Annotated in this window: 42 protein-coding genes and 8 pseudogenes (1 of these 50 running past the window's edge); 21 read left to right on the forward strand and 29 right to left on the reverse strand. The window is 40.3% G+C overall.

Annotated elements, in window-relative coordinates; genetic code table 11:
* Window positions 1-869, forward strand: the 3' portion of a protein-coding gene (locus tag PNIG_RS17810) for a DMT family transporter (RefSeq protein ID WP_010553617.1). 7 nt of this gene lie to the left of the window's left edge; only the last 869 of its 876 coding nucleotides appear in the window; its start codon lies off the left edge, out of view; the stop codon is at window positions 867-869.
* Between the two features lie 82 nt (window positions 870-951).
* Here the strand turns inward: PNIG_RS17810 and PNIG_RS17815 are convergent, their stop codons facing one another.
* Entirely contained in the window at window positions 952-2,172 is a 1,221-nt protein-coding gene (locus PNIG_RS17815) for a M24 family metallopeptidase (protein WP_089369146.1), read from the reverse strand.
* A gap of 189 nt (window positions 2,173-2,361) precedes the next feature.
* On the opposite strand from PNIG_RS17815, the gene PNIG_RS17820 reads away from it, so the two are divergent.
* Both PNIG_RS17820 and PNIG_RS17825 read left to right on the forward strand, forming a co-directional pair.
* The gene (locus tag PNIG_RS17820; protein WP_167376945.1) at window positions 2,362-2,757 is read left to right on the forward strand and encodes a hypothetical protein; all 396 of its coding nucleotides are present in this window, start codon (window positions 2,362-2,364) and stop codon (window positions 2,755-2,757) included.
* A gap of 688 nt (window positions 2,758-3,445) precedes the next feature.
* On the forward strand, window positions 3,446-4,768 hold the full coding sequence (locus tag PNIG_RS17825) for a carbohydrate porin (RefSeq protein WP_157696015.1): 1,323 nt from the start codon (window positions 3,446-3,448) through the stop codon (window positions 4,766-4,768).
* A gap of 110 nt (window positions 4,769-4,878) precedes the next feature.
* Here the strand turns inward: PNIG_RS17825 and PNIG_RS17830 are convergent, their stop codons facing one another.
* A complete protein-coding gene (locus PNIG_RS17830) occupies window positions 4,879-5,781 on the reverse strand; it encodes an AraC family transcriptional regulator (protein ID WP_089369328.1) in 903 nt (300 codons plus the stop codon).
* A 185-nt stretch (window positions 5,782-5,966) separates the two neighbouring features.
* Between PNIG_RS17830 and exaC the strand changes: the two genes are divergently transcribed.
* From exaC to PNIG_RS17845, 3 genes are all read left to right on the forward strand, one after another.
* Window positions 5,967-7,487, forward strand: coding sequence for an acetaldehyde dehydrogenase ExaC (gene exaC / locus PNIG_RS17835; protein ID WP_011329851.1), 1,521 nt, complete (start codon window positions 5,967-5,969; stop codon window positions 7,485-7,487).
* A gap of 522 nt (window positions 7,488-8,009) precedes the next feature.
* Window positions 8,010-8,237 (forward strand): hypothetical protein, encoded by a 228-nt coding sequence (locus tag PNIG_RS17840; protein ID WP_208619504.1) that lies wholly within the window; start codon window positions 8,010-8,012, stop codon window positions 8,235-8,237.
* 125 nt (window positions 8,238-8,362) lie between these two features.
* Window positions 8,363-9,121: a hypothetical protein gene (locus PNIG_RS17845; protein ID WP_089369149.1), complete on the forward strand. Its 759-nt coding sequence runs from the start codon at window positions 8,363-8,365 to the stop codon at window positions 9,119-9,121.
* A 28-nt stretch (window positions 9,122-9,149) separates the two neighbouring features.
* On the opposite strand, the pseudogene PNIG_RS20425 reads toward PNIG_RS17845, so the two are convergent.
* From PNIG_RS20425 to tnpA (PNIG_RS17895), 10 genes and pseudogenes are all read right to left on the reverse strand, one after another.
* Window positions 9,150-9,403, reverse strand: a pseudogene (locus tag PNIG_RS20425) (IS110 family transposase); the annotation flags it as partial.
* A gap of 126 nt (window positions 9,404-9,529) precedes the next feature.
* Window positions 9,530-10,321, reverse strand: a complete 792-nt coding sequence (locus tag PNIG_RS17855) for a sterol desaturase family protein (protein ID WP_089369150.1) — start codon at window positions 10,319-10,321, stop codon at window positions 9,530-9,532.
* Window positions 10,314-10,958: a CDP-alcohol phosphatidyltransferase family protein gene (locus PNIG_RS17860; RefSeq protein WP_089369151.1), complete on the reverse strand. Its 645-nt coding sequence runs from the start codon at window positions 10,956-10,958 to the stop codon at window positions 10,314-10,316. Before PNIG_RS17860 ends, PNIG_RS17855 begins: the two co-directional genes overlap by 8 nt.
* Window positions 10,959-10,974: 16 nt before the next feature.
* Window positions 10,975-11,613 carry an ATP-binding cassette domain-containing protein gene (locus PNIG_RS17865; RefSeq protein ID WP_089369152.1) on the reverse strand — a complete coding sequence of 213 codons (639 nt, stop codon included), beginning with the start codon at window positions 11,611-11,613 and terminating at the stop codon, window positions 10,975-10,977.
* A gap of 39 nt (window positions 11,614-11,652) precedes the next feature.
* Window positions 11,653-13,407, reverse strand: coding sequence for an ABC transporter permease (locus tag PNIG_RS17870; protein ID WP_089369153.1), 1,755 nt, complete (start codon window positions 13,405-13,407; stop codon window positions 11,653-11,655).
* Window positions 13,404-14,702, reverse strand: a complete 1,299-nt coding sequence (locus PNIG_RS17875; RefSeq protein WP_089369154.1) for an ABC transporter substrate-binding protein — start codon at window positions 14,700-14,702, stop codon at window positions 13,404-13,406. Before PNIG_RS17875 ends, PNIG_RS17870 begins: the two co-directional genes overlap by 4 nt.
* A complete protein-coding gene (locus tag PNIG_RS17880; protein ID WP_089369155.1) occupies window positions 14,689-15,534 on the reverse strand; it encodes a DUF547 domain-containing protein in 846 nt (281 codons plus the stop codon). Before PNIG_RS17880 ends, PNIG_RS17875 begins: the two co-directional genes overlap by 14 nt.
* 1 nt (window position 15,535) lies before the next feature.
* Window positions 15,536-17,701 carry an FAD-dependent oxidoreductase gene (locus PNIG_RS17885; RefSeq protein ID WP_089369156.1) on the reverse strand — a complete coding sequence of 722 codons (2,166 nt, stop codon included), beginning with the start codon at window positions 17,699-17,701 and terminating at the stop codon, window positions 15,536-15,538.
* A 24-nt stretch (window positions 17,702-17,725) separates the two neighbouring features.
* Window positions 17,726-20,086 (reverse strand): TonB-dependent receptor, encoded by a 2,361-nt coding sequence (locus tag PNIG_RS17890; protein WP_089369157.1) that lies wholly within the window; start codon window positions 20,084-20,086, stop codon window positions 17,726-17,728.
* 483 nt (window positions 20,087-20,569) lie between these two features.
* A pseudogene (gene tnpA, locus PNIG_RS17895) lies at window positions 20,570-20,971 on the reverse strand (IS200/IS605 family transposase); the annotation flags it as partial.
* Window positions 20,972-21,039: 68 nt separating this feature from the next.
* Between tnpA (PNIG_RS17895) and tnpA (PNIG_RS17900) the strand changes: the two are divergent.
* From tnpA (PNIG_RS17900) to PNIG_RS17920, 5 genes and pseudogenes are all read left to right on the forward strand, one after another.
* The gene (tnpA, locus tag PNIG_RS17900; protein ID WP_010555472.1) at window positions 21,040-21,345 is read left to right on the forward strand and encodes an IS66 family insertion sequence element accessory protein TnpA; all 306 of its coding nucleotides are present in this window, start codon (window positions 21,040-21,042) and stop codon (window positions 21,343-21,345) included.
* On the forward strand, window positions 21,342-21,695 hold the full coding sequence (tnpB, locus tag PNIG_RS17905) for an IS66 family insertion sequence element accessory protein TnpB (RefSeq protein WP_254910727.1): 354 nt from the start codon (window positions 21,342-21,344) through the stop codon (window positions 21,693-21,695). Before tnpA (PNIG_RS17900) ends, tnpB begins: the two co-directional genes overlap by 4 nt.
* 39 nt (window positions 21,696-21,734) lie before the next feature.
* Entirely contained in the window at window positions 21,735-23,279 is a 1,545-nt protein-coding gene (gene tnpC, locus PNIG_RS17910) for an IS66 family transposase (RefSeq protein ID WP_086960352.1), read from the forward strand.
* Between the two features lie 74 nt (window positions 23,280-23,353).
* Window positions 23,354-24,595: an RNA-guided endonuclease InsQ/TnpB family protein gene (locus tag PNIG_RS17915; RefSeq protein ID WP_089369158.1), complete on the forward strand. Its 1,242-nt coding sequence runs from the start codon at window positions 23,354-23,356 to the stop codon at window positions 24,593-24,595.
* Between the two features lie 45 nt (window positions 24,596-24,640).
* Window positions 24,641-24,982: pseudogene (locus PNIG_RS17920) on the forward strand (hypothetical protein); the annotation flags it as partial.
* Window positions 24,983-25,086: 104 nt separating this feature from the next.
* On the opposite strand, the gene PNIG_RS17925 reads toward PNIG_RS17920, so the two are convergent.
* From PNIG_RS17925 to PNIG_RS17940, 4 genes are all read right to left on the reverse strand, one after another.
* Window positions 25,087-25,512 (reverse strand): hemerythrin domain-containing protein, encoded by a 426-nt coding sequence (locus PNIG_RS17925; protein WP_089369159.1) that lies wholly within the window; start codon window positions 25,510-25,512, stop codon window positions 25,087-25,089.
* Window positions 25,513-25,732: 220 nt separating this feature from the next.
* Entirely contained in the window at window positions 25,733-27,781 is a 2,049-nt protein-coding gene (locus tag PNIG_RS17930) for a S9 family peptidase (protein WP_089369160.1), read from the reverse strand.
* A gap of 184 nt (window positions 27,782-27,965) precedes the next feature.
* Entirely contained in the window at window positions 27,966-29,192 is a 1,227-nt protein-coding gene (locus PNIG_RS17935; RefSeq protein WP_041454906.1) for a threonine/serine exporter family protein, read from the reverse strand.
* A gap of 378 nt (window positions 29,193-29,570) precedes the next feature.
* The gene (locus tag PNIG_RS17940; protein WP_089369161.1) at window positions 29,571-30,800 is read right to left on the reverse strand and encodes a glycosyltransferase; all 1,230 of its coding nucleotides are present in this window, start codon (window positions 30,798-30,800) and stop codon (window positions 29,571-29,573) included.
* A gap of 368 nt (window positions 30,801-31,168) precedes the next feature.
* Between PNIG_RS17940 and PNIG_RS17945 the strand changes: the two genes are divergently transcribed.
* The 5 genes and pseudogenes from PNIG_RS17945 to PNIG_RS17965 form a co-directional block, all read left to right on the forward strand.
* A complete protein-coding gene (locus PNIG_RS17945) occupies window positions 31,169-33,637 on the forward strand; it encodes an alpha/beta hydrolase family protein (RefSeq protein ID WP_089369162.1) in 2,469 nt (822 codons plus the stop codon).
* Window positions 33,638-33,688: 51 nt separating this feature from the next.
* Window positions 33,689-33,922: pseudogene (locus PNIG_RS17950) on the forward strand (alpha/beta hydrolase family protein); the annotation flags it as partial.
* A gap of 51 nt (window positions 33,923-33,973) precedes the next feature.
* Window positions 33,974-34,204, forward strand: a pseudogene (locus tag PNIG_RS17955) (alpha/beta hydrolase family protein); the annotation flags it as partial.
* A 51-nt stretch (window positions 34,205-34,255) separates the two neighbouring features.
* Window positions 34,256-34,486: pseudogene (locus PNIG_RS17960) on the forward strand (alpha/beta hydrolase family protein); the annotation flags it as partial.
* 443 nt (window positions 34,487-34,929) lie between these two features.
* Window positions 34,930-35,106, forward strand: a pseudogene (locus tag PNIG_RS17965) (LysE family translocator); the annotation flags it as partial.
* A gap of 79 nt (window positions 35,107-35,185) precedes the next feature.
* On the opposite strand, the gene istB reads toward PNIG_RS17965, so the two are convergent.
* Together istB and istA are read right to left on the reverse strand one after the other, a co-directional pair.
* Window positions 35,186-35,941 (reverse strand): IS21-like element helper ATPase IstB, encoded by a 756-nt coding sequence (istB, locus tag PNIG_RS17970; RefSeq protein WP_024603886.1) that lies wholly within the window; start codon window positions 35,939-35,941, stop codon window positions 35,186-35,188.
* 14 nt (window positions 35,942-35,955) lie between these two features.
* Window positions 35,956-37,500: an IS21 family transposase gene (istA, locus tag PNIG_RS17975; RefSeq protein WP_024600838.1), complete on the reverse strand. Its 1,545-nt coding sequence runs from the start codon at window positions 37,498-37,500 to the stop codon at window positions 35,956-35,958.
* 206 nt (window positions 37,501-37,706) lie between these two features.
* Here istA and PNIG_RS17980 point away from each other — a divergent pair.
* A pseudogene (locus PNIG_RS17980) lies at window positions 37,707-38,156 on the forward strand (LysE family translocator); the annotation flags it as partial.
* 53 nt (window positions 38,157-38,209) lie between these two features.
* On the opposite strand, the gene PNIG_RS17985 reads toward PNIG_RS17980, so the two are convergent.
* The 5 genes from PNIG_RS17985 to PNIG_RS18005 are packed head-to-tail and all read right to left on the reverse strand — an operon-like array spanning window position 38,210 to window position 42,801.
* Window positions 38,210-38,773: a hypothetical protein gene (locus PNIG_RS17985; RefSeq protein WP_011329873.1), complete on the reverse strand. Its 564-nt coding sequence runs from the start codon at window positions 38,771-38,773 to the stop codon at window positions 38,210-38,212.
* Window positions 38,763-40,037: a transglycosylase SLT domain-containing protein gene (locus PNIG_RS17990; protein ID WP_011329874.1), complete on the reverse strand. Its 1,275-nt coding sequence runs from the start codon at window positions 40,035-40,037 to the stop codon at window positions 38,763-38,765. Before PNIG_RS17990 ends, PNIG_RS17985 begins: the two co-directional genes overlap by 11 nt.
* Before the next feature lie 8 nt (window positions 40,038-40,045).
* Window positions 40,046-40,834 carry an ETEC_3214 domain-containing protein gene (locus PNIG_RS17995; protein WP_089369167.1) on the reverse strand — a complete coding sequence of 263 codons (789 nt, stop codon included), beginning with the start codon at window positions 40,832-40,834 and terminating at the stop codon, window positions 40,046-40,048.
* Window positions 40,835-40,854: 20 nt separating this feature from the next.
* Window positions 40,855-41,688 carry a TonB-dependent receptor gene (locus PNIG_RS18000; RefSeq protein ID WP_244181086.1) on the reverse strand — a complete coding sequence of 278 codons (834 nt, stop codon included), beginning with the start codon at window positions 41,686-41,688 and terminating at the stop codon, window positions 40,855-40,857.
* 42 nt (window positions 41,689-41,730) lie between these two features.
* Window positions 41,731-42,801 carry a CsgG/HfaB family protein gene (locus PNIG_RS18005; protein ID WP_011329877.1) on the reverse strand — a complete coding sequence of 357 codons (1,071 nt, stop codon included), beginning with the start codon at window positions 42,799-42,801 and terminating at the stop codon, window positions 41,731-41,733.
* An 88-nt stretch (window positions 42,802-42,889) separates the two neighbouring features.
* Between PNIG_RS18005 and PNIG_RS18010 the strand changes: the two genes are divergently transcribed.
* Both PNIG_RS18010 and PNIG_RS18015 read left to right on the forward strand, forming a co-directional pair.
* The gene (locus tag PNIG_RS18010; protein ID WP_011329878.1) at window positions 42,890-43,072 is read left to right on the forward strand and encodes a hypothetical protein; all 183 of its coding nucleotides are present in this window, start codon (window positions 42,890-42,892) and stop codon (window positions 43,070-43,072) included.
* Window positions 43,073-43,232: 160 nt separating this feature from the next.
* Complete coding sequence (locus tag PNIG_RS18015) at window positions 43,233-43,481, forward strand: DUF4282 domain-containing protein (protein ID WP_011329879.1); 249 nt, start codon at window positions 43,233-43,235, stop codon at window positions 43,479-43,481.
* A 229-nt stretch (window positions 43,482-43,710) separates the two neighbouring features.
* Here PNIG_RS18015 and PNIG_RS18020 read toward each other — a convergent pair whose 3' ends face one another.
* Window positions 43,711-45,951 carry a bifunctional diguanylate cyclase/phosphodiesterase gene (locus PNIG_RS18020; RefSeq protein ID WP_089369168.1) on the reverse strand — a complete coding sequence of 747 codons (2,241 nt, stop codon included), beginning with the start codon at window positions 45,949-45,951 and terminating at the stop codon, window positions 43,711-43,713.
* Between the two features lie 214 nt (window positions 45,952-46,165).
* Window positions 46,166-47,068: a LysR family transcriptional regulator gene (locus PNIG_RS18025; protein ID WP_089369169.1), complete on the reverse strand. Its 903-nt coding sequence runs from the start codon at window positions 47,066-47,068 to the stop codon at window positions 46,166-46,168.
* 121 nt (window positions 47,069-47,189) lie between these two features.
* Between PNIG_RS18025 and PNIG_RS18030 the strand changes: the two genes are divergently transcribed.
* The gene (locus PNIG_RS18030) at window positions 47,190-49,169 is read left to right on the forward strand and encodes a ligand-gated channel protein (RefSeq protein WP_089369170.1); all 1,980 of its coding nucleotides are present in this window, start codon (window positions 47,190-47,192) and stop codon (window positions 49,167-49,169) included.
* 357 nt (window positions 49,170-49,526) lie between these two features.
* Window positions 49,527-50,384 carry a PA4780 family RIO1-like protein kinase gene (locus PNIG_RS18035; RefSeq protein WP_041454909.1) on the forward strand — a complete coding sequence of 286 codons (858 nt, stop codon included), beginning with the start codon at window positions 49,527-49,529 and terminating at the stop codon, window positions 50,382-50,384.
* Between the two features lie 163 nt (window positions 50,385-50,547).
* Here PNIG_RS18035 and PNIG_RS18040 read toward each other — a convergent pair whose 3' ends face one another.
* From PNIG_RS18040 to PNIG_RS18055, 4 genes are all read right to left on the reverse strand, one after another.
* Window positions 50,548-52,134: a tetratricopeptide repeat-containing sulfotransferase family protein gene (locus PNIG_RS18040; RefSeq protein WP_089369171.1), complete on the reverse strand. Its 1,587-nt coding sequence runs from the start codon at window positions 52,132-52,134 to the stop codon at window positions 50,548-50,550.
* 82 nt (window positions 52,135-52,216) lie between these two features.
* A complete protein-coding gene (locus PNIG_RS18045) occupies window positions 52,217-54,634 on the reverse strand; it encodes a TonB-dependent receptor (protein WP_089369172.1) in 2,418 nt (805 codons plus the stop codon).
* Window positions 54,635-55,322: 688 nt separating this feature from the next.
* Window positions 55,323-56,183 (reverse strand): EamA family transporter, encoded by an 861-nt coding sequence (locus tag PNIG_RS18050; RefSeq protein ID WP_089369173.1) that lies wholly within the window; start codon window positions 56,181-56,183, stop codon window positions 55,323-55,325.
* A 244-nt stretch (window positions 56,184-56,427) separates the two neighbouring features.
* Window positions 56,428-57,432 (reverse strand): Gfo/Idh/MocA family protein, encoded by a 1,005-nt coding sequence (locus PNIG_RS18055; protein ID WP_089369174.1) that lies wholly within the window; start codon window positions 57,430-57,432, stop codon window positions 56,428-56,430.
* Window positions 57,433-57,671: the final 239 nt, after the last annotated feature.

Below are 57,671 nucleotides of genomic sequence, written 5' to 3' on the forward strand. Positions count from 1 at the left end.
AAATATCGGTTGGCTTAGGCATGACATTACTTGTGGTGGGTAATATTATTGCGGTTTTTTCTGATGCTATAATCAAAACTTTACCAGCAGAAAGCCCCACGTTTCAGTTTGTATTTATGCGCCAACTTACCGCAGTATTAATTTTGCTCCCGTTTTGTTTGTCGGCGAATAAAAAACATTTATTTGCCGGTTTAAAATGGCATGCGGTACGCGGACATGTATGGTTATTTGGTATTATATTTATGGTGTTTGCGCTAAAAGCTTTACCGCTTGCAACCGCTAACGCTATTTTTTATGCAGCGCCTTTATTAATGCTGCCTTTAGCAGTAATGATATTTCGTGAACAGCTAACAAAAAGCAGCATAGCTGTGGCTGTTATTGGCTTTATAGGGGTACTTATTGTTATTCAGCCTACCGACATTAATTGGGCGGCTATATTTGCACTTGTAGTCGCAATTACACTGGCAATAAATAATGTACTAATACGAAAGTTACCTAAACACCATAGTATTATGCAAACTTTGTTACTTACCAATTTAGTAGGTATGCCTGTGGGATTAGGTTTGGCGCTGTGGGAAAACGAGCCATGGCATTGGGCCGCACTTATTACTGCGTTTGGCTCTACACTGTTTATTTTAATTTATGCGGGAATTTGCGTGTATGTTTATAGCAAAATCGAATCGAGCCAAGTTGCTAGCGCTGAATATAGTGGCTTAGTGGCGGCTGTCGTTGTTGGGTTATTTTGGTTTGGCGAAGTACCTACACTTGGCTTAATAATTGGCGCATCGTTAATTATTTTACCCTTAGTATGGTTGGCTAACGTACAAAAAAACAAACAGCGATTGGTTAAACGTCAACTCACAAAATAAACTACTGCGCGTGGTGTGCACTGCGCAGTAGTAAAAAGTCGTTTAAGCCAAATAAACAAATGTAAGTTAATTTTCGCTTATATTACTTTTGTAAACCAAACGGGTCGTCAATACTGTGGCTAGGCTCGGTAAACCATTTTGAACCACTGTCGGTCATATAAAAATGATCTTCTAAGCGCACCCCAAATTCATCCGGTATAACCAGCATTGGCTCGTTACTAAAACACATGCCAGCGGCTAGTGGCGTTTTATTACCGCCTACCAAATAAGGCCATTCGTGAATATCTAAACCAATGCCGTGGCCTGTACGGTGCGGGCAACCAGGTGTTTGATAATCAGGGCCTAAACCTTGCTCAGCTAAGTAGCTGCGCGCAGCTGTATCTACGTCTTCACATGGCACGCCAATTTTTGCTGCATTGAAAGCTGCAATTTGTGCTGCTTTTTCATTATTCCAAAATTGACGTTGGCGATCAGTTGCTTCACCAAACACATAAGTGCGGGTAATATCAGATAAGTAATCATGTACTTTACAGCCAGTATCAATAAGTACCATGTCGCCTTTTTTAAGGATTTGCGGATCTTTTACCCCATGCGGAAATGACGTTGCAAGCCCAAATAACACGATACAAAAGTAGTTACCCGGCGCGCCTACTTTTTGATGCGCTAGCTTTATAAACTCTTCAACTTCAGTGGTACTAATACCCTCGTGCAGCATGCTTGCCGTAGCTTGGTGAACCACTAAGGTCATATCCATAGCGCGTTGCATTAACGCCAGCTCATTGGCTGATTTATGCATTCTACAATGTGCTGTAACAGGTTGAGCATTCACTAAATTTAAGCCCGTTTGCGCTTTATTAATACCATCAAAAATAAAGAACTGCGCGCTTTCGTCAATACCAATAGTGCCATTAGCCGCAATACCCATTTCCGTTAATATATTAACAAATAACTGATATGGGTTTTGATGCTCTTGCCAACCACGGATTGGCCCGTCAATTACTTTAAAACCATTGAGTGAGCCAATTTCAAAATAAGGAGCTATGTATTGCACTTCACCTTTAGCAGGCAAAATTGCGCCAACTAAACGCTCACTTGCATACCAACGCATACCGGTAAAATAAGCCAGGTTAGTACCTGCATTTAAATAAATGGCATCAATGCCATTGTTTTGCATATACGTTTGCGCTTTGGCTATACGAGATAAATATTCTGCCGGTTGAATAGGGGTTAAATCGCTGGTCATATTGCTTAAGCTAGCGAGTGCTTGTTCTTTGGTTTGGGTGCCAATACCAATTGTGGTCATAATGATCTCCTCTTTTATGCGGCTATTGTGCTTGTGCGGCAGGTTAACTGCAAGTTGCTTGCGGTAAAACTTTGTAATCTGAGCATGTATTTAATAAAGCCAATGCGCTATATTAATCTAAGTGCTAGGCAGTTTGATTGCTGCGTATGTTGTTTAGTAAACTATAAAAATAAAAACAAAGGTGGGTGTATGGCTCTGTTGTGGTTGGGGGTTTTATTTATAATAATTGGCACTTTGCCATTTGTACGCTGGTTAAAATGTAAAGTAAGTAAACGCCACTGGCGGGTTTGTGTTGTAGAACAAATAACTGCCGTGGCAAATAATCAAATAACAGCACCCGAAATGTTGCATCAGCCAACTATGCTAGTGAGTTTTCATTTTGATGGGCAGGTGCACAGTGTATTAGTGGAATATCGTGAAAAAATGTTTACCCGTTTTAAACAAGGTAAAACCTGCACACTGTTAGTTGACAAAAATAACCCGCAGCAGGTTTATAATAACGCAATACTTTGGCAAAGCTACGGGTTAGTATGGTTATTAGCCGGTATTAGTTTATGTGCTTTTAGTTATTTTAGTTTAATTTAGCTTGATTTAAATCCCCTCGTTATCCCTTAATAGCGTTTAAGTGCAGCGCTTTTGAGGGAGCTTACCATGCGTTTTATACTCTGTTTACTCTTCTTTTATCTCATCCTAACACTCGTTTTACAGCTACCAGATTAATTTTACAGTTGCGCAGATGATCAAAAAACTCGTCATTGGTTTAATTATTGCGCGGTGGTTTTTCACGCTGAAATGTAAGTAAGTGGGCTCATTGTTTCCTCTGTGTTTTTGTTATGTTTACTTTATGTTTGCCCTTGTTAATCAATGGTTTGTGACCCCTGTAAAATCTTATACTATCGTTGTTTGCTATATTGAATAACCTCCAGTGGTTGGATAAAATCCTTTTCAAATTGGTTATTACTGATCACAGCTCATTTACTACGAGTTATCGTAGCTGATCATTATTAGCGCCAAAACAGTTAGCTTAAAGTTAACAGCTATATGCCTTTAATTTTTACTGACACAAAATTAACTCAAAACTCTACTTTTAAAAGTGACTCACTTAGTATTTGTAGCTAGCAACCAGCACTGCTTAGCTAAATTACGGCTGCATTTAATAAAATGGCGCTGCAAATGCATTTAATGTAACCCCACAACGACTATGGTAAACATGAAATATAACAAACGAATTAAGTCCTCTTTATCACTACTTTCAATATTATGCGCCGCTACAATGAGTGTTCACGCAGCAGAGCGCCCCGCTGGTTTATCGGATGAGGATATTGCATACGTTAAACAGCTAATTAATAATGAAATGCAAGCGCAGGATGACGCTAAAGCTAAGCAAGAGTTAGATAATGGGTTTGAGTTTAATGGCTATTTTCGCTCAGGTACAAATACCATTCTAGGGAGTGGCAGTAAAAACAATGGCTCTTGTTATTCACTTAACTACCCTAAAAATGACGGGGTTTATTATCGCTTAGGTAACGAATGCAGAGACTACAGCGAGTTTCAGCTGAGTAAAAAACAGCAGCTAAATGGGGTTAACTTTAAAGCCGTATTTATGATGGACTTTGCCGGGGATTCAAGAGATCCAACCGCAACGGAGGAGTGGTCTAGACGCTCAAGGCAGCTTTACGTAGAAACAGACAACTTACTCGATAATGGTACGCTATGGATTGGCCGCAGATATTATTACGATAAGGCAGTTGGTAGCGTACATATATTAGATTACAAACATATGCAAAGCTCGGGTAACGGCGTGGGTGTATCTGACATTACGGTAAATGAAACCGATAAGCTGCATCTTGCTGCAATCACTTATGGTGGCGAGGGCGAACTTACAGGTAACAAAGCCACTGCTGATACTAACTATCAAAACTTTATGGCCGACGTACGCTATGAAATGGACGTAGGCGATGCGGGTAAAGTGGTATTTGCACTGCAAAACTTATTTGTAAATGATGCAATTGATGAAGCAGGGCTTACCGATGGCAGAACTTTTACAGTGCAATGGCAAAAGCAGTTAGGCAATGTTGATCAAAAAACAGTGATTCAATATGGTACCGGCGCCATGGCGCAAAACCCAGGCGCTGCCGGTACTGATGGCGGAAGCTTTGATTATGCCGCAGATAGCAGCTCAAGTGGCTTTCGTATTTTTAATAATGGCTTAGTTGATATTACCGAAAAATTTAAACTAGATTACATGGTAATGTACGAAAAATCATCTGATTATCACACCCTAAAAAGTGTTGGTGTGCGCCCGCATTATTCAATATCGCCGCATTGGAGTGTGCTTGGTGAAGTGGGTTATAACGCTTATCAAACTAAAACAAACGGCATTGAAAATGATGAGCAAACACTCATGAAATATGCGCTAGCATTACAAGCAACAGCCGACTCTACCGAATATTGGTCGCGTCCATCGTTACGCTTTTACCTAAGTAACTTTGATTGGAACAAGGCTGCTGGGCAAGAGTCTGGGTTAAGTGTTGCAGGCAAAGAGGGCGACGAAAGTGCCTTAGTTGCAGGCGCTCAGGTTGAAATTTGGTTTTAATACGCAGTATTAATGTGCAATAAAAAATACAATAAAATAAGTTTCGTAGGCGCATTTAGTGCCTACGAAACGTCAATTAACCTCGCTGTAAAATTAATCTAAACCACCACTTAATGACTTTTCTTGGCAATGCTTGCTGGTGGTACGCCATAGGCGTGTTTAAATAAGCGGCTAAAATGGCTAGGGCAATTAAAACCCAGCTCATAACACGCTTGGCTAACCGTGCGCCCCTGCAACAATTTACTATAGGCTTTTTTAAGCCTAAGTTGCTGCTGCCACAGTGCCGGGCTAGTACCAAAGGCCAACTTAAATTGTTGATAAAACTTGCTGCGACTCATGCAGGCAATTTTACACAGCCTCTCTATATCCAATGCTTCATTTAAGTGCTCTTCTATGTATTGCAAAGCATTATTTACCGGTGTTTTAAACTGCGAATTATTGCCGTTTTTTAGTAATAAATCTCGACTTTGCTGCTGTAGCAAACGGGTAATAAGCTCGTTTAACGATAAGTCGATTAAATAACCTCGCTGCTCGTCGGGCTCACTAAATAAATGCACCATACGCGCTAAAAGTTGTTGGGTTTGGCTATTGTGCTGGCTATGTACCAGCTGCGGTGTATAGGCAAATAAGTCATCGCTGGCAAAGCGTTGCTCAATATTGAGTGCATTAGCCACCTGCGTTATTTTGTCTGTGCTTATTTCAATAGCAAGGCAGGTAGTAGGCGCGCTTAAAGATGCTTGTTCAAAGTCAATTAATACCCCTTGCTCTGGTGCTAATACAAAGGATTCGTGAGGTAAAAATGCCTTATGGTATTGGCAGCTCTCTACATGCATTACCTTTTTACCACTAAGCATGGCGCAAAAAAGTAATTCTTTTGAATGCAAAGCTACTTTTTGTGCATTTTGATAAGTATCGTAAATACTTAGCTCGCTATTATCGGCAGCAAAGGTCACTTTATTTTCAATTAGCACCTTTAATTGCTGGCGTTGCTTATTTAATTGCGGAGTATGCATTTTAATCCCTTTTAAATCTGGACTCATAGACAACTTTTGTGGACAGCAATACATGCTTTTAAGTGTTTGATAGTTTAATGTCAATCAATGCTGATTAATTATAAAACAGCACTTGATTAAATATAAAGCAAAAAGACTTATTTAATAGCTCGACTTTTAGCTAATAACAACAAGAGAGTATCACTATGATTTATGCAAATCCAGGCGAAAAAGATGCACTAATTACCTTTAAAGCGCAATACGAAAACTACATTGGAGGAGAATGGGTAAAGCCAGTAAACGGCCAGTACTTTGAAAATATTAGCCCTGTAAACGGTAAAGTATTTTGTAAAGTAGCGCGCTCCGATAAAGACGACATTGAACTTGCGCTCGACAAAGCCCACGCAGTAAAAGCGCAGTGGGGTACTACATCGGTTACCGATCGTAGTAACGTATTACTAAAAATAGCCGACCGTATTGAACAAAATTTAGAGTTACTTGCAGTTGCCGAAACGTGGGATAACGGCAAAGCAATTCGCGAAACACTCGCGGCCGATATTCCACTAGCCGCCGATCACTTTCGTTATTTTGCAGGTTGCCTGCGCTCACAAGAGGGCGGTATTAGTGAAATTGATGAAACTACCGTTGCCTATCATTTTAATGAACCGTTAGGTGTAGTTGGGCAAATAATTCCGTGGAACTTCCCAATACTAATGGCAGCGTGGAAGCTAGCCCCAGCCTTAGCTGCGGGTAACTGTGTAATACTAAAACCAGCAGAGCAAACCCCTGCCTCTATTTTAGTGCTGATGGAAGTGATTGGCGACTTACTGCCAGCGGGCGTACTCAACGTAGTTAATGGCTTTGGTAAAGAAGCAGGTGAAGCCCTGGCTACCAACACCCGTATTGCTAAAATCGCCTTTACGGGGTCTACCCCAGTGGGTTCACATATTTTAAAATGCGCCGCCGAAAACATAATTCCATCAACGGTAGAGCTAGGTGGTAAGTCACCCAATATTTTCTTTAGCGATGTAATGGACAAAGACGACGCTTTTTTATCTAAAGCAATAGAGGGCGCAATACTGGCCTACTTTAACCAAGGTGAAGTATGTACTTGCCCATCGCGACTATTTATTCAAGAAGATATTTACGAGCAATTTATTGAACGCATTTTACAGCGCACTGCACAAATTAAACGTGGTAACCCGCTAGATACCGAAACCATGGTAGGTGCGCAGGCGTCTAAAGCGCAATTTGATAAAATATTAAGCTACATCGAAATAGGTAAAAAAGAAGGCGCCGAAGTACTTACTGGTGGCAACGTAGAGCAGTTAAGCGATGATCTTAACGGCGGATATTACATTCAGCCTACGCTATTAAAAGGCACCAACGACATGCGGGTATTCCAAGAAGAGATTTTTGGCCCGGTTATTTCAATGTCGACCTTTAAAGACGAAGCCGAAGCGTTGGCACTTGCCAATAGCTCTGAATTTGGTTTAGGCGCCGGTGTATGGAGCCGCAACATGAACCAAGCGTATCGTATGGGGCGTAAAATTGAGGCAGGCCGTGTATGGACTAACTGTTACCACATGTATCCGGCTCATGCCGCGTTTGGCGGCTATAAAAAATCAGGTATTGGTCGCGAAAACCACAAACTCGCACTGGGTCACTACCAACAAACTAAAAACCTATTAGTAAGCTACAGCGAAGATCCGCTCGGCTTCTTTTAATTTTAAGTACAAAGTTTAAATAAACAACCGTTAAGTAATGACAGCGCTGCATATTTGCAGCGCTTTTTTGTATATTGGCTAAATTAATTTAAAATGACTCAACCGCGTTATCGCTCTTAGCATCAATCGTGTTTTTGCACACTTTTCATTATATGTGTTCTTTTTTCCGTGTTAAAAAAGGGTGTTTCATACAAGCTAAATTTTATAATTAATAACAGTATAAATTGGCAGTGGTTGCGGTTTTGTCGGATAACATTATTAAAAGTCGTTTTGGGGCATTTTAACAAAGGCAATTTTATAACATACGTAACTACCTGTTTACATTAGAGTTGTTTGGTGGAATTATTAAGCTATGTAATATATGCCGTTTTGGGGTGTTATAAACCCCCATAGTGGTGTTCAATAAGCTGTTATGCGTAATCGAGACAAATAAGTATGGCGAATAATTGGAATATTCCAGCCTGTCTTGAACAGGAAGTGAGGGAACGAGATACAGCCTGTGTGTATTGTGGCAATGAGTTCTTGTCTCATAAAGTATCAGCTAAAGCGTCGGCAAGTTGGGAGCACATTATTAATGACGCTTCCATCATTACACGAGAAAATATTGCGTTGTGTTGTCGAGGTTGTAATGCAAGTAAGGGCCAAAAAACATTATCAGATTGGCTGGAATCAAAGTATTGTAAAGAGCGCGGCATTTCACCAGACTCAGTCGCACCAATAATTAAACAAGCAATCTCTAATGGCCAGTAATCGCATACAAGACAATAAAGCGGGACTAAAAACAGTTTGCTCGGTTCCGCTTCGCTACACGTTTTAGCAAACTATTTTTAGCCTCTTATTGGAGCGTTAGTTGCTAGTGAGATATTTGAGACTATATGATAAATCCTTGGGTTAGGTATGACGATGTTGAAGAAAAAAGAGATGGATATTACGTCTCGTATAGCCCTGTCTTTACCGATCAAGAATTTGCGATAGTAAAGGTCTATATTTATGACTCAAATCTCTCGAGTAAGATCAAAAATATTGCAGAGTCAGAGTTAAAATATTGGACTTTGAAATACCCGACTCCCATCATGTTAATGATCGATAATAAAACGGATGAAGAGTGGCGTACGAAAGATAAATTAGGTCATAATTTTTTGCTTGGCTATCCAAAGCTTGAAAAAGTAATCTTACATTGGGATAAGTACCCTGAAAGTGAAGAACCGGATATAGATCTTTCAAAAGAGAGCTTAGCTAAGATTTACTCAGGGTTAAATTTTTCCACATACGAAGAGGTTGTAGCTAAACAGAAAACAGAGGCTAAAGGCAGAAAGCTGCTGTTACTCATTTTAACATTATGGGTTTGTGTTATACCTGCATTAATAGCATTTCTTGGTTGGTCTAATCCTATTGTTTCATTATTAGCGCTTGCATACAGTTGGTATGTCGCATTTAGTAAAGGGCTAGAACTTTGGGGTCGTAAGAAAAAATCAGAAAAAGAATTAGCTAAAGACAAAGAGGAATTAGCTAAAAATCATCACCACTATCATTGTCAGCTTAACCCAGAAGCGTTTCTTAGGTTAAAAAATGAAAATTTCAAAAAAGAACGCTTGGAAAAAGAAAAACTTAAAATCGACAGTATGCGCAACTAACAACACGCCCTGAGGTGGACAGCAAGCACTAAAGCTCACTTTCCACCGCAAATTTTAACAGCGGTGATCCCTTACTTTTCAATGCGATTAAGTAAGTTGATTCATCGTAGGGCGTATGTGTTTTCCAGCACCTAAATAGTATTTTTATCCACTTAAATGCTAATGATCTGATGATGGTACTATGGGGTTTTCTGTAGGTTTCTTGCTGCCGATAATAAGCTTTTCCCAAAATGAATAACGAATAGAAAATCCCGCCCATTCTACAAATGTTTGCCTTAAAAATTTAGAAATTAAACAGACGCCTTAAAGTTTTAACCTGGCGTATTCATGGAGTATTTTATTTAAACCAACCTACATCAAAGGGCTTTTAAGTAGATTGGTATTGTGTAAAGTGCAATATAGTTGTTTTTACTTGTTTTTAAACGGCATGATGAGTAACCCCCACAGCGAGGCATTTTGCTTTGCAGTTGGGTATTCAACCAAACCTATATCTATTTCTGCGTCGACTTTTTTGGCCTCACTTTTATAGCTGCCAAAAAGTTTGTCCCACCAAATTACACTAAAGCCATAGTTTGAATTTGTTTCACTCACTACTTTACTGTGGTGAATGCGGTGCAGTATTTGCGTCATTAATATAAGGCGTAGTGGCTTTTCAATGGCGTTTGGTAGGCGTATGTTTGCATGGTTAAACAAGGCGAGTGCATTTAACGCGATTTCAAATATAAGTACGGCAATGGCGGGTACGCCAAGTGCAGTAACTGCAATAAGTTTTATAAGTATACTAAGCACAATTTCGATAGGGTGAAAGCGCAGGCCGGTACTGGTATCTACATGCGCATCGGCGTGGTGTACGCGGTGCAAACGCCATAATAGTGGCACTTTATGAAACAATCTGTGCTGCCAATAAATGAGTATATCGAGCAGTACAAGGCTTAGCACTATGGTTACTATGCTAGGTATGGCTAGTTGGTTAAATAAGCCAATGCTGTGCTCATGATTGTAAAGTGCTACTGCGGTTAAACCAAGTGGTACAACTAAGCGCGCAATGATAGATGAGGCAAACACTAAGCCAAAATTTGCAAACCAGCGAGTGCTGCTTTTAATGGGCGATTGCCTTGCGGGTTGTCGCCATTCAAGCAGCATCATTATGACTAAAATGCTAAAAAAGCAACCGAGTCGCCACCAAACTTCGTTAGTCATTATTATTTATAACCTCATTGGCTTCTTGCTGTTTAAGTGTGTGGTAGCCGCCATGTATACGGGTAAATATGGTAATGGCGCAGGCAAAAGCAAATATACCAGCGAGGAGGGCAAAGTGCTGCGGCCAAATACAAAAGGCTATAAATAGCGCTATTGTTTCTGTGCCTTCGGTTAAGCCATTTAGGTAGTAAAAGCTTTTGTATTTAAATTGCGGTTTTTCGAGCTTAAACTTTTCAGCGGCTATGGCAAAGGCTAAAAAGCTTGAACCCGTGCCAATAAATGCAGCGAGTAATATAGCGCCTGCAATGGCGTTTTGTTCGGGGTTTGCCAAAATAAAGCCAAGCGGAATGGCCGCGTAAAACAAAAAGTCGAGTGTAATATCTAAAAAGCCGCCGGCGCTTGAGCTTAAATTAGCATGGCGTGCTAGTGCGCCGTCAAGCCCATCTAAAATGCGATTTAAAACAATGGCAGCTAATGCGCCGTACCACATTTCAAAAGCAAGTAATGGCACTGCGAGCAAGCCAATTAAAAAGCCAAATACCGTTAGCTGATCGGGTGTTATGCCGCGCTTATGTATCAGCATTACCACAGGCTTTAACAGTGGCTTTATTACAGGGGTGATAAATTTATCTAACATAGGGAGCCTTGTGCGCTTAAAGTACAGTATTTAAGGTGAAAAGTTTACCGTTTGCAGCGTCGTAATCGCTATGATCGTGCGTTACCATAATGGCAGGCAGTTTATGTTGGCGTATTTGGCTAAACACCAATTCACGAGTATCAACGCGCAGTTGCGTGTCGAGCTTACTAAAAGGCTCATCGAGTAAAATAGCTTTTGGCTCACTTAATAACAGTCGTAATAGCGCAACGCGTGCTTGTTGACCGCCGGACAAGCTATCGGGATGGCGATTGGCCATTCCTTTTAAACCAACTTGCTCAAGTGCGTGTGCTATTTTGTCAATGCGTTGTTTTTTATCCCCTTTGGGCATAGCAAAAGCAATATTACCCGCCACACTTAAGTGCGAAAACAATAAAGCGTCTTGATACAGTACGCCAATATGGCGTAAATGCGTGGGTAAATCATTTATATTTTTACCGTTAAGCCACACCTCTCCACTGGCTTTAAAACCACTGGGTAAAGTACCTGTAAGCCAATTTAATAAGCTTGATTTACCGCTGCCCGATGGGCCCATAATCGTTAGAATTTCACCACCATTAACTTGCTCGTTTAAGCTAAGTAGTCGCTCATTTTGGCGATAAAGCTGACAATTTTTAATCTGTAAAGATGACTGCATTAAAAAACCTTTAACTCAATACTGTTTACTGTGGGAGCTTTACACTCGTGCGCTTTTAAAAAAGTACTTAGGTAAACCCCATGCCAGTATAAATCCAATAAGCGGGAGTGCCATTTGCATAATAGCGTATACGGCACTGGTGCGCCTACTTGCGCCATTTGCCAGGGTAACTGCTTCGGTTGTTATGGTGGCTATACGCCCGCCACCGGCTAAAAGTGTTGGTAAATATTGGCCAAAACTGATCGCTAACCCCAATGCGGCTGCAATTAAAATAGGTGCAAATAGTTGCGGTAATTTTACTTTAAAAAACACTTTGCAAGGCGCTGCACCCAAACTTGCTGCAACGCGCGCAAAGCGAGAGTCTAACCGCCTATAACTGCTCGCGAGTGACAAAAATACGTAAGGCAAAACAAACAGTAAATGGGTAAACACCACATTAAAAAATGCGGCTTGGTTATTTACCCATTGTTGTATCCATACTAGGCCAAACAAAAAGGCAATACTGGGTACTAATAGCGGTAAGTAAATAATTAAACTGGTAAAGCGAGAGATGGGTTTGTCGCTTAACTGCTCCGACTCTAAACACAATAAAGTAACCGTAATGGCAAATACCGTTGTGACTAAACCAATAGCTAGGGTATTAAAAAGCGGGTTGCTCATTTGCATTAATGCACTGTTAAAATGCAGTAGTGTAAATTGCTCAGGGAGTGCATCGGGAAAGCGCCAAAAGCCGGCAACCGACCACAAAATAAGGGCAATTAGCGACAGTAAAATAAAACCGATCACTAAAGCTGTGAGTATTATCGTTAGTTTTTGCCAATAAAACCCGCCGTATTCGCGCACCCCGTTAGTGAGTGAGTCGCTAAACAATACCTTTATCGCTTTTTCGCCGCCAAGCCAAAGCGCAAGTAACCCGCCCGTGAGTGCCAGTTGTAGCAAAGCACCGGCTGAGGCTTTAATGCGTAAGTTTAAATCGACATCGTTAAACCAATGCATAATAGCTACCGCTAATGTTGGCGGTGTATTTGGGCCTAAAATAAGTGGCATTTCTACACTGGCGCTGGCATAAGCGAGCACAGCTAAAATAGGTAAACGCAGCATTGGATAAAGGCTAGGAAGTATTACTTTAAAAAAGGCGGTCATGGGGCAGTAACCCAAGTTAAGCGCAACTTTATGTTGCTGGCGTAATTTTTTGCCAAGCTCAGGCTGCGCCAGTACGCCCAGTGCCATTAATAACAAAAATGGCAGTTCTTTAAGCGTTAACCCTAAAATTATACTAATGCCGAATGAGTCATGCGGAAATAGGCCGTTTGGTGCAAGTTCCCACCCGCTTAACCAAGGCGATATAATTCGTGAAATCATGCCTGAAGGGGCAATTAAAAAACCTACCGCAATAGCCGCTGCAGCGTTTGGTATAACTAAAATAGGGCTCAGTAAACGCTGAATGCGGTTAAGCCAAGGGCTGTTAAAAAAAGCGGCTAAAATCATCAAAGTAATAATAAAAGCAAGTAAGGTACTTATTAAACCGGTGCCAATACTTAGCATAGCCATATTTACTAGGCCGGGTGTTTGCCAAAGCATGGTAAAGCCTTGCAAGCCAAATGTAGTTTGATCAAGTGCAGGGGCATAACCAAAGGCGGGTAGTAACACACTAATTAAGCCGCCAAGTACGGGTAAAATAAGTAAAACGAGTAAAAAGCGTGGGCTCAATTTTACTATTTTACTAAACATATCATAGCTTTTACGGGCGTGAGGCCCATGGCTTGTCGCCACTTTATTGCTAATAACACTCATTGGCTTACCCCATAGCGAGTTTGCCAGCCTTGCATTATGGCGTTAACCCAGCTTGGATGAGGTTCGCTCAATGTGCGCTTAATACTGTTAAAAGGCAGTGCACTTGGATGCGGTTTAGCTGTTTTAAACAAAGCTTGTTGCTCAGGCGTTAGCCTTGATTGAATAAGTACGCTTTTATCGCCCCATATATGCGCTTTTTGCTTTTGGGCTTGTGCCTCAGGGCTTAATAAAAAGTTAGCGACTAATTGCGCGCTTTGCGGGTGGCTTGCATTATAAGGAATTGCCACAAAGTGAGTATTACTTAAACTGCCATCAGCCATTGCATAGCTGCGAATGCTTTTTGGTAAATCGAAGCGTTTAACTGCTGCGGGCACTTCGGGTGCTGAAAAGGTAAAGGCAATACTTAGCTCGGTATCGTCTACTAAACGGCGCATTTGCGCGCCACTTTGCATAAAGTGAGTGCCACCACGCCAAAGCGTAGGGTGTAGCTTATTTAAAAAGTCCCACAGTGGGGTTAACACTTGTGCTGTGTTGTTAGCGGTAGCCGCTTGGTTTAACTGCGCTTTAATGCTTTCACTACTTTGCTGATGCAGTATTACTAAGGCGTATTTTAAAAAGCTCATCCCTAAAAAATCAGGCGGCTTTGGGTAGCTAAAACGCCCCGGGTTTTGTGCGCTCCAGTTTAATAATTCGTTTAATGTAGTAGGGAGTTTGTTGTTTGCCTGTTTATTTATTGCAATGCTGTCGTAATAAAAGGTGAGCGATGCTTGCCCCCACGGTGCTTCCATACCGTTTGTGGGTATGCCAAAGTCAAAATTAACTGCAGGGTTATTAGCGGGATCTGTGTATGCAAAATGTGGCAGTTTATTTGCCCACTGTTTTAACAACAATGCGTGCTCGCTCATGGTGGCAAAGTTAGCGCCGTTTATCCATACCAGATCAACACTGCCTTGGTCATTATTATGTGCTGATTTTTCGGCCAACACTCGGCTTACTGCTTCGCTGGTGTCGCTGAGCTTTACATGCACTAAGTTAATATTATATTTAGTTTTAACTTGCTGGGCAGCCCATTGAATATAGGCATTTATTTGCGCGTCGCCGCCCCAGGCATAAAAGTACACGCTTTGGTTATTACCAAGCGTTTCAATATTTTCCCAGCGAGTGAGTAGTTCTTTACTCATATTATGAGGGCTGTTATTAGCAAAAGTACTTAAGCTTGTTATTAGGCAAACGCAAAACGCGACACAGTAAACACTGTAACGCGTAGCTGTTTGCCAAAACTTACTGGCGTGCATTTAAATCCCAGTTGTAGTCTAAAAATTTTACTTTCATGTCATTATTTCTAAGCGCTTTTTGCTGAGCGGGTACTAGTTTAAGTGCATCGCTATATTGCAGTAAAAACTGCTGTAGCGTCTCTGCACCTCTAAAACCTTTTTCAAAGTCATCGCCGTACCATTTAAATATAGAGGAGATATTTAGCGTATTTTCCTGCGCAAAATTACGTGTTGTATCAGATAAAAAACGCACCGTTTGCTGTTGCAATTGGCTCTCTAGTTCAGTAGCTGTGAATGCCTCCCCGCGCAGCGCAGGGCAACCAATACTTGCACAATTTACAGCAAAATGAATACGTGGGTCGTTATATTTACCGCTGCCACGAATTAAACCGTGCTCTATGTCATCAAGGCTGCGAGTTTTACCAAGTAGTGGCACAAACGCTTTACTCCACGGTGAGCTAAAAAAGCTGCCTAAATCTTTTATTGATTTAAGGTTTTGGGGCTCTTTACTGCCAAGGTTTGAAACGATGAGCTCTACGGTAAATGCATTATACGCATTAATTAAAAACGCCAGTTGCTTAGGCTTTTCCCACGCGTCAAACTCGTTTTGTGTTACAGCACTTAACGAATCTAAATACGTTTTTAGCTGAGTATGATCACCTTGTATTGCAGCGTAATCAACCTCTGTGCTGTGATTATGGTTAATAGCGACAACATGTTTATTTAGCAATGCATTCCAGCTATCGTGCAGGTTATTAGTCGTACTTTGCGCTTGGCTTGAAAGCGACGTTATAAGCGCCGTCGCAAGTAATGTCGCACTTAATAATAAAGGCTTTAATGTTGTGTTAAACATATTAGCCTCGACGCCACGTATGATATTTTTCGAGCAGGTTAAGTACTTTTTCAGGTGCATGGGCGCGTTTCCACTCGCCTGCAGCGTATTTGTTGCCTTCAGCCCAAGTAGGGTAGCTGTGTATAGTGCCCAGTATTTTATTAAGGCCTAAACCGTGTTTCATGGCCAGTACAAATTCAGCAATTAAATCACCCGCGTGTTCAGAGACCACAGTTACACCGAGTATTTTGTCTTTGCCTTTAGGGGTAATTACTTTAATAAAGCCTTTTGTGGCGCTGTCGGTAATTGCGCGGTCTAGCTCTTCAAACTCAAAACGAGTGATTTCAAAATCGATACCTTTATCAATTGCATCTTGCTCGTTTAAACCCACACGTGCCACTTCTGGGTCAATAAAGGTGGTCCATGGAATAACGCGGTAATCTACTTTAAACTTTTTAAGGTTACCAAATAAGCCGTTTACTGCTGCGTACCAACCCTGATGAGCGGCTACGTGCGTAAACTGGTACGGGCCAACAATATCGCCAGCGGCAAAAATATTAGGGTATAGCGTTTCTAGGTATTCGTTAGTGACTATTGTACGGTTTGTTTCTATGCCTAGCGCTTCAAGGCCGTAACCTTTAAGGCGGGCACTGCGGCCAACAGCGCATAGCAGTTCGTCGTATTCAATAGCAATTTCTTCATTATTGCCTTCGTTAAGGCGTTTAACAATAATGTACTTTTTACCGTCGCGCGCTTCACAGCGTAATGCCTGATGCGAGGTTAAAATGTTAACGCCGCTTTCGCTCAATGCTTCATGAGCAAAGGTAGATACTTCAACGTCTTCTTTGATCATGATGCGCTCCGCCATTTCAATTTGCGTAACGCTTGAACCTAAACGGGCAAAGCTTTGTGCTAATTCGCTACCAATTGGGCCACCACCAAGTACTACAAGCTTTTTAGGTGCTTCGTCAAGCGCTGCAAATTTATCCCACAAGGTATCGCTTGTTACATAACCAGTTTCTTCTATACCGGGTAGTGGCGGTACAAATGGGCGTGCGCCAGTGGCAATTACAATAGTACGTGCCGTTAATGTTTGTGTGCCGCCATCGTTGAGTTTAATTTCTACCGTCCACGGGTCAATTAATTTACCGTAACCTTTTACTACGTCTACGCCTAAATTAGTGTAGCGCTCTACGCTGTCGTGTGGTGCTATATCGGCAATTACTTTATGAACACGGGCCATTACTTTTTTAAACGAAAACTGCGGTGTCATGTTTTCTAGGCCGTAGTGTTCACCGTGGCGAATTTGCTCTGCAATTTTAGCGCTTTTAATTATCGCTTTACTGGGAACACAGCCGTAGTTTAAACAGTCGCCGCCCATTTCGCCCGCTTCAATAAGGGTTACTTTTGCTTTAACAGCAGCGGCAATATAGCTTGTTACCAAACCACCAGCACCCGCGCCAATAACAATCATGTTACGGTCGAAACTTTTAGGTTTAGTATAGTTTTTGTATACACGACGTTTTTTAAACACGTTTAAGATCCCTTTAGCAATAAATGGGAATACGCCCAATAAAGCGAATGATAAAATTAAGTCCAACGATAAAATGCCCGATAAACTCTCTATTTGAGCAAGCTGCGTACCGGCATTAACAAATACAAATGTACCGGCTAGCATACCCACTTGGCTTACCCAGTAAAAAGTCCATGACTTGATGGCTGTTACGCCCATTAACAAGTTGATTAAAAAGAACGGAAACACCGGCACTAAACGCAACGTAAATAAGTAAAAGCCGCCTTCTTTTTCAACGCCTGCATCAATGGCTGCTAAACGCTCAGGAAAGCGCTTTTTAATGGTATCGCGCAATAAGTAACGTGATACTAAAAAGGCCAGTGTGGCACCTATGGTTGATGCAAACGATGCAACCAATAAGCCTTCAACTAAGCCAAATAAAGCACCCGCTGCCAGTGTTAAAATAGCCGCGCCCGGTAAAGACAATGCAGTAACCACCACATACAATAAAAAGAATCCGCCAATGATTAATAGCGGAGATTGCGCTTTATATTGGCTAAACTGATCCATCGACCCTTTTAAGCCCTCAAGCGTAAGTAGTTGGTGCAAATCAAAATGAAAGAACAGGCTGATGGCGACCGCTGCAATCAATAACAAAAGTATTTTTTTAATCATGTTCTCTCTCTTTCAAACTTGCCTTTAAAAATTATGCGTAAGCGTCAGCTTGGCGTTTATTGGTAATTCAGGAAAAGCCAAGGTTGCACCAAAATAACCGCCTTCAAATACAGGGCGCCAATTTTTTTGATTGGTAACGTTGTTTACATCTAAGCGTAACTTGGTGCTAGGCGTAAAAGCATAGCTAGTATTTACGTTTAATGTGTACTGATCGCGAATATGTACGGTTGCCAAAAAGTCTAATGGGTAACTCTTTGTATATAGACCTGAAAAACCCGTTTGCCATTTCGAATTAATTGAATAATTTCCGTTAAAGCTAAAAGACTGCTCTGGAATGCCTTGAACTTGGCTACTTGAAGGCGCAAATGCGGTAAAACTAGGAGCGCCCACACTGGTGCCTGCAATAATATTAGGGCGTGAGTTGTCAAATGCATCGGCTACTTGGGCAGAATCTTGACTACTTGCAGAATTATCGTAGCGGGCGTCAATGTAGCTATAACCTGCGCTTAACCAGTACGGGTAGGCATCGTAAAATACTTGGCTTTCAAAACCTGTGGTGCGAATACCGGTATTACTGCCATCGCGGTTACGTAAACTACGGCGTTGGCTAAATATTGCGCCATCGGCGTACCAATCGCTATTGGTTGGTGCATATTTTAAACCAAACTCAACTAGGGTATTTTCGGTGGCAAAATTTTGCGCACTAATGGTATTGTCGCCGCCAAGTGTAGTGCCGCCAGCCATGCTATTTGATGTGGCTTCGTTGTAACTTGCTGCGCCATAAGTGGTGTAATCATCGCTTAGTCGGTAATTAAAACTTACTTGCCCTGAATGCAAAGTGTCGTTAATACTGTCGCTGGCGGCAATTTGCCCTACAGGTGCTATTGGGTCGTTTGCTTGTACGTCATAAAAATCAACGCGGTAGCCAACACTGGTATGAAACTTACTAGTCCAATCTGAATCTTGCTGAATAGCCACCCCTGTTTGCCATGAGCGTGAGTCTGTGGTGTCTGATAAGTTAAAGTCGCCACTGCCGTCGTTATTAATATCGTACTGACCACCCGGCGATACAAATACACCTGGGCGAAGTTCAACAAAGCGTGCTTGTTGTGCATCAGTTAAAGGAATGCGCCTATTTGAAAGTGGGCCAGTTAAATCTATGGGTAAGTCGGCTTCGGTGGTAAATTGGCTGTAACCTAATACGCGGTTATAACGTACATCAAAGGCAAAAATAGTTTGCTGGTTACTATTCCAAAGGTAGGTAAGCTCGGTACGGTTTTGCGCGGTATCGGCACCATCTATAATTTCAACAAAGCTGTTTTGTGCAATTTCATCACGTTGTAAATGCTGAAAGTAGGAAATGTTTTTAATTGACGCGTTACTAGAAAGCTCACGTTTATAAATACTGTGTAGTAAGTAAGTAGTGGCTTCGTTTAGATTATCAGGATCGGTCAGTACTGTACTACGGTCTATTTTAACTTGCCCGGTTGGCGAAATAATCGAACCCGCTAAAGGTACAGTGCTACCATTTGCTTGCACACCTTGGCCGGTAATATACAGTCCGTCATCTATTAACGCCTGAGTAGGGCGGTTAATACCGGCGTTATCGGTAAATTCAACTTGGTATAATTCAAAATTAAGATCCCAGCTGCTTTTATCATCAGGAAATACACGCAGGGCTGCAAATAAGCTGTCGCTTTTTGTGCCAGAGTAGTCGTAATAACTGCCGTTATCAATATGCTCTGCACTAACTCTAAAACCTACTTTGTCTTTTACTATGGGGGCGCTGTAGTCAACCAGTACACGATATTGATCCCATCGTCCTGCCGATAAGCTTGCTTTACCTTTACTTTCGTCTGTAGCGGCTTTTTTAGAGTGTAAGTTTACAAACCCACCATTGCGTTGGCTTGAGCCAAATAATACCGGTGGCGCACCTTTTACTACATCTATTTGTTCTAGAGCGTTGAACGATAACGGTACACCAAAGCCATTGTTGCCCGCTTGACGACGTGTACCATCTTGAAAAAGCTCACCTAATTGGCCGCGTATTGTGGGTAAACTTGGCGCGCCAAAACCACTGGCTGAATAGGTATTAGGGCTTACTGCAAGCACATCTTGTAACGTGGTAATGTTAAGCTGCTCTATTAGCTCGCTCGAAATAGGCGTTACCGAACGTGCTATGTCTTTTAGTGCTAAGTTGTCGCCAAATGGGCCATCTATGCTGGCATCTTTAACTGAAAGGCCTTGAGATTTAATAACTTGGCCAGCTACTTCAATGTGCTCTATGGTGTTATTGGTTGTTACTGTTGAGCTTTGGGCAGCTTGCGCCAGCAGTGGGGTATTTAATACGCTTGCTAACGATAGGGCTAAGTATTGGTATTTCAAGGGCTTTCTCTTTCTTGTTAATAGTTGATGATGATAAAGACCGAAAGGTGTAAAAATAACTTTCAGTAAAGTTTCGATTCTTTTTATTTTTTAGGGCATAACAAAACAGCTGCGTTTAAAGCGTGCTAATAAAATATTGCCGTTTCATTTGTAAAAAAATAGCAATAGAGTGACGATATTACACAGATTATAAATAATTGCTTTTAAACATATTTTTAAATTGTAGTCTACTTGCCAGCAGTTAACCTATTATATTTATTAGCTTTTATGTACAGCGTTTAAATACTTAAAATAAGCCGTGCTTTAACTGTTAATAAGCTAAGTAGGTAAGGGTAATTAAAAATAATTATGCTTTTTTGAAATAAAAACCAAGTTATACGGTCTTGGTAATTTAATAGTTTATTAATATTTTTATCGAATCCTTCCGAGAAAACCCATTGATCGACGCGAAGCGGCGTCGATGGGATGAATAGGAATAACTAGCCCTGATTTTTGAATGTATTTTCGAATTGTATCAGCAGAAGCATTTCCAACTGAGCAAACAAAATACCCGTCAGACCAAAAGGTTTTCTCAATCCAGAATTGCTTTTTCAACCACTTAAATCTCGACCATAGGCTTTGTGTCGTTGATTGTTTAATTCTACGAACATAACTCGCAACACAAATGGTCGGGGAAATCGTAAGCAATATGTGTATATGATCTTTGTCTACCTCGATCTCTTCAATATTAAATTCTGAGCGCTCTGCAATTTCAGAAATTTTTTGTTTTACAAATTCACCTAAGTTACCTTGTAGCAATTGCCTTCTATATTTCACAACTAAGATTAAATGTAACGCTATTAGATATTTGCAGTGTGATTTAGTTTCATATTCGTAAGCGCGCAATTAAACCCACATACCAATATTAATGCTACCTATGCATAATTTACTCAGCATATTAACCTGAGGTAATTATGAATAAACAGCAAAAAATAAAACACTGGCAAGGCATTTTTGAGCAGCAAAAATCGAGTGGTTTAGCCATCATTCAATTTTGTCGTGATAACAACATTAACGCATCGACTTTCTATGTTTGGCGTAAACGCCTTTCTGACGAAACGATAAGGGTTAAAAAGCAACAGGTGATCCCGTTTGTTATTCATGAGCAAGCCTTTACACACCCTTCAATCATTAAACTCACCACACCAAACGGCTATCAAATAGACTTCGAGTCGACATTAGCGCACCAAGCACTCGCCAAATTATTGAGCGTACTGTGACACCTTGCACCCACCAAGTTTACTTGGTCACGGGATTCACCGACATGCGAAAATCAATCAATGGGTTAAGTATTATTGTCAGCGATACCCTATCTCTCGATCCTTTAAGCCAAGCGTGGTTCGTTTTTTGTAATAAACAACGCGATAAATTAAAAATTTTGTTTTGGGATACCAATGGTTTTTGGCTTTATTATCGTCGCTTAGAGCAAGGACGATTTCAATGGCCAAATCATGCTCAAGCACACGTAGCCATGGGGATTGAACAACGGCAGTTACAATGGTTATTATCTGGCTTACCGGTAAATAATAAAACCCGCCACTCAACTTTATCAGGGTTATCAGTGATATAAATTAACCAGATCGTTTTTTTTACTTGAACGATCTTTCCCATGTGTCATGCTATTAAAATGCCAGACACTATTCTCATCACCGAACTACAAAATCAGCTTGCACTTATGCAGGCTAAGCTTGATGGCTTAGAAAAAGATAAAATTTCACTGCAAGAAGATAAGGTTGAAATGCAATCGCGGATTGACCACTTGCTTGCTGAGCTTAAGTTAAGTAAATCCCAAAAATACGGTAAAAAAAGTGAAAAAGCCCCACGGGGCACCTTCAATGAAGCGGAGCAGCATAAAACGACTGAGCCGCCTAAACACCATAAGAAAGGTAAACAAATACTGGCTGAGCACTTTGAACGAGAAGAAGTTGAGCACACCTTAACCGAGTTAACGTGTCAGTGTTGCGGTGAACAACTACATCAATGTGGTAGTGAAGACAGCGAGCAAGTGAAGATTATTCCGGCGAAAGTCAGTGTCATTAAGCACAAACAATTTAAATATGCTTGCAGACATTGCGAGCATGAACAATTGGCCAGTAAAATAATCACCGCGCCTAAACCCAAGCAGCCTATTCCTGGCAGCATTGCGAGTCCAGAAGCGTTATCGGCGGTTGTTACGGGCAAATACTGCGATGCCTTACCGCTTTATCGTTTCGTTGACATACTGGGCCGTGGCGGCCTTGAACTATCGCGCGGAACATTAGCTAATTGGTGTATTAAAGCGGGCCTGCTAATCAGCCCCTTAGTGGCAGCCATGCAACGTCACTTGCTTAGTGAGCATAGTTTATGTGCCGATGAAACCCGTACACAAGTGTTAGATGAAGGTGACAACCCTAGCAGCAATTCCTACATGTGGGTTTATCGCAGCAATGAGGTCAGCCGTGAGCCTGTCGTGATTTACGATTACCAAGCAGGTCGAAGTCGCGCTTGCGCAAAAGAATTTCTTGCCGGTTATCAAGGCTATTTACAGTGCGACGGTTACCGTGTTTATGACGGTATTGAAGGCATTACCCCTGTTGGTTGCTGGGCACACGCTAGACGCAAATATAACGATGCCTTAAAAGCAGAGTCGAAAAACAAAGGTCGAGCGCATAAAGCCATCAGCTTTATCAGCCAATTATATAAACTGGAAACCCACGCTAAAAACAAACAGTTATCTCCTCAAGCGCGGTATCAGTTACGACAAGAAAAAGCCTTACCCATATTAATGCACTTTAAAGCGTGGCTTGATGAAGCCGAAGGTAAAGTAACGGCGGGGAGTTATATTGGCAAAGCGATAAAATACACGCTTAATCAATGGCCGAAATTAATGCGGTATAGTGAAGATGGCGAACTAGGGATTGATAATAATATTACTGAGCGAGATATTCGGCCGTTTACCACTGGTAGAAAAAACTGGCTATTCTCAAAATCGGTTAATGGTGCTCAGGCCAGCGCGATACTTTATAGTATTGTGATGACCTGCCGTGCCAATGACATCAATCCTTATTACTACTTTGTGCATTTATTTAAAACGTTGCCGAATCGAGATGAGGGTGATGATGATTTTACCGACCTAATGCCGTGGAATGTGCAGCTAGACTTCGATTATAGCTAAGCGCACTGCTTAAATGCGCGCTTACTCATATTCTATCTTGACAACCCTTTCATATACAGTAGTCTATACAGTGTATGAAAAAGACGCTTAGATACAATTACAGACTGAATCCTACACCAGAACAAGAAGCTAAACTCATAGAGTTTGGCGCGACTGCGCGTGGTATTTGGAACTTATTACTGTCTGAAAATATGCGTCGATATGAGTTCGATAAAACATTCTTGTTCTACAATGATATGGCCTCGCTTCTTAAGGAAATAAAGCCTTTTGAAGAGTTTACGTGGATTAAGTCTTTTGACTCGGCAGCAGCTCAGCAAGTTGCTCGCGACTTAGAAACAGCGTTAAAGAACGCAATCTCGAAAGGCCGTTTGCAGCGCTTTCCAAAGCATAAAATCTCATACAAAAAGAAAAAACTTCATAACGATTCATTTCGAGCGGTAAACAATTCTAATTGCATCCGTATTGAAGATGGCACTATCAGTATTCCAAAAGTTGGTAAAGTGCCTATCATTTTACATCGCGAACTGGCTAGCAAAATCAAAACGGTAACTGTTCAGTTTCGCCACGGTAAATGGGAATGCAGTATTACTCAAGAAGTGGAGTGCAAAACAGCGCTTCGCGTTTTAAAAACAATCACAGGTTTTGACATTAACTCAAAGCAAACGGTAGTTGGCTCGAACGGCTACGTGGCCGACAATCCAAAGTTTTTAACGCAATCAAAAGCCAAATTAAATCAATTGCAACGTCAGCTTGCCCGCCGAAATAAAGGCTCAAATCGCTGGCACAAAACAAGACAACGCATCAATAAATTACACGGTAAGATCTCAAGGCAAAGGCTCGACTTTGCACACCAAATCTCACGACAGATAACCAATGAAAATGACATTTTAGTGTTTGAAGATTTAAACGTAAAAGCGATGCAAAAATTCAATGGCAGTATGGTAGCTGACAATGTGATGGCTCTGATAACTCAGCTTTCAAAATACAAGGCTGAGCTTGCAGGCAAGCTCTATCATGAAATTGGTCGATTTGAAAAATCGACTGGGATTTGTTCTGAATGCGGCCAGCACCATGTTTTAACATTGAACGATAGACATTTCATTTGTGTGGCTTGCGGAGTGCATCAAAATCGGGACCTTTCAGCGGCTAAAAGCATAGCGAACACAGGTGAGTTAGACTTAATAGCGGCTGGAATCGTCGCAAGGGTTAATCCCACTTCTCAGCGGAAAGCAGCTAATAAAATGAAAGTCTTCGAGCTATCGAAGTTTGCTGTTGGATCTGAGAAAAAAAGAAGCAGCCTAGCATTCATAAGCTAGACTGTAGAAGCCCATTGATCGACACGTAGTGGCGTCGGTGGGTAGTTCACTGTAATGATAATGTGGACGCTGGATAAATTTGTGAATCCGGCACATAGCGCCGGTATTTTTGAAAAGTTTTATGGCATTAGTGGGTCAACAGATATAGTGGCGTATGTGTTAGGTGCGCTGCAATTAGTTTTAGTCTTAGCATTTTTGGCGGGTATTAAAAAGCGACTTACTTACGGAATCATTTTTGTAATGCATGGCTTGTCTACACTTTCATCGTACAACCAGTACATAGATGGCTTTAACAACTTATTATTCTTTACTGCATGGCCAATGTGGGCTGCGTGTTTTGCGTTGTATTTACTGCGCGACCAAGACGTAAAATTTACTATAAAGTAATACATAAAAAATTGGTTATAAGCCGCTTGGCTTATAACCAAATAGTACACAAGGGAGTGTATCAAAGTTAAAGTTATAGCGTATAAAGTAGTTACTGCATGCAGTTAGTGCATTGCATCGTTGTAGTGCTCAGCTAAGCTTTCTTTTTGCCCTTCGGTTAGTGCTTTGCCGGCTAGTTGAAATACTTCGTGCTCTTCTTCATCTAAGTGATGATGCACTAAATGATGGAGTTTTTTAGCAGCAACCAACCACGCTGGTGAACTCCTATCGGTTTCTTCAAGTTGTTCAATTAATTCATCAATATCATGATGTTCTGCCACACTATGGCGGGCTTTTTCATGGGTTAGATCTTCAAACATCAGTGGGTTATAAAAATAACGCTCTTCAAACTTTGCATGTTGTTTTAGCTGTGTTTTTAGTTCAAGCATTAACTTTTGACGCTCATCTGTATCACCATGAGTTTGAATAAGCGCATCTACTAACTTACGCTGTATGTCATGATCGGCGCTTAGTGCTTCAAAAATATTCATTTTATTTCCTACTTTACTCATTGTTTAAATAATATGAAGCAAATATAAGGCCATTTTTAATACACTGTAATACAAGGGGTTTTGTTTTTATTACAAAGAGATTATTTGAGAGGTGTGTAAAAATTACTATGCACTGTATAAAGCTAACAACAAAAAGGGCTAATATTGCTACTAGCCCTGTAATAAAATAACTTACTTATTCATAACCGTATTTAGCTAGCTATTTATTTGCGTCTTTTATTGCTTTAAGTTTAGCTGCGTGGTCAATTTCAAACGCGGGCATGTCTTTATTGCCATCGATCAGGTAGTTATCCATCCAACGCATTAAACGTAAGCTGTAGTCGTACTGAGCTGCTACTTTACGGTTACCGTGGCCTTCGCCAGGGTAGTAAACTAAACGCACGTCTTTACCTTGCACTTTCATGTAACGGTATAGCTCCATTGATTGCGCTGGGTGTACACGAGGATCGTCTTTACCGTGCATAATTAATAATGGTGTTTTAGATTGTCCAGCCCAATAAATAGGGCTGCGCTCTAAGTACCATTGCCATTTATCCCAAGGGTATGAACGAGCATGTACTAGGTTCATTTCGTTAGATATATCGGTAGTACCAAACTTAGATAATTGATTAGATACGCCAACAAACATTACGCTGGCAGCAAAGTGCTCAGTTAATTTTGTTGCGCCCCACGCAGAAGCATAACCGCCGTATGAGCCACCAGTAATACCAACACGTTTAGTGTCTACTAAACCCATATCAACAAGGTGGTTTTTAAAATCTACTAAGTCATCAAACTCTTTGCCTGCGTAGTCATTTTGGCCAAGCTTAGAGTAATCAACCCCTTTACCCGTTGAGCCACGATAATTTGGATAAAATACAGCGTAACCACGAGCTGCTCCCATTTGACCAGGACGTGAGTAGTTAGTTAACCAACCGTCTTTGTCATGGCTTTCAGGGCCGCCATGTACCGACATGATTAATGGGTAACGTGTCCCTTTTTTATAATCAAGCGGATACACAAGTACACCATCAATTTCTACGCCGTCACGGGCTTTTAAATTAATTGTTTGTTGCTTGGCAAAGCGCTTGTCGTTTAGCCACGTGTTTGAATCGGTTAAACGCTCTGCTTTTTTGCTACGAACAATAAACACTTCGTTAGGATGTTTTGCGGTATTGGCGCGCAGCGCTAAGGTTTTATCTGAAGCAGAGATACTTAGGCTTGAGGCAATAAATTGACCTTCTTTAACTATTTTTTTGTATTTATTGCTGCCGGTTTTAATGCTGCCGACAAAGCTTTGGGTGCCTACATTGGCAATAAAGTTTAAGGTATTGCGTTTATTCTGCCATTCAATATCGGCTACGTGGCCGCTAAAGTTGGGTAACCACTCATCTACTTTACCGCTTTTTGTATCGGCTAAAAATAAGCGACCAGTAGCAGGATCGTGTTTATCTTGTGCGCCTAAAATTGCGATATAACGACCATCATGAGAAAGCTCTGCTGTACCAAGTTTACCCTCTGTGGCAAACGACATAGTTACTTGATTACTTGCTATATCAAACAAGTGCCATTGTGATTTTGTGTACTTATCATCAATTAACGCAGTAGGCTGAGTTTTAACCAGTAGCTTTTTGCCATCGGCAGCCCAGTTAACATCACTAACATAGTTAGCTACATTGAGCGCGGCAGGTGAAAGTGGCTTATCGGTTTGTTTTAAATCAGCAATAAACAGCTGTTTGTTTTTTAAACCTTGTTCGTATACCTCTGCCATAAAGCCTAATTTTTTAAGCTCTTTATCAGATTTATCAGCTGCTGGCATTGCCAAAATAGCGAGGTGTTTATTGTCAGGGCTTAGTGCGTAGCTTGAAATAGAGGTATCTTTTAATGACAGTACTTTATGTGCTTGGCCGCCATCAACCGGAATTTGATAAAGCGCGGTAAATTTGTCATCTTTTAATTTTGCTAAAAAGTAGATGGTTTTACTGTTGTTAGACCATTGAATGCTGCTAATACTAACCGAACCGGTAATAAAAGGGCGCTCTACACCTTTGTCGTTAACCACATACAGCTCACGGTAGTTAGTGCCATTTTCATCAACATACAGCTCACGCGGCACCGAACGAGTAAAAGCGACGTTATCGCCATCTGGACTAATACTGGTTTGAATAACTGATTGAATTTTTGGGATATCTTCAACCGTTAATACTGTTGAAGCACTTACCAATGAGCTAGATAATCCCATTGCAAGCACTAAGCTAAGTTTTAACATTAAACTTTCCTTTATATACACGTTAACTTGGCAGTATATCAAGGCTGATGTAATAGGCTAAAAAATGCGATTAACACACTGTTTATAAAGGTTAATGGATAAAGCGGTGATAAAAGTAATGACGCCAACTTTTATCACAAATGTTGGCGTATATTTTAATTAATGGATAGGTGAGAAAAGCGCGTTACAAACTCTTTTTAGGTGGTAGTGCTACGTTGGCAAAAATTAACCCAGCTACTAGCGACATAAAAATTAAAAACGTTTGCTGGCCTATATGTTCTGCATAAACAAAGTCTTGACCTTCAATAAGCGAATTTAAGCCAATATAGGTTTTGCTACCCGGTACTAATACAATTAAGCCTTGCATAGCAACAATAGAAGCGGGGGCGTTGGCCACGCGATTAAATAAGTTGCTAAATATGCCAACGGCTAATGCGCCAACAAAGGTCCCTAAGGTGTAATCGAGATACATAGCCGAGCCAATACTGGTGCCATAAGCAATAAAGCCAGATGCGATAGACCACACGGCATGTTTAAGCTTGGTTCTAAATATGACTATTAGGCTGCTACACAGCAAAAATATAGCAAGCCAAGGCGTCCACGCTGGCAGTGGCGCAGGTTGCACAAAGTCGGCCTGTCCAAATAATGCAAAACCAATACCTATGCCAATAAAACCACCAAAGTAGAGTTTAAACAGCAACATGAATGAGTCCATCACCCGTGCTGTACCCGACACTAAGTGCCTTGCTGCAAGTTCTGCTAATCCTAGGGCTAATGCTAAACCCGGAATAAATACAATGATGGACGACAGTACCACTAAACGTATATTGATCTCTGGGGCAAAATAAACACTAATAGCACAGGCAACGATTGACGATACAATTGCTACCAAAGGCTCAAGCATGTGGGCGACACGTTTTGAGCGCCCCGACCAAAGCACAAACAAGTATACAAGAGATGAGAGTAACGCAGACCAAGCTACATCAAACCAGCTGGTGCCCATTAACATAGCAAACGCACCACCAGATGTGGCAAACGCAATGCCTGTAGTGAGTTTATTGTAAGAGTTAGGAGCAACAAAAATAATGTCTAGCTGTTCGTCCACTTCGTGCAAGGTTAACTTGCCATCAAGCATTTGATTAACTAAGTCGTCGGTGTCGGCAAGTGAGCCTAGGTCGTGATCGCCAGGATCTACCCGTGCAACATGGGTATACTCGTCTTCGTGGCCGTCGGTCCAAATAACAAAGGTAACAGAGGTAGGCGACATAACAAACGACGATTTAAGGTCTAAGTAGGTCGCAACTTCCATTAAATGCGCTTCTAAGCGGTATGCGGGCGTACCATATTTGTGCAGCATTTTACCTAATTTAACGATAAATTTGCGTTTTTCTGTAAAGGTTGCGTTTTTCAAATGCTTTTAAGCCAACGGTTAAATAACTAAGCTAAAAATATAGACAAAAAATACTAATCTGCCATAAAAAGTGCTAATTCAGAGTTCATCCAGTGGCTTTTGATTCAAGTGGGCAACATGTAGGAAGGGTGGTTCCCTTTCAAAAGTTGCCAACGAAGAAGAAATGTCACTGGTGAGCTCCCTTGGGCGAGTTTTAAATGAGCTTATACTGCGTTCCTCGAACTCAAAATAGAACCACTATTTTATCATTCAAGCGCCTTGTCTAGGCTCATTTTAATTCTCGCTGAATTGTACCGTTTAAGGTAGATTGGTATTAAAAATTTGCCCACGTTTAATGGGCGCGATTTTAAACACTAATTGGTGTGTGTCTAGTCATTTTTAATCTAATTTTTTATTTTTTTCAGCTATCCATTGCGACATGTATTGTGTGCTGCGCATTGTATGATATTTGAGCATTTGGCCTGTAAAGTTTTTTTCGCGATGGGCATTTAAATCGCTACTTATTGAATCGACTTTTTGAATTAACGCAGCGCTTAATTGGGCTTTGTCATACAGCGTATTAAGTAGTGTATTGCCATCTTGTTGTGCTTGTTCAAATTCACTTTGATTGTTGTACATTTCAACGGCTGCATTTGCAAAATCTTCGGCGGTGTTTGCTATTTTTCCAGGCCAAGATAACTCATTATGCATACCTTCACTGCCAATATTAGTGGTAACACTTGGGGTTTGCATAATCATGGCTTCAAGTAATTTACCTTTAATACCTGCGCCAAAACGCAGTGGTGCTAAACATACTCGTGCGCTTTGCATTACCTCAAACGCATTATCGGCCCAGCCTTTAATTAAAAACCCCGATTTAGGGTTGTTAAGTGCAGTTGCTTTTGGCGGCGGGTACGATCCATAAATATGCAGCTCAGCTTTAGGCAGTTGCTTGCGAATAAGTGGCCAAATTTGTTGTAAATAAAGCACAGCATCCCAGTTTGGCGCGTGCCTAAAATTACCTATGGTCATAAAGTGTTGGCGCTGCTCAAAGGTTTTAGTGCTGGTGGGCAATGTGTTTAAATCGACCATAAAAGGTAAATGGTGTAATAAGCTAGGCTCTATTTTAAATACATCATTAAGTAAGCTCATTTCATAGCTAGAAATAATAAGGCTTAAATCGCAACGTAAGATGGCTGCAATTTCGCGTTTTGCTATGTCTGAGTGCAAGTCGTTAGTGGTAAATTCTCGCTCGCCTTTGTGGGCTTCGTGGCGCGCATTACGCAAACATTGTAGATCTTCGGTATCTAAAATTTTCAGCGCATTCGGGCAATGCTTATCAACGCGCCAACCAAACTGCTCTTCCATCATAAAACGATCAAACATAACGATATCGGGAGCATATGCTTTAACGTAATCGTCAAAACTTTCGCAGTTAAGCGCAATGCTCTGGCTACTAATACCAAAGTCGTCAAGGTTGACCATGTGCTCGGTGCGCAGTGCCGGCGTTGCAAACTCTACTTGCCAGTTTTGGGCTCTAAAGGCATTTAATAACGACATCATGTGCGTGCCTGCAGCAGATGAGTTGGGCTCTGGCCATACGTAGCCAATTACCAGCACTTTTTTCATTGGCTAGGATCTCTTATTAGTAAGTTTAAATTTACCCATATAGAAACAGGTAAGCTTATTTTTGTGATGGTTATTACAATATTAACGGTAGTAGCACAGTAAATTTAGCGCACTAGTTCTACACAAGTTCAATGCTTATAAAGTCATTTTTTATTAATGGGTAATATTAAAAAATATGACAGCATTTACTTTATTCATCAGCATTGTTTTTTAGGTGTACAGCACTTTATAAATAGCGCTGTAGTGTAGCTTAAGTTAGGGTGGCGATAAATCATTTACGCTATTTTGTATAACCTTAATGCTTTATGAATGCGGCAAAACATGTTTAGATAGCTTTATTAAACTAAATAATTACTAAAGGACAAAACATGAACGCTTTTAGGCTGTTAGTTGCCTTTATTGGCTGTATTGCATTACTGCCAATGAGCTATGCAGAGCAAGGATATCAAACGCCATCGGCTGAACTTGCTGCATTAGTAGATGCTAAGTTATCGCCCACCAGTAGTTTGTCAGACGATGGCCAATGGCTGGCATTGTTTGAGCGCAAACGTGTTGTGTCGCTAGATGAGTTGGCAAAAGAGGAGCTTAAACTGGCGGGCATTAAACTCAACCCGGCAAACTTTTCACGCTCACGCGTAAGTGCAAAATACAGTGCGGTGCAAATTAAACACGTACAAAGTGGTACGGTTATTAATATTAATAACTTGCCACAAGGTATTATTCGCGCGCCAAAGTGGTCATCAAATAGTGAGTACTTAGCCTTCGTGGTTGAGCAAAAAAATGATGCGCGTTTATGGTTATACAATGTAAAAACAAAACAAGCTAATGAGCTAAACTCAATTGCGCTAAACTCTGTCCTTACTGCATCCCCTTATGAATGGCTACCCGATAGCAGTGCCTTGGTTGCAAATTTAGCTGTTAATTTAGGAAAAGCCAGATTACAAAATGATAGCCAAAGTACGATGCCTGTTATTCAGCAAAGTAGCGGCGAAAAAGCCCCTGCACGTACTTATCAAAACTTATTAACCGGTCCGTTTGATGAGGCGCAGTTTAAGTTTTATGGCCAAGGGCAACTCGCCTATATAACGCTTGATGGTCATGCGCAACCGATTGGCCGCCCTGCGTTGCTTAAGTCATTTTCAGTATCACCCGACTCAACCAATATATTAGTGGCAAGCATAAACGAGCCATTTTCGTATCAAGTTCCATACAACCGCTTTGCTACAACATGGCAAATATGGGGAATGCGTGGTTTTTCACTAGTTGAGCTGGCAAAACAACCATTAGCCGATAATATTCCACAAGGCTACGACAGTGTACGTACTGGCAGACGTGACTTTGAGTGGCGAGGCGATCAAGGTGCAGAGGTTATTTGGGCTGAAGCGCAAGATGCCGGTGATATGAAAACCGATGTTGAATATCACGACTTTATTTACAGCTTACGTGCACCGTTTAAGCGCGAGCCTAAACTGTTTGCTAAAGTAGAGCGTCGTTATTCGGGTATAGAATGGGGTAACGATAATATTGCTATGCTCAGCGATTGGCGCTTTAGTGACCGCCAAGTGCGTACTTATATTATTGCCCCACGTGATGCTGATAAAAACCGCATATTATTTTCAGAGCGTAGTTACAACGATGCCTACAAAGACCCTGGTAGAGCACTATATGAGCGCAATGATTTAGGCAGCAAGGTAATAAAAGTGGTTGGCGGACGCTATCTGTTTTTACGCGGTAATGGCGCATCAGAGCAAGGTAATGTGCCGTTTTTAGACCAATACGATGTAAAAACTCATAGCAGCAAACGTTTGTGGCAATCAGCGGCACCTTATTATGAGCGTGTTCGTGCGTTACTTGATGACGAAGGTAAGCGTTTTATTACTATTAGAGAGTCTAAAACAGAGCAACCTAACTTTTTTATTCGTGATTTAAATAAACAAAATTTAACTCAAATTACTAATTTTGAGCACCCTTACCCTGCATTTAAAGGCGTAACAAAAGAGCAATTACGTTATACCCGAGATGACGGTGTTGAGCTTTCAGGCACACTTTATTTACCACCAGGTTATGATAAATCTCAAGGCCCATTACCTGTATTAATGTGGGCATACCCGCTTGAATATAAAGATAAAGCAGTCGCTTCTCAAGTGCGTGAATCGCCTTATGAGTTTACCTCTATTGGTTACTGGGGCCCGATGCCTTACTTAGCTAAAGGTATTGCGGTGTTTGACGATCCTAAAATGCCTATTGTAGGTATTGAGGGCAGTGAACCAAATGATAACTTTAGAAAGCAACTAGTGGCCAGCGCACAAGCTGCCGTAGATGTATTGGTTAAAAAAGGCATTGCTGATAAAAACAATATTGCCATAGCAGGGCATTCATATGGCGCATTTATGGTGGCTAATTTATTAGCGCATAGTGACTTGTTTAAAACCGGTATTGCCCGCAGTGGCGCGTATAATCGCACCTTAACGCCGTTTGGCTTTCAAGGCGAAGAGCGCGACTTTTGGCAAGCCCAAGATGTGTACGCAAACATGTCGCCATTTTTTCATGCCGAAAAAATTAACGAGCCAATGTTGATGATTCACGGGCAAGAAGATCCGAATTCTGGCACCTTTCCCATGCAAAGTGAGCGTATGTACGCCGCATTAAAAGGCTTAGGTAAAGAAGTGCGCTTAGTTATGCTACCCCATGAAGCACATGGCTATCGTGCTCGTAAAAGTTTACTGCATGTATTGTGGGAGCAAGAACAGTGGTTAGATAAGTACTTACTTAATGACTCTGCCGGGCCGGTAAAGGTAATAACTGAGCAAGTGGCAGAGCCAGCACCGAGCCAGTAGTAAAGTACGTGTTTATGCTGTGAGAGCAAGAAGATCCACTCTAAATCTCACGGAACCTTCCCAATGCAAAGTGAGCGTATGTACGCCGCGTTAAAAGGCTTAGGTGAAGAAGCGCGTTTAGTCATGCTGCCCCATGAAGCACATGGCTATCGAGCCCGTAAAAGTTTACTGCATGTATTGTGGGAGCAAGAACAGTGGTTAAACAAATACCTGTTAATGGATGAAGAGGCTGAGCCGGTAAAGGTAATAACTGAGCAAGTGGCAGAGCCAGCACCGAGCCAGTAGTAAAGTACGTGTTTATGCTGTGAGAGCAAGAAGATCCACTCTAAATCTCACGGCACCTTTCCCATGCAAAGTGATCGTATGTACGCCGCATTAAAAGGCTTAGGTAAAGAAGTGCGCTTAGTTATGCTACCCCATGAAGCACATGGCTATCGTGCTCGTAAAAGTTTACTGCATGTATTGTGGGAGCAAGAACAGTGGTTAGATAAGTACTTACTTAATGACTCTGCCGAGCCGGTAAAGGTAACGACTGAGCTAGTGGCTGAGCCAACACCGAGCCAATAGTAAAGTACGAGTTTATGCCGTGAGAGCAAGAAGATCCCCCCTTAATTTCACGGAACCTTCCCAATGCAAAGTGAGCGTATGTACGCCGCATTAAAAGGCTTAGGTAAAGAAGTGCGCTTAGTTATGCTACCCCATGAAGCACATGGCTATCGTGCTCGTAAAAGTTTACTGCATGTGTTGTGGGAACAAGAGCAGTGGTTAGATAAGTACTTACTTAATGACTCTGCCGAGCCGGTAAAGGTAATAACTGAGCAAGTGGCAGAGCCAACACCGAGCCAGTAGTAAAGTACGAGTTTATGCTGTGAGAGCAAGAAGATCCACTCTAAATCTCACAGCATCTTCCCAATGCAAAGTGAGCGTATGTACGCCGCACTTTAGAGCAACAAAATGTATTTTTGCACTTTATCATCTCAGACTTTTGCCATATATGAGTGTATAAAATTTCCAAATTCAGACGCTTTTTGTTTTTCATAATAAAGGATAAATAACGCGAAAGCCTTGCTGTTCAGAGCTTTCAAGTGGGAAGATGTTTTACTAATAGGTAAAATTTATTTTGGGCTGATACTTTGTTTAAGGGGGAGGTAACCTTACCAAAAATTGGCTCAAGGTGAGCGAGTACAAATGGTCATATTACATATCATTTATCTTTCACCTTAGCTCTTTTTCCTTTACCCTTTCGCCTAGAACCTATTACAACTTTGTCTTTAACCCATTACGAGTTTTAAATGATTGATATAACAGTACTCGCGGTATTTATTCCCACCTTCTTTTTTGTTTCGATCACTCCAGGTATGTGTATGACATTAGCCATGACGCTAGGCATGAGTATTGGCGTGCGGCGCACTTTATGGATGATGCTTGGCGAGCTACTCGGCGTTGCTAGTGTTGCCGTTGCTGCAGTTGCGTATTCCGGTGATGGTGAACACCGATTCCGGTTTTATCGTGAACACTTAAATTCCACGCATTGGGTTCATGACATTTTTAACCTAAGTGTTCACGATGGTCAATTTTAGATTGAATTTTTCTCATAGACTCCCCCTTTAATTTTATCCGATGAGCATTGTGCATTAGTCGATCTAAAATGGCATCGGCTAAGGTATTATCGCCGATGGATTGATGCCATTCTTCGGTGGGTAATTGACTGATGATGGCGGTTGATGAACTGCCGTGCCTATCATCCATGATCTCCATTAAGTCATTTCGTTGTGCCGCTTTAAGTGGCTCAAGCCCCCAATCATCTAAAACGAGTAAGTCGATCTTAGCGAGTGACTGTAACATTCGACTGTAAGTGCCATCTGCTTTGGCTTGTGTCAGCGCAAGCATCAACCTTGAGAGTCGGTAATATTTAACGCTGTAGCCTTTCATGCATCCTGTATGCGCAAGCGCACAAGTGATATAGGTTTTACCGCTACCGCAAGGGCCTGTGATGAGTAAGTTTTGTGATTTATTCAGCCAATCACATTGCAGTAGCGATGCCATCATCGATTGATTGAGACCTCGCGGGTGATGATAATCTATGTCTCTGGCGTTAGCGGCTAATTTAAGTTTTGCCGCTTTAAGTAAGCGTTGTTGTTTTCGGCTCTCTCGGTCTTGGGCTTCACTGTCTGCTAGCAGTTGTAGTCGCTCATCGAAGGACAACCCTTCATAAGTACTTGGTTGTTCTATTTGGCTCACTAAGGCGTTGGCCATACCACTGAGTTTGAGTTGACGAAGCTGAGTTATCGTTTGTTCTAACATAGAATTTCCTTACCTTAATGGAAGCTTTTAGGACCACGGATATTTTCATGGGATTGTGGCAATAACGTCGACGGCTCTTCTTGCGTTCGCGGCAATTTATCTTGGTTGCTACTGAGTATGTCTTTGATATGTTTTAACCGATATAAACTGTATTGATTGGCTATCGCACAGGCGTTATTGAGCCGATCGGCGGGATAGCTTCTTGATAGGTTGAGTAAGCCTAAGCACACACGATACGCTTGTTCTTCATGTTGTTTCTGTGCCAATTGTGCTTTCACCCAGAGCAAAACGTCATCTCCAATATCTTTCGCCCAATTCATTAAACGCCCTGGTGACCATTTATGATGCTTCTCATGCTTTACAGGCATGTGCTCGGATGTGGTGGTCATGCCCGGATGATATTTTCTCGGGTGACTGGTGATGCGTTTATGCTTGAAATAAGCCTCAATCAAGTTGTCTTTGGCATGAAGTTCAAGCTTTTCACCCACCAAGTGATGGGGTACCGAGTAAAGATGGTTATCATACTGAACGTGATAATCAATATTCACTTTGACGTGTTTAATATCCGTGAATTGATAAGCTAGTTTGGGCATGGGCGCGAGGGCGGGTTTGTCGATTGACTCGAACCATGATTGTCGTGTCCCACTCAGTTGCTTAAAGGGCTTATTATTGACCTCAAGCAGTAAGGCTTTGATGCAATGGTTTAGCTCAGCTAATGAGAAAAAGGTTTGGTGTCGTAACTTGGCGAGTATCCAGCGTTCAATGATTTGCACGCCCACTTCGGCCTTGGCTTTATCTTGTGGTTTTCTGGGACGAGCAGGCACAATCACGGTGCCATAATGCGCGGCCAATTGCTGATAACTCGGGTTAACATCAGGGTCGTAGCGACACGCTTTACTGACACCACTGCGTAAATTATCGGGGATAACCATGTCAGGTATACCGCCGATAAATTCAAATGCTCGCACGTGACTGCCGATCCAGTCGGGTAGACTTTGGCTCCAGGTTGCTTCACAAAATGTATAATTTGATGCGCCCATCACCGCCACGAATATCTGGGCGAACTTCACTTCACCCGTCGCATTACAAACAATGGGCATCGTTTGACCCGCATAATCGACAAAGAGTTTTTCTCCTGCTTTATGCACTTGTCGCATCGAACGTTTTTGCTTTTTAAGCCAGGTCATATAGCGATCGCAGAACTGAGAATAGCTGTAACAACGATTCGGATATTGCTGAGTATATTCTTCCCAGAGTAAGTTCTTGGTGACGCCTTTGCCCGTTAATTCTTTTCGAATGGCTGGCCAATCTGGCACTTCAAATCGCTGGGATGGCCGAGTGTCGGCGCGAGGATAGAACTGACTAGCAAGCACAGAATCATCAAGCTCGTCGGGCAGTGGCCAACTTAACGATAAAGCTCTGGCTTTAGTGAGTAGTTTTTGAATACCACCGACACTGATCTTAGTGCTGGCACTTATTTTTCTGACACTGAGTTGGGCAGCAAAATGTAGCCTCAACACTTCTCGAATTTTACGCATTGTGATCCTCTTAGTCGCCATATCCCTTCCTCAGTAATACAAAAAGGAAATAGCTTAACAAAGTAATTAATAATCAATGCGTTGAAATTGTACTGGTTTGGTGTGAACACCGATTCCGGAAAATCAGTCAAAAGTGTTCACGATAAAACCGGAATGAGCGTTCACGCTAAAACCAGAACGGGTGTTCACGATGGGCCGGAATCACTGTTCACGATGCTCCGGAATATGCAGCAGTGCTAGGCGTGGCGAGTATTATGCTTTATTATCCAGAGGCGTTTGCTATTTTAAAGTGGGTAGGCGGTGCATACTTAATTTACATTGGTATAAATATGTGGCGATCTAAAGGAAAAATGTCGGTAAATACCAGCAATGCCACAGCTGTAAGTCGCCAGTCACTGTTTACGCAAGGCTTTGTAACTGCAATTGCCAATCCAAAAGGCTGGGCGTTTATGATCTCATTACTACCACCATTTATCAGCATTGAACATGACGTAGCCCCGCAACTATTAGTGTTGTTAAGTGTAATAATGGTTACCGAATTTTTAAGTATGTTGGCTTATGCAACAGGTGGAAAAAGCTTACGATTATTTTTAACACGCGGTAATAACATCCAGTGGATGAATCGCATTGCGGGCAGTTTAATGGTCGCCGTTGGTGTATGGCTGGCTTTAGGGTAGTGCTGACATACTGTAGAGTAACTTTACTCTACAGTATTCATTTTAATATGGAGTTAGTTTGCTAAGTTATTTAACTCTTCAGTGGTTTGTTGCAATCTAAATTCACGGTAAAGCATATCTTCATCATTAGGGCTCAGATTTTTGCCTGACTTTTCAATCAACTTATCGAAAATAGGCTTAGTATTTTCCATAATAACTAATGCACATAGTTGCTTTTGGTTATTTATTTGAGCAAAGCTGACTTCTTTTGCAATACTACCAACAAGGCTTTCTTCGGCTGTTTGGCGGCTTACTTGTGTAAAAGAACTTTGTGTTTGTACAGAATCTTGCTGCTGCATTTGCTTATTTATTAAGGTATCAAGAACTTGAGCTTTGCTATTAATTTGTGTTGCTAAATCAGCGCGTGCGCTAGCTACGGCCTGTGCTCTACTTGCTGCCATATTACCACTCCAAGGTACACAGCTAGATGAGGCTAACCCTCCTTCAGGTGCGCTTGGCATTAAAACCCAGCTTGGTACAGTATCAGCATTACTAAAGGGGGTTGATTGTGGCTGTTGAGTTGATCCACATGCGCTTAAAAAGAAAATAGTGGCTATTGGTAAAAGTTTATTTTTCATGTTTGATTTCCTTATTATTAAGGTTCCATTGATTAATATTTGCTTGGTACTGCTGTTCAAGCTTGTTTACTTTCTTAAGGTATTTTTTTGTTTCATCATAGGGTAAGTTTGCAATTAAGTGACTGTAAACACTTTCACTATCTAGGTCGTTTATAATAGAAATAGCACGATTAATATTTCGGCTTTTATCAGTATTAAACGCTTTAGCTACATTTCCTGCACCAGTATTGTAAGCTGCAATTGCGCAATATTTACGACTTATTGGATCTTTTATTTTCCGTAAATAACTTTTGTCTAAAATAGAAATGTAAGCAGATCCATAAGTGATATTGGTATCAGGATCAAAAAGCTCCTCTGGTGTTGGCGCTATATCTTTTTTAAAGTGTTTTCTTGCTACATCTAAACCTGCTGAATTAGGTACAATTTGCATTAGCCCAAATGCGGGAATATGCGACTTAGCATTTGGATTAAAAGATGACTCAGCATGCGAAATTGCTAATAACAGAGGTAGTTGTTGTTGCTCGTATTGTAAGTAAAAGTTTAAGTAAGGACTCACTTTTTTATGTAAATATTCGTCAGGGAGTGAAAAAGTACGAGAAGTAATATTTTTATAAGTCACATCATTATCTTTGGTGCTGAGTGATGTGTTTAATTTTTCAATACGCTGCTGTTTTTCTATGGCTAATTGCTGTTTACTTTGTATTGCTTGTTGAGGCTTTAATTGAGTGTTTTTATCAACACTGCTTAGCGACTGTTCATACTGTGTAGTTATTTCTTGTGCTAGCGTTTCTTGGTTCTGTTTTAACTCTTTTTGACTTTTAATTTCACTTTTTGAAATTGCTAAGCTATTTTCTAATTCTTGTTTAGTTGGGCTTATTAATTCTAAAGACGAGGCTAGATTTTTATCAGTTATTAATGTCTCAGCTGCTTGTCCAAGCGTACTGTGAGAATCTAATGTTTCTACAGTAACCGTCATGCTTTGTTCGTCAATAATTATGCGACTTTTTAGGTCTGCACTGTAAACGACCTGCTTTAATGTGCTGCTTTGGATGGGCACAGACCAATGCTTAAGTAATGAATCTCTAAAAGAGTCGTAATCAGCTAAATAAGCTTCTCTAAAATTTGCGTAATCTTGTTTATATTGCTTGCTGAAACTGGTTGCTTCTAAAAGTTGCTGCTTTTTAAACTCAGTAAAAGTGTTCGCACTTATATTTGTTACTGTAAAAGTACAAAGTAGTGGTAAAAACAATGAAAAATGTCGCATTTTGTTCCTTAAAAATAAACGTTAAATTCATATTTAGTAAGTAGTGAATCAGCAATATATTCGCTTGGTAATTCTGAGATTGCGTAAAAAGTTGCTTTATTGGTTGCTAATTTTTTGGTGATAGGTGAAGTAAGCGTTTGCTCGTCACTCATCAAAGTTACTTCATCTAATTTGAATAGATCCTCAGCAACATTTCCCTTTAGCTCAGTATAATCACTAAAGCCACTCGTTAAGTTAAGAAACATACCTTGGGCATTGAGTTGTTTTACTTGCATGTAGTATTTAATGTTATTACTGTCATAAAAAAATTCATTACTATCAGGCACTATTTGTTCAAGACTGTGCTCTTTTAATTTAAAGTTACTAAACGGTACCTTAGGTGAGAAATCGTCAACTAAGCTTTTGTCATAGGACAGGCTATGGACAACAATAGCTACTATGCGAGTTTCTTTATTGATTAAAGTTAGGAGGTATTTATCTTCTTTATAATAACGATATTCGTAACGTTCATCAATTTTTGAAGTTTTAATGACTTGCGGTATACCTATTTGTTTTTGCGCATATGGAAGGTAGTTACCTATGTCTAACATTGAAATCTTTTTTTCTTCAATTTTATTTGTAAAGTTAGTAATAAATCCATTATATGCTTCTATTGATAGAGCTTTAGTATCTGCCCAGTTACCTAAGCCCATAAGCGCCACCATTAACAAAATAAAATATTCTTTAAGTTTTTTTATAGTTGTTTTTTTTTCTTCAGTAACTTGTTCTGTAGGTGTGCTGTTATTTTCCACGGGCATTTCATTCCTTAAAATATGCGTTAATTAACGGGAGTATCTTTTAGTTTAATAATATCTTCAATTAATAGTGATATGCTGTCTTCATTTGCGATTTGTAGTAATTGCTGCGTTGATCTTTTAGAAAAGCTAATACCTTTACCTTGATAATGATCCTGCCAAAGACGCTTGTTAGTGTGAGTAATTATTTCTAACTGTAACCTAGTAAAAACTTTATTTTGACTACTCTTAACAATTGAGTTTTTTACATGGTAATAAACGTCGCAGGCTGAGTCTGTGATATTAAAGCCATTTTGAATAAACTTAGCGGTTAATAAGCTTTTAACTTCACCTGCTTGCGAGCCAGTACTTTTTATGCAGTTATTCTTAGCGGACAGTTTTGACTGTGCCTCTTGCTTTTTTTGTGCTTGCGCTTTTTGTATATCTGTATGGTTTATTGTTACTCCTGCATAAACCACGCAGTTATTTTTATCTACCCAACGTTCGAATATTTTAGCGTTTTTTAGCAGCTGGTCGCTTGTTATTTTAGCTGTAGAATTAAACTGTAAGTTACTTATGGAATTAGAAGAGAAGAGTTTATTTTCCTCTTTAATTTCTATTTCAGTTTTAAGAAGCTTTGTGAGTGCTTTTCGAGCTTCAAGTGCAGAACGGCGTTCGTCAATTGACTTTAGTCCAGAGCATTGAGAAGAGCCTGAGCTAACATAGAGGGTGTCGGTTACTTTATCAACGCCTATCCAATCAGGGGTTTGAGCTTGTGTTGGGTAGTAATGGGCACAGCTGCAATTAGAGTGTGTTTGTGCCTCTACTGTGAAAGAAAATAAAAGCATAGATATAAAAAGAAGTAATTTCTTATTCATGTTTCAACCAAATAGCCCAGCATTTGCTGGGCAAAGTTTGTTTTATAAACGATTGTGGTTATTATTTTGAGCTAGTTTAGCATTATGTTTGTTACGATCTAACAAACGCTGCTCACCTTCAATAATATACTTTAGCTCATCAACATCCATAGTTAGATTATGAGACTTTTGATAATATGCAAGGGCTAGCTCTAGGTCCGCTGCTCTTTCTGCACAAACAGCATTATTATAATTAATTGCTAGTGATTCAGAATAAATACTTTGAGCTCTACTAAACATCTTACAGGCGTTATCTGGCATATCTTTTTCAGCAAACTCTATTCCCATATCCAGCATTTTTTCAGCATCGTCGGACATATCAGAATCATCCGATTCCATTAATTCAACTAATTTTGTAACGCTATGCGGGGCAACATCTTGAATTAGTTCTTCTGATATCTGAGAAACTGCTTGCCCTAATAGCGCACTATCAGAATTGTGAGGATCATCACCTTCGCAAACTTTACTGCTTACCTGTTGGCTGTATCGTTTTGTGAAAATGATTTCACCAGATTCAACAGATATTGCTTTTGGCTCTAGTATTACTTTAGCTAGTTTTTCAGAGCATCGAACTTTAACATCACGAGAGCGTTTGCATTTATACCATTTGTCACCTTTTTCAACACATTCACTACGCTCTTCGTAATAGGTTGATGTTTCAACATCAGAACCATACAGAGCGGTTACCAAAGTGTCTGCGCCAGTAAGTTTACCTAATCGAGTACGATTATTTGAGTTTGTTAGGTCACCTTCATTAAAGCGCTGTTGAGCAATTACTTTATCAAGCGCTGCTTGATCAACAAAAGTAAAGTATGGCTTGTCATTAACGCGAATAGCTGAAAGGTTACTTTCAATTAAGTTCACTGCATTTGAAGAGCTTCTATCGGTAATAACAGCAATACGTTTTATTTTATCGGTGTTATCTTGATTAGCTGGGCGCATGTAGGTTACAGGTAGTTTTGCTGTTGTTAGTAGATTATTTAAGCCACCAATCATGCCGTTAATTTTACTATCTAAAGCACAACCAGATAACAAAATGCTAGAAATTACAGCAAACTGAATTCCTTTTTTCATTAAATATCCCTATTAAGTTTATATTCATATTTGTTGCTTATTTTTAACAGCTGTTATTAAATGAGTCAATTAAATATAAGTAAAACCTATGGAATTTCATGCTTTTTACTTATTCTTTAGCACTAATAACACACAAGATACCTTTAATAACCTAGTGGCTAAATCGGGAAAACGTTTAGATCCCGGTTCACGCGAAGCGCTTTACGAAGAGTTCAAAGCGCAAAAAGCAATGAAAGACTTAGAAAAAGAACTCGATAATTTAAATAAGTAACTGCGACACCTAATTTTTAATTTAATAGCGTAATTAGCTTTAATTAAATATACAGCCAGTTAGCTTTATTAAGGCTAGCTAGATAATAACTATGAGGGCTAGTAAGCGCTCATTTTTTGTGAAATAAAAATTTACTGACTATTTTAAAAAGGACTAAAAAATGAAAGATATTTTTTTCTTTGAATCTATGCTGACACCTAAAATCATTACTTTTGTATATTGGTTAATGTTACTAGGTGCTGTAATTTCTGGTGTAACCACTATGTTTGTGCAGTACGGTGGTGGTTTTTGGGCTGGGCTTGGTATTATTGTTGGTGGTGTAATTGGCGCTAGAATTTGGTGTGAACTACTTATCGTTTTATTCAAAATTCACGAGAATTTACAAAAAATAGCTAATAAATCAGAATAAAATTTTAACGTGTCACAGTAAGTTTCAGTTAGAAATAAAACCAGACACGTTATTTTATCCAAAAAACTCCGAGAAAACCCATTGATCGACACTAAGTGGCGTCGATGGGTAGTTCACTTTAACCACTTTGAGGTTCAAAAAGCCTAAAATGCATTTGCAAACATAGTTTTAGGTAAATTATTTATAAAGAGGTTAGGGGGGGCGCTGCGCTTCTTATTCTTTGCTGTTACTAACTGTTACGTTGTTGTTTTAACCAAGAAATAAACTCAGCTGCGGGCATAGGATAAGCCATATAATAGCCTTGCATACCGGTAATATTAAGTTGTGTGAGTGTTTTAGCTTGCTCTGCGGTTTCAACGCCTTCGGCAATAACATTAAAGCCAAGGTTGTGCGCAAGTGAGATTATAGTACTCACAATGGCAGACCCTCTATTACCTTCATGTATTTTATCAATAAAGCTTTTATCTATTTTTAGCTCATCAACGGGGTAAGTGTGTATATAGGCTAACGATGAATAACCAGTGCCAAAATCATCAATCGAAAACCTAAACCCTTTAGCTTTGAGCTGCTGCATTTGTGCAATATTTTCAGCCATGTCATCTAGTAAAATGCTTTCGGTTATCTCCAGTTTAAATCTTGTAGGAGATATACCAAACGCATCTACAATACTAACAATATTGTTGTATAAGGAATGTGTTATAAATTGGCAGGCGCTAATATTAATAGCAACACAAAATGAATCATGAAGTTGCTGTGTTTGCTCTAGCGTTTTAATTAACATGCAGGCGTCAAACAGTACACTGCTTTGCAATTGATCAATCAGACCAGATTGTTCCGCAACAGGAATAAAGTAGTAGGGTGATATAATGCCTTTTATAGGGTGTATCCAGCGAATTAATGCCTCAGCGGCTATAATATTACCTTGGCAATCAAGTTGCGGCTGAAAGTAAGCCACAAACTGCTTTTCTTTAATTGCAGTTATAATGTCGCTTTCTAATTGTAAACGTAAGTCTAATTCGTGTTGCAGTGCCGGATCGTAAAACGCAAAACGATGGCCGCCAAATTTTTTGGCGCTATACATAGCTGTATCGGCCCGCTTTAGTACATCGTTGCTTGTTGTGTCTGGGCCTTCAATAAAACTAATGCCAATACTGACGGTAATTTTATAACTACAGTTGTTTATTTTAAATGGGTTTTTGAAGCAGTCGAGTATTTGCTTGGCACACACTATTGCCTGGCTTTGTGCATTGTTTTTATTACTACTTAGGTGCTTAGGTAAAATTACAAATTCATCGCCACCAATTCGCGCAATAATACCTGCATTTTTAATAACGGTTTTTAACCGCATAGCAACTTCTAGTAAAACCTCGTCACCGATAACATGGCCTAATGAATCATTAATGCGCTTAAAGTCATTTAAATCTAAAAATAATAGAGTGCCAAATAAAAGCTGCTTTTTAGATTCGCTGATCATCAATTCAAGCGTGTCAGTTAGCATGCGGCGATTAGGCAATGTGGTTAATGGGTCGTAAAACACCAACTTTTTAACTTGCTCTTCAGCAAGTTTACGCTCGGTAATGTCGCGTATCATCCATAAAACATGTTTTTTATTTGGCTCATCAAGTAGGTAGTTATTAATAATTGACGTTCTAGCTTCAAAAATATGTCGGTTACCCATACAATTAAGTTCGTACTCGTACAGTTGTACTTGCTCTGTTTTCAGTGTTTTAGTAATGATAGAGATTACTTTATTAGGATCACCTAATGGTAGCGAGCTTATGCGCTGCTCATTATTTAAGCTATTACATTGCAACTCGTTGCTAGCACCATAACTTTCAATATACCGCGCTTGTTCATCAAAAATGATTCCTAAATCGGGGATCACCTCAATAAATGCTTTTAATTTATCGTTAGAACGTTGTAGCTCTAAACTAAGTGCTTTTTCTCTTGCGACAGAGCGCGCTTTTTCTATTGCTAGGCCCGATAAATGAGTAAAGCGTTCAATAAGCTTTAAATCTAATGCGGTTGGTGCGTTTGGATGCGTGTAATAAACGGCAAAACTACCGAGCACTTTGTTGTCTGAGGAAAAAATAGGAGTAGACCAACACGCTTGCAAACCATGTGCTAATGCAATAGTTTTATAATTAGCCCAAAGTGGGCTAGTAGCTATGTTACTAACAATAACTTGTTGCTCTGTGTACACTGCAGTGCCACATGAGCCTACATTATCTCCAATTGTAACACCGTCTATTGCTTGGCAATATTCAGGGGGAAGTTTAGGCGCAGCACCGTGGCGAAGTTGGTTGCCCTCTAGAGTTAAAATCGAGCTTTTAGCATTTTTAGAGTCAATTATTGCTTCAATTTGCTCGCAGATATTATGCAGGCACAGGTGTATATCTACACCCAATGCGATCTGCTCTATAATCTGTTGTTGGGCTGCAAATAATGCTGAATGTTGTGCTGGAGTCACTCAGAAAAGTTCCTAAATAATAGTTAATGTGTCTGAGCGCATAGCGTTAATAAAAACGAGAAATTTATTTTATATTAATTAAGCAGCACCTTATTGATATTGTAAACATTATCTAATTTAACTCAATACTAGAGTCGAATAAAATTTAAACTCTTTTCGTTTTTATTTTTAACTGGTTGTTATCATTTGTTATATATAACAATAATGCTAATTGTTATAAGTGGTGCTTAGTGCCTAAGGTGACTTCAGCGAAGTGCTTTTTTAAAATATCGAGTAACGCATAAGTCTTTGCAGCTATAAAATCTCGTTTTGGCGTTACTGCATACACAGTGTAGTTTGAACGTTGCCAGTCTTTATTAAGTTGCTTTAACTCTTTGTTTTTAATGCGTTCGCGCACTTCTGGCTCTGGTAGCATTGCATAACCTAATCCATCGCATACTAATTGAATAACTGATTGCATATTATTTACTTTTATACGCGGAGCATTAAGTGTGTATGGTGCGCTGTTTGGCTTAAATAATTGATAGTTTAAATGGCTGTGAGCTATATGAGCGTGCTGGTTTAATTGTTCAATACATTGATCATTTTTTGCTAAAGGGTGCGTCGCATTAACACAAAGAGCATAAGGCCATTGGGCTAATTTTCGGGCTATTAAATTTGAGTCGTTAAGTGGGCCAATACACAATGCTAAGTCGGCTCCTTCTTTAAGCATATCAACAGGTTCATCTGTCAAAATTAGTTCTATGTTTAATTTTGGGTGTAGCTCTATTAAGCGTTTTAATGGTTCAGAAAGTAACCCAGCGCCAAAGCCAACAGGGGCAACTAATTTAAGTTTGCCACTTGGTATACCAGTTAAATACTGTAGTTTTTGTTTAGTCTGCTCTGCTGTTTGCAGCAGCTTTTTACAGCTTTGATAATAAATATCACCCGCTTCAGTTAAGCTTAATGATCGTGGACTACGATTGAATAAGTTTAACCCAACCTCTTGTTCTAATGTTTTAATTTGCTGACTTACAGCAGAAGTAGTCATGCCTAATTGTTTAGCAGCTAAGCTCATACTGTTTGTTTCTACTATGCGCACAAACATAGTTAACGAGCGTGTTAACTTGATATTCATAGTAATTAAGTTTTCCTTAATTTAATTATTAGCATACTTATATTGCTCGGCAATGCACTTACCCTTAATATCGCAAATGCTAATCATTATCAATTAAGCAATTCTAACACGGGAAACAAATATGAACACCGCAAGTCGACAATTATTGCCTTTAAGTGCCGCAATTTTATTTACCTTTACAAATTATGCGCAAGCAAATAAAACAAACGATGACATGGAAGTGATGGTAGTCACTGCGTCAGGGTATGAGCAGCTAATTAAAAATGCACCAGCATCTATTAGTGTGATTGATAGAGAAGAGTTAGCGAGTCGTTTTTACCGTGATTTAACCGACGCTATGACAGACGTGCCCGGCGTTATAGTGACTGGCGGTGGCGACAGAAAAGATATTAGTTTGCGCGGCATGGCTAATGGCTATACATTAATATTAATAGATGGCCAACGACAAACATCGCGCGAAACACGGCCAAATAGTGACGGTCCAGGTGTTGAGGGGGCATGGACACCGCCTATTGGGGCCATTGAACGTATAGAAGTTATTCGCGGTCCAATGTCATCTTTATATGGCTCTGATGCGATAGGCGGGGTAATCAATATAATTACTCGTAAAACACCTGAGCAGTGGTACGGCGAGGTGCGTTTAGATAGTACGATTCAACAAAGTAATGAGTCTGGGAACATTAACCAAGCTAACTTTTTTACAGCGGGCTCATTAGTTGATGAACTACTTGGAGTACAGCTATACGGGCAATTTACAAAACGCGATGAAGATGACCTAGTCGCCGGTTTTAGAGGCAAAGAGCAAAATAATCTTAAAGCTAAGTTTATAGTAACACCTAATAAAAATCACGAGGTTACATTAGAGCTTGGCCGTGCTGAACAAACGTTAGATGCGACTGTGGGTAAAACAATTGCGCCACTTGCCCCAGGGGATGAGTGTGGTCGCAGTGGTTGTCCTGAATCAACAACTACACAATACGAGCAAAAAACCATCTCGGTAAGCCATAATGGTTATTATGACTTTGGTAGTTCTAATAGCTATATAAAGTACGATGAATATAATAATAAATCACGCGAAATGCTTATTAAAAATACTGATGCACAAACGATGTGGAGTATTCCGCTTGCGAGTGAGCATAATGCGACATTGGGCGCTTCCTATAAAAAAGAAGATTTAACCGATCATACCAGCAACAAATTAAGTGATGTATCGCAAATAGATAACGAGCAATGGTCTATATTTAGCGAAGATGAATGGCGAACCAGCGAGTTATTTGCATTAACCGGCGGTATTCGATACGACCATGATGGTAACTTTGGCGGCCATATTAGCCCACGTTTATATGGTGTGCTTAATGCGAGCGATAATTTAACCGTCAAAGGAGGTATATCTACCGGTTTTAAAGCACCTAGTTTACGAGCAACTACGCCAGAATGGGGGCAGGTTAGTCGCGGCGGTAATATATATGGTAATGCGAATTTGGCGCCTGAAAAATCAATAAATTATGAAGTAGGTGTTTATTACGATAAAGGTGAAAAGTTCAGTACCTCGGCCACTGTTTTCTATAATCAGTTTGACGATAAAATATCACGTATAGCTTGCCCATTAACTCAATGCACCGACGGTCCAAATGAATTTGGTTCAGACCCAACAACCTACGTAAATGTTGATGAAGCAGTAACACAAGGGTTTGAGCTATCAGCATCGCTTAAACTAAGCAGTAAAGTAAGTGCAAGCGCTAATTATACTTACACCGAATCGGAGCAAAAAACGGGCACTTATGCAGGAAGCCCATTAAATCAGTTACCAACACACTTACTGCAAACCTCTGTTAATTGGGTTTTAAGCGATGCATTTAGTGCATGGGCACGTATGCACTATCGCGGGGAAGAAAGCCAACCTACAACTGGGCCATCGCAAAGTAGCTTAATTGCTCCAAGCTATACCACAGCAGATTTAGGTGCAAACTATCAATTAAGTAACAACATTAAATTAGGCGTGGGGGTTTATAACTTATTTGATAAAGAAATTAGCGAAGTAGAGTATGGTTATGTAGAAGACGGACGTCGTTATTGGGCTTCTTTAGCATGGCAGTTTTAAGTGCTTTAATTAGCTATTTAATGACTTCTTTTTAAAAAATAAATAATGGCTATATACTAAATAGCCATTATTTATTGTAGTTAGGCATCAATTTTATTGCAGTAAATGCAGCCAGTATTAAAGTTTGTTTAAAAAAGCTGAAAAATTATAAAATGCGGTTGGCTTTTACGCTTGAGTCGCTTATTCTAGCCACATATATGTAGCTGCTTAGTTTACACTTAAATGTTATTACTGCTTGCTACTACTCTATAATCGCACTTAATCCGCAAAGGTAACACCTCGTTTGAACCACCTAGACAACCATAACCAAGTTAATAAAATAAACGTTATTAGCGCCTTTTATTTAGCAGAAAATCTGTGAAAATTCCTAAACGCCTACAACCGCTAGTTGATGATGGTTTAATTGATGACGTACTCAGCAGGCTTATGAGCGGTAAAGAAGCCGATGTTTTTGTAGTGCAGTGTGGCGATCATATTCGCTGCGCTAAAGTTTATAAAGAAGCCAGTAAACGTAGTTTTAAAAAAGCCGCACAATATCAAGAAGGCCGTAAAGTTCGTGGTGGGCGCCAAGCGCGTGCTATGGGTAAACGCTCAAGTTATGGTCGCCAATTAGAAGAAGAGATTTGGCAAAATGCCGAAGTTGATGCGTTATCACGTTTAGCGAGTGCCGGTGTACGTGTACCCGACACCTACGGCTGTATTGATGGTGTGTTGCTAATGGAGCTTGTGTGCGATGACAGCGGCGATGTTGCCCCGCAGTTAGGTAATGTAGCCCTTAGTGAAGAAGAAGCGATTAGGCAGCATAGCTTAATGATGCATTACATTAAATTAATGTTGTGTGCGGGTATTATCCACGGCGACTTATCAGAATTTAATGTGTTGGTTGACAGCAAAGGCCCGGTAATTATTGACTTACCGCAAGCAGTTAATGCTGCAGCGAATAATAGCGCCGAAGCAATGTTTGCTCGCGATGTTAATAATATGCGCCGTTATTACGGCGAATATGCCCCAGCTTTATTGCAAACTCAATACGCCAAAGAAATGTGGGCATTGTTTTCTGAGGCTAACTTAACGGCTAACTCCACTTTAACAGGTGAATTTGAAGATAACAGTGAAGCCGCAGATGTTGATGCAATACTTGAAGAAATTGAAGCCGCTCGTGAAGAAGAGCTGGAGCGCTTAGACCGTATTCGAGACGTTGACGAAGATGCTTAAACTTAATTAAATTAAGCTGATGTCTAGCGTTTAGTAGCTAGACATCAAACCGTTGCAGTTAAATTCAATAAAACAAAGGTTAACTTAATCGCGGCCTGAGCCCGTATAAAGCAAAATGTTTTTTGTTTTAACGCTTTCCCTTTCACCTTGAGTAATTTAGCAGTTATTTCACTCCTATTCCCTGCGCTTTAAAGTACTGCTGTATTTCATTTGTATGTGGTTTAAATGCACGCCAGCGGCCAATAGCTTTGTTGTTGAGCGGTTGACGAACCTGCACTTTACTGGCGGTAGAAACCGGCGCTGTATTTAAATGAAAATCAATACACTGCGGTTGCCACGCTAAATCACAAAACTTAACTAAATCTTTAATTTGCACTTCGGGCTGCGCTACTAACTCCTCATACTGAACTAATTTTATTGTATTTTTATGCAAACTTTGAAAATGCTGCATGAGTTTATAAAAACGGCTATAAAATTTAGCGGTATCAAGTAAATCTAACGAATAAGCGTAATAAGGGTTATTAATACTAAATAGTTGGCGATAGTTACCAATACAGGTGTCCATTGGGTCGCGCAGCAGGCAAATTATTTTTGCATTAGGTAATGCTTTGGTTATTAAATCAATATAAAAAAAGTTAAAGGGGAGTTTATCAATAAAGTGTTTACTATTGCCTGTAACTACACGGGTAGCATTTAAGTAATGAGTGCCAAGTTGCTCAAAGTTAATTTGATAGGCGCTACTCAAGGTTTGGTTATCAAGCACGTGCGGCGAGGTGGTTTTGCTTATTTTTTTAACACACAAGCCAAAGTCTTGCAGCTCCCCTGCTGATTGCACGTCGCTGTGGCTTGATAAAATACGCTCTACTAAGGTGGTGCCAGAGCGCGGCATACCTAAAACAAAAATAGGCTCGTTGCTTGGGTTACCTGAGGCGTTTGGCTCGTTATGCTCAAGGCTTAATTTTTTAATATGTGCAAATAAAGCCGCTGATCCCTCGTTATCAAATGGGCTGTTTTTAAGTTTATCGGCTTTACCTTGTTGCAGTGCTAAAAAGGCATCCGAAAATGCGCCAATATCTTGATATTCTTTTGCTAGAGCATGGCCAATATGTAGTTTTGCATCGGGGTGAGTAACCTGTTCAGCAACCGTTTTTAAGCGTTCAATATGGTTAGTTTGCGTACTTGCCTTAGTTAAATCGCTCAATGCAAAGTGGCTTTGGTGGTGTAATGGTTTTAGAGTAATAGCATTTTCAAACGCATTTTGAGCTTGCTCAAAAAGGCCTAAAAACTTAGCGCAAACACCAAAGTTATAAAAGAACTGTGCTTGCGGAGTTTGTTTGTTATTTGCCAGTGTTAACGCGTATTCAAAGTAATTTATCGCTTGTTCGTGTAAACCCGCTTGTGTGAGTGCAACGCCTAAAGTGTCTGCATCCAGCGCTTTGGTTATTTTGCTAAGTGCAACACTTAATGCGGTTGCTTTGGCTTTTTGTAGTTGTCCTGTAAGTGCGTAACATTTTGCCAGTTGCGCTGTGTATTCAACATTTTCTTGCAAACCTTGCGCTTTTTCAATCAGCTGAATGGCTTTGTAAATTTGCCCCACTTGTAGGTTTACCATAGCTAGTAAAAAATAGCCGTCTGCAAAGTCTGGTTTTTGGGTAACAAGTTCAACTAAAGTTTTATGTGCTTGTTGCACATCACCTTGATTTAAGTAATTTATGGCGCTTTGATGTAACTGTTTTAGGCTAGGGGGCATAGTTAGCTCGTATAAATAAAAAGGCTCAAATAAATTTGAGCCTTTATGACATAGATTAAGTACAGTTTAAATGTAATTTAAATTATATTTCAAACTTGTAGTTAAATTTAATGCCTACCGTAAGAGGGCGGTTAATGTAATGGCCATAGTTACGTTGTATTTCTGCGCCATTAGCACTTGTAATATCGGCATCTGAGCGACGCACCGATGTAACAGCATATTTATTAAACATATTATCAACATATAATGTAGTTGACCACGCATCTGCTGTTAACTTAGCAGAAATATTACTTAAGCTGTAACCTGGTAGTACTTCACCGTTATCACGTAAACCAACTTTGGAAATAACGTCGCTTTGCGCAGTTAAGCCGTAGTTTATATCTAATGTTTTGTCGTTAAACACGTCAGTTTGGTAATTAATACCTAATGAAAACTGATGCTCTGGTGAACCAGGTAAACGATCGCCATCTGCAGCGCCATCACTCCCGTCAGCGTTAAACAAAAATGGTGCATCTGATGTTAGCTCAGCTTTAGTGTAAGCGTATGTTGCGTAGGCGCTAAATGAGTCTGATAAAATAGCACGAGTAGCAATTTCAATGCCTTTTGCGTTAGCGCTGCCAGCGTTTGAAAGGTAAGGCAGCTGCCCCACTGCGGTTGCTCCAGTAATTTGTGCATTGTCCCAATCTACGTTAAAGAGTGCAGCGTTAAAGTGTAACTGACTTCTAAACCATGTACTTTTAAAGCCAAGCTCGTAATTGGTCGTTATATCGGCATCAAATAGCATTTCATCTGGTTTACCACAGCCTGTTTGTTGATCATCAGGAAGTGGAACAGGGCACGGAACCAAGCCATTTGAACCACCAATTCTAAAGCCTTCACTTACCGTTACATAGCCCATTACGGTGTCATTAAATTGATACTTTGCGTTAAACTTTAACAGATTACCGTTATCACTTGCTGCATTCTCTTCAAAGTTAATAGCGATATCGTTAGGGCCAGCACCATCATATAATGTATTTGCTAACGGAAAGTCAAAAGCGGCTTTAGACTTTACATCGTATTCGTAAAAGCGCACACCAAGCGTTATATCTAGTTTGTCGGTTACTTGATAACCCACTTCACCAAAAAGAGCCGACTCTGTTACTTTGCTGCTCGTTATTTCTAGGTACTCTAGTGCATCAGGTCTAAGTTGAGTTGCGCCAAAGTTATCAACCGCAAACTGATCAAAACCTGGTGTAAATTCTCTACTTGATGCATCTGTGTCTTTTTTATTATAAAAACCACCTACTATCCAACTAAAATCGCTATCACTTTGTGATACTAAACGCAGCTCTTGGGTAAAAGTATCTACTTCATCAATTTCGCGGGTAAATGTTGAAAATGCTGGAAATTCTTCGTAGCCATAATCAAGACGGATCAGTAAATCTGTTTGGTCGCGTTGACCTTCAGCTTCAAAGCTTGATATACCGGTAGCCGATACTAACTCTGCAAAGCCTAAGTCTGCTTTGAGTTCTAGGCTAAGTAATTGATCTTCTTTCACGCGTGGCTCTTCGTAACGATACGCTGATTCGTACTTACCAATTATATCGCTTAAGCCATTGTTTGCATTTAAGCTGTTGCTATGAACAATTGAACGACCTTCGCTGTCTTGTTTTTGATAAAAATAGTTAAGCGTACCTTCAAAAGACTCACTCGCTTTATAACGAACTGATATACGCCCTGTAGTGGTTGTTTCGCCATTGGCATCTTTTACTTGTTTAAGGTTGTTGTTAACGGCATCAGTATTGCTCCAATCAGGATCGCTAAGCGATACTCCCGGCTCACGAACAACATAATTGTAATCTACAAAACCCGGATCTTTATATAGGTTTAAGCTAGTACGTATGGCAAGCGTATCTTCAATAATTGGTAAGTTGAAAATAAAGCCGCCTTCACCGCCTACTGAGTCACTTTCTTGGGTTTGAAAAACATCACCGTAAACTTCGCCTGAGGTATAATCAAGCTCTGGCGCTTTTAGCATGTAACGAATGGCGCCGCCTAATGTACCTGCGCCATATAATGTACCTTGTGGCCCAATAAGTACTTCTACGCGCTCAATATCAACGAGGCGCATATCAACACTTACCGGAATTTCGTTGATATAAGTTGCTACAGTGCCGCCATCTGACGCTGGACCCGATGAGTTAGTATTTAAACCACGTACAATAATAGGTGAACCTTCGCGGCCACCTTGATCAGTAATTGTTAAACCAGGAACCCAGCGTGCTACATCGGCAAGTTCACTAATGTTTTGATCTTTCATTACATCAGCGTCAAGCGCGGTTATATTAAGTGGTGCTGCTTGTACAGAGCCGCTGCGTCGTGTTGCCGTAACCTCTATAACTTCAAGTGATTTGTTTTTTGTAACCACTTGTTCTTGAGCTGAAGCGGTATTAGAGAATAAAACCACACTTGAAAGTGTGCTTGAAATAGCCAAGGTTAACAGGCTTGGTTTAAACATAAAAAGTGATCCTAGTGCAATTAGTTATAATGAGTAAGTAAGGGTTTTAGTTTATCAGGGTGGAATACATCTGGGAATAAAAATATGAATTATAATTCACTTTTATAGAATAAATATTACACCCAAGTTTATTTAGATTAATAAATAACCACTAGCAACAATTACTTGCTTAAAAAGCATTCAGTAAGCTCTTGCTGCTTAGTTGTTAAAAGCTAAACAGTAGTAAAATTTTATAACAAGATGTGAGTAGCGAGTGACATTACACGGATGAGCAAAACCGTTATGCATTTAAATGCAAGCTGAGGGTTAAAGTAACAAGCAGAAATGAGACAAAAAATATGGCCGTTTTCATTAAAAAATTAAAGTCACTAGGGGGTAGGGCGTATTTATCTTTTGAGGTTGAATTTACAGCAGTGCGTTTGTTTTTTAGGCTAGGCAGAGCCTATGTAATGTGGTTATTCCCCAGAAGCAGGCGATAACGACGCATAAATGCCAAATATGTGCTGCCCGAAGGCTTCTATCTAGGGGGAAGTAACTTTTCCTGCATGGATGTAAGCCAGTAAAATAAAGCCGGGGCAGTTATTGAGCCCATTAGATAACAAACTTCGCGCCGGGATTAAATTGCCTCTAAATTGAACAAATTTTAATCCCTAAGGTTAATACGCCCTAATCGCTTAATGAGGATAGTTTAACTGCTGCTTTGTGGTTTTGAAGTTGAACTGCCAACAGAGGCAATAATTACCAGTAATATTGCCAGCCACTGCCAAATAGACAATAGTTCGCCTAATATGAGTAATCCGGCTAATGCTGCAATTGCGGGCTCTAAACTCATCATAATACTAAAGCCTTGCGACGACATATTACGCAAAGTGATCATTTCTAGGGTATACGGCAGGGCGCTTGAGAGTACTGCAATAGCAATACCTAACGGAATAATATCCCAACTGAATGAAGAGGCTTGCAAAATTCCGCCATAGGGCACAAGTACAATGGCCGAAATAGTCATACCCATAGCCACAGTTGCACCACCAGAGCCTTGATTACCGGTTTTTTTACCAAAAAGAATATAACCTGCCCAACATGCACCAGCGGCAAGCGCCAATATAACGCCAACCGGATCTAGGCTTTCTTGGCCTTTCATATCAGGCAGTAGTAATAAAATACCCGCAATAGCACAGCCTACCCAAAATAGATCACGCTTACGGCGCGATGAAAATAATGCAACTGCTAATGGGCCGGTAAATTCAAGTGCAACGCCAATACCCAGTGGAATACGCTCTATGGCGTAATAAAACAAAATGTTCATACCGCCGAGGCTCAGGCCGTAAATTAAAATAGGAAATCGTTGGCCTGCGGCAGGTAAGTGTTTCCACGGTTTAAAAATCAGGCATAAAATAGTGGCAGAAAAACCTAAACGCAGTGCAGTAGTCCCTTCAGGGCCTACAATAGGGAAGAGTTGCTTGGCAAGCGACGCACCAGATTGAATAGTTACCATAGCGAGCAATATACAAAAAACAGCGAGTAAGAGTTCTTTCGTAGATGAATGCATTATTTTCCTTGTATATCACTATTAAATTTGGCGCATTCTACCTGTTTTTGATACTCGAGGTAAACTTATTCGATAAACAACATATTAAGCAACTTACGCTTTGTTATTGTTAAAGAAAACATATGTTGTTGCGACTGTTAAGCTCGTTGCTTCACAAGCTAAAAAGTAGTTAAAAACGTATGAGCGTTAGCTATTAAACTAACACTCATATTATAAAGCGGCTAATAGGCACTATAGCAAAGGTTTAATTTGTCTCAAACGCTTTATCGTTTGGGTATACAACACCTAATTGCGCGCGAGCGGTATCAAGTACATGCATTACTTCAACACTAAGCTGGTGTGTATTAATATCCGATTGCGGCGCTTTTTGTGTCACCATTTGCATAAAATGATCAACTTCATATTTCATAAAATGCTCGTCAAAAGGCTGCGAAAGTAGTTCACGTTCACCGTTGTTAGCAATAAACTCTACTTTTTTGAGTTGCGACACTGCTTCAATCCGAATGCGGCCAAGTTCGCCTTGTATTTCGGTAATATTATCGCCTTGCGATATTTTTGAGTAGCTGATCACCGCTTGTTTATCGTGATAATTTAAGAGTACATCGCCTGCGCCATCTACACCTGTATCAAGGAGTACACCACTTGCGTGTACACTATTTGGTGCGCCCCACAGTGCTATTAATAAATACAGTGGATAAATGCCTAAATCAACCAAAGCACCATTAGCAAATTGAGGTAAAAAGGTATTTGGGCGCTCGCCATTTTTATATTTATCGTAGCGCGACGAATATTGACTATATTGTCCAATAAACTTACGCGGCGTACCAATTTTTAGCATGGCCTGTTGCAACAGTGCAAAGTTGGGTAAATGCGTGGTCATCATGGCTTCCATATATAAGCATTGATGCTTTTTAGCGGTTGCTATAATAGCGGCTAGTTCGGCACTATTGGCCGCTGCTGGTTTTTCTCCCAGTACATGTTTACCTGCTGCTAAGCATTGCACTGCATATAACTGATGTAAGCTATTTGGTGCGGCAATATAAACGGCATCTACGTGCTCGTCTTGGCAAACTTGCTCTATTGAGGTAAATATTTTTGCTTGAGTATTTTTTGGGTGTTTAGCTAAAAAGGCTTCGCCGCTCGTTGTTGCGCGCGAGCACACACCATATAAATTAAAATCGATTAAGGTGTTGGCTGCTTTTAATAAGGTATCGCTAATAAAATTAGTACCGACAATAACAAAATTCATGGATATTCCTAAAAAACAATAAAAAGTAGAGGAAAAGTAAAGCTTATCATTTTTTAGTGTGCATATCGCGAGGAGAGAAAGTAAGTATAAAACCACAGAGGGAAAAAGTAATAAAAAGGTTAAACCATCATATTAAAGTAGGTAGGTAAAACCTTTTAACTAATCAAACTATTTAGGACAGTATGTTGATTCAACAGCGTAAGTAACACTATGAGTAACTAGATACTTATTAGAAAGGT

Origin of the sequence: Pseudoalteromonas nigrifaciens (assembly GCF_002221505.1) — a bacterium.
GTDB classification, from domain to species: domain Bacteria; phylum Pseudomonadota; class Gammaproteobacteria; order Enterobacterales; family Alteromonadaceae; genus Pseudoalteromonas; species Pseudoalteromonas nigrifaciens.

Excerpts from the sequence above, each read along its gene's own strand:
- PNIG_RS18025 (WP_089369169.1), bottom strand. The coding sequence starts at position 47,068 with ATGAATATCAAGTTAACACGCTCGTTAACTATGTTTGTGCGCATAGTA.
- PNIG_RS17870 (WP_089369153.1), bottom strand. The coding sequence starts at position 13,407 with ATGAGTGTTATTAGCAATAAAGTGGCGACAAGCCATGGGCCTCACGCC.
- PNIG_RS17820 (WP_167376945.1), top strand. The coding sequence starts at position 2,362 with ATGGCTCTGTTGTGGTTGGGGGTTTTATTTATAATAATTGGCACTTTG.
- PNIG_RS17845 (WP_089369149.1), top strand. The coding sequence starts at position 8,363 with ATGATAAATCCTTGGGTTAGGTATGACGATGTTGAAGAAAAAAGAGAT.
- PNIG_RS17915 (WP_089369158.1), top strand. The coding sequence starts at position 23,354 with ATGAAAAAGACGCTTAGATACAATTACAGACTGAATCCTACACCAGAA.
- PNIG_RS18045 (WP_089369172.1), bottom strand. The coding sequence starts at position 54,634 with ATGTTTAAACCAAGCCTGTTAACCTTGGCTATTTCAAGCACACTTTCA.
- PNIG_RS18030 (WP_089369170.1), top strand. The coding sequence starts at position 47,190 with ATGAACACCGCAAGTCGACAATTATTGCCTTTAAGTGCCGCAATTTTA.
- PNIG_RS17875 (WP_089369154.1), bottom strand. The coding sequence starts at position 14,702 with ATGCACGCCAGTAAGTTTTGGCAAACAGCTACGCGTTACAGTGTTTAC.
- tnpC (WP_086960352.1), top strand. The coding sequence starts at position 21,735 with ATGTGTCATGCTATTAAAATGCCAGACACTATTCTCATCACCGAACTA.
- PNIG_RS17815 (WP_089369146.1), bottom strand. The coding sequence starts at position 2,172 with ATGACCACAATTGGTATTGGCACCCAAACCAAAGAACAAGCACTCGCT.
- PNIG_RS17945 (WP_089369162.1), top strand. The coding sequence starts at position 31,169 with ATGAACGCTTTTAGGCTGTTAGTTGCCTTTATTGGCTGTATTGCATTA.
- PNIG_RS17880 (WP_089369155.1), bottom strand. The coding sequence starts at position 15,534 with ATGTTTAACACAACATTAAAGCCTTTATTATTAAGTGCGACATTACTT.
- PNIG_RS17825 (WP_157696015.1), top strand. The coding sequence starts at position 3,446 with ATGAGTGTTCACGCAGCAGAGCGCCCCGCTGGTTTATCGGATGAGGAT.
- PNIG_RS17985 (WP_011329873.1), bottom strand. The coding sequence starts at position 38,773 with ATGAAAAATAAACTTTTACCAATAGCCACTATTTTCTTTTTAAGCGCA.
- PNIG_RS18000 (WP_244181086.1), bottom strand. The coding sequence starts at position 41,688 with ATGAATAAGAAATTACTTCTTTTTATATCTATGCTTTTATTTTCTTTC.
- PNIG_RS17925 (WP_089369159.1), bottom strand. The coding sequence starts at position 25,512 with ATGAATATTTTTGAAGCACTAAGCGCCGATCATGACATACAGCGTAAG.
- PNIG_RS17885 (WP_089369156.1), bottom strand. The coding sequence starts at position 17,701 with ATGATTAAAAAAATACTTTTGTTATTGATTGCAGCGGTCGCCATCAGC.
- PNIG_RS17940 (WP_089369161.1), bottom strand. The coding sequence starts at position 30,800 with ATGAAAAAAGTGCTGGTAATTGGCTACGTATGGCCAGAGCCCAACTCA.
- istB (WP_024603886.1), bottom strand. The coding sequence starts at position 35,941 with ATGTTAGAACAAACGATAACTCAGCTTCGTCAACTCAAACTCAGTGGT.
- PNIG_RS17990 (WP_011329874.1), bottom strand. The coding sequence starts at position 40,037 with ATGCGACATTTTTCATTGTTTTTACCACTACTTTGTACTTTTACAGTA.
- PNIG_RS17860 (WP_089369151.1), bottom strand. The coding sequence starts at position 10,958 with ATGTTAGATAAATTTATCACCCCTGTAATAAAGCCACTGTTAAAGCCT.
- PNIG_RS18015 (WP_011329879.1), top strand. The coding sequence starts at position 43,233 with ATGAAAGATATTTTTTTCTTTGAATCTATGCTGACACCTAAAATCATT.
- PNIG_RS17865 (WP_089369152.1), bottom strand. The coding sequence starts at position 11,613 with ATGCAGTCATCTTTACAGATTAAAAATTGTCAGCTTTATCGCCAAAAT.
- tnpA (WP_010555472.1), top strand. The coding sequence starts at position 21,040 with ATGAATAAACAGCAAAAAATAAAACACTGGCAAGGCATTTTTGAGCAG.
- PNIG_RS18005 (WP_011329877.1), bottom strand. The coding sequence starts at position 42,801 with ATGAAAAAAGGAATTCAGTTTGCTGTAATTTCTAGCATTTTGTTATCT.
- PNIG_RS18055 (WP_089369174.1), bottom strand. The coding sequence starts at position 57,432 with ATGAATTTTGTTATTGTCGGTACTAATTTTATTAGCGATACCTTATTA.
- PNIG_RS17830 (WP_089369328.1), bottom strand. The coding sequence starts at position 5,781 with ATGCATACTCCGCAATTAAATAAGCAACGCCAGCAATTAAAGGTGCTA.
- istA (WP_024600838.1), bottom strand. The coding sequence starts at position 37,500 with ATGGCGACTAAGAGGATCACAATGCGTAAAATTCGAGAAGTGTTGAGG.
- exaC (WP_011329851.1), top strand. The coding sequence starts at position 5,967 with ATGATTTATGCAAATCCAGGCGAAAAAGATGCACTAATTACCTTTAAA.
- PNIG_RS17995 (WP_089369167.1), bottom strand. The coding sequence starts at position 40,834 with ATGCCCGTGGAAAATAACAGCACACCTACAGAACAAGTTACTGAAGAA.
- PNIG_RS18010 (WP_011329878.1), top strand. The coding sequence starts at position 42,890 with ATGGAATTTCATGCTTTTTACTTATTCTTTAGCACTAATAACACACAA.
- PNIG_RS17855 (WP_089369150.1), bottom strand. The coding sequence starts at position 10,321 with ATGACTAACGAAGTTTGGTGGCGACTCGGTTGCTTTTTTAGCATTTTA.
- PNIG_RS17930 (WP_089369160.1), bottom strand. The coding sequence starts at position 27,781 with ATGTTAAAACTTAGCTTAGTGCTTGCAATGGGATTATCTAGCTCATTG.
- PNIG_RS18050 (WP_089369173.1), bottom strand. The coding sequence starts at position 56,183 with ATGCATTCATCTACGAAAGAACTCTTACTCGCTGTTTTTTGTATATTG.
- PNIG_RS18040 (WP_089369171.1), bottom strand. The coding sequence starts at position 52,134 with ATGCCCCCTAGCCTAAAACAGTTACATCAAAGCGCCATAAATTACTTA.